At 68.2% G+C, this 56,721-nt stretch carries 53 protein-coding genes and 1 pseudogene (2 of these 54 running past the window's edge); 26 read left to right on the forward strand and 28 right to left on the reverse strand.

From position 1 onward, the window contains the following. A protein-coding gene (locus ASE10_RS05320; RefSeq protein ID WP_055902191.1) for an XVIPCD domain-containing protein crosses the window boundary here: on the forward strand, positions 1-1,017 show its 3' portion. 366 nt of this gene lie to the left of the window's left edge; only the last 1,017 of its 1,383 coding nucleotides appear in the window; the start codon falls outside the window, past its left edge; the stop codon is at positions 1,015-1,017. Positions 1,018-1,085: 68 nt separating this feature from the next. Here ASE10_RS05320 and ASE10_RS21270 read toward each other — a convergent pair whose 3' ends face one another. The 4 genes from ASE10_RS21270 to ASE10_RS05340 all read right to left on the reverse strand — a co-directional run bounded on the left by ASE10_RS21270 (position 1,086) and on the right by ASE10_RS05340 (position 3,206). Continuing rightward, complete coding sequence (locus ASE10_RS21270) at positions 1,086-1,409, reverse strand: winged helix-turn-helix transcriptional regulator (protein ID WP_157481203.1); 324 nt, start codon at positions 1,407-1,409, stop codon at positions 1,086-1,088. Beyond that, on the reverse strand, positions 1,298-1,939 hold the full coding sequence (locus tag ASE10_RS05330; RefSeq protein WP_055902194.1) for an SDR family oxidoreductase: 642 nt from the start codon (positions 1,937-1,939) through the stop codon (positions 1,298-1,300). The genes ASE10_RS21270 and ASE10_RS05330 overlap by 112 nt, the downstream gene beginning before the upstream one ends. Before the next feature lie 26 nt (positions 1,940-1,965). After that, positions 1,966-2,481: a hypothetical protein gene (locus ASE10_RS05335; RefSeq protein ID WP_055902197.1), complete on the reverse strand. Its 516-nt coding sequence runs from the start codon at positions 2,479-2,481 to the stop codon at positions 1,966-1,968. Positions 2,482-2,615: 134 nt separating this feature from the next. Further along, positions 2,616-3,206, reverse strand: coding sequence for a class I SAM-dependent methyltransferase (locus ASE10_RS05340; RefSeq protein ID WP_200945832.1), 591 nt, complete (start codon positions 3,204-3,206; stop codon positions 2,616-2,618). A 247-nt stretch (positions 3,207-3,453) separates the two neighbouring features. Here ASE10_RS05340 and ASE10_RS05345 point away from each other — a divergent pair, with 247 nt between their 5' ends. Next, positions 3,454-3,939, forward strand: coding sequence for a VOC family protein (locus ASE10_RS05345; protein ID WP_200945828.1), 486 nt, complete (start codon positions 3,454-3,456; stop codon positions 3,937-3,939). 84 nt (positions 3,940-4,023) lie between these two features. Here ASE10_RS05345 and ASE10_RS05350 read toward each other — a convergent pair whose 3' ends face one another. Then, positions 4,024-5,571 (reverse strand): FAD-dependent monooxygenase, encoded by a 1,548-nt coding sequence (locus ASE10_RS05350; RefSeq protein ID WP_200949812.1) that lies wholly within the window; start codon positions 5,569-5,571, stop codon positions 4,024-4,026. A 554-nt stretch (positions 5,572-6,125) separates the two neighbouring features. Here ASE10_RS05350 and ASE10_RS20015 point away from each other — a divergent pair. After that, positions 6,126-6,296: a hypothetical protein gene (locus tag ASE10_RS20015; protein WP_157481205.1), complete on the forward strand. Its 171-nt coding sequence runs from the start codon at positions 6,126-6,128 to the stop codon at positions 6,294-6,296. Between the two features lie 39 nt (positions 6,297-6,335). On the opposite strand, the gene ASE10_RS05355 is transcribed toward ASE10_RS20015, so the two are convergent. The 4 genes from ASE10_RS05355 to ASE10_RS05370 all read right to left on the reverse strand — a co-directional run bounded on the left by ASE10_RS05355 (position 6,336) and on the right by ASE10_RS05370 (position 9,087). Continuing rightward, complete coding sequence (locus ASE10_RS05355) at positions 6,336-7,115, reverse strand: hypothetical protein (RefSeq protein WP_056306387.1); 780 nt, start codon at positions 7,113-7,115, stop codon at positions 6,336-6,338. Positions 7,116-7,192: 77 nt separating this feature from the next. Beyond that, positions 7,193-8,161, reverse strand: a complete 969-nt coding sequence (locus ASE10_RS05360; protein WP_055902210.1) for an MBL fold metallo-hydrolase — start codon at positions 8,159-8,161, stop codon at positions 7,193-7,195. Between the two features lie 37 nt (positions 8,162-8,198). Then, positions 8,199-8,585, reverse strand: coding sequence for a hypothetical protein (locus ASE10_RS05365; protein WP_157488347.1), 387 nt, complete (start codon positions 8,583-8,585; stop codon positions 8,199-8,201). A 94-nt stretch (positions 8,586-8,679) separates the two neighbouring features. Beyond that, entirely contained in the window at positions 8,680-9,087 is a 408-nt protein-coding gene (locus ASE10_RS05370; protein WP_055902216.1) for a hypothetical protein, read from the reverse strand. Positions 9,088-9,624: 537 nt separating this feature from the next. On the opposite strand from ASE10_RS05370, the gene ASE10_RS05375 reads away from it, so the two are divergent. Both ASE10_RS05375 and ASE10_RS05380 read left to right on the forward strand, forming a co-directional pair. Further along, entirely contained in the window at positions 9,625-12,039 is a 2,415-nt protein-coding gene (locus ASE10_RS05375) for an excinuclease ABC subunit UvrA (protein ID WP_055902218.1), read from the forward strand. Between the two features lie 162 nt (positions 12,040-12,201). Beyond that, positions 12,202-13,008, forward strand: coding sequence for an alpha/beta hydrolase (locus tag ASE10_RS05380; protein WP_056306414.1), 807 nt, complete (start codon positions 12,202-12,204; stop codon positions 13,006-13,008). A gap of 100 nt (positions 13,009-13,108) precedes the next feature. On the opposite strand, the gene ASE10_RS05385 is transcribed toward ASE10_RS05380, so the two are convergent. From ASE10_RS05385 to ASE10_RS05410, 6 genes are all read right to left on the reverse strand, one after another. Next, entirely contained in the window at positions 13,109-13,528 is a 420-nt protein-coding gene (locus ASE10_RS05385; protein ID WP_200945830.1) for a gamma-glutamylcyclotransferase family protein, read from the reverse strand. A 258-nt stretch (positions 13,529-13,786) separates the two neighbouring features. Beyond that, the gene (locus ASE10_RS05390) at positions 13,787-15,871 is read right to left on the reverse strand and encodes a TonB-dependent receptor (protein WP_056306392.1); all 2,085 of its coding nucleotides are present in this window, start codon (positions 15,869-15,871) and stop codon (positions 13,787-13,789) included. A gap of 65 nt (positions 15,872-15,936) precedes the next feature. Continuing rightward, positions 15,937-16,347, reverse strand: a complete 411-nt coding sequence (locus ASE10_RS05395) for a DUF2946 family protein (protein ID WP_055902225.1) — start codon at positions 16,345-16,347, stop codon at positions 15,937-15,939. 182 nt (positions 16,348-16,529) lie between these two features. Beyond that, positions 16,530-17,561: a DUF5694 domain-containing protein gene (locus ASE10_RS05400; protein ID WP_056306393.1), complete on the reverse strand. Its 1,032-nt coding sequence runs from the start codon at positions 17,559-17,561 to the stop codon at positions 16,530-16,532. 147 nt (positions 17,562-17,708) lie between these two features. Beyond that, positions 17,709-18,824: a serine hydrolase domain-containing protein gene (locus tag ASE10_RS05405; protein ID WP_082559627.1), complete on the reverse strand. Its 1,116-nt coding sequence runs from the start codon at positions 18,822-18,824 to the stop codon at positions 17,709-17,711. A 198-nt stretch (positions 18,825-19,022) separates the two neighbouring features. Then, on the reverse strand, positions 19,023-20,036 hold the full coding sequence (locus tag ASE10_RS05410; protein WP_235567540.1) for a LysR family transcriptional regulator: 1,014 nt from the start codon (positions 20,034-20,036) through the stop codon (positions 19,023-19,025). Between ASE10_RS05410 and ASE10_RS05415 the strand changes: the two genes are divergently transcribed. Continuing rightward, a complete protein-coding gene (locus ASE10_RS05415; RefSeq protein WP_055902232.1) occupies positions 20,035-20,838 on the forward strand; it encodes an NAD(P)H-dependent oxidoreductase in 804 nt (267 codons plus the stop codon). The two genes, ASE10_RS05410 and ASE10_RS05415, sit on opposite strands and share 2 nt — an antisense overlap. Positions 20,839-20,921: 83 nt before the next feature. Here ASE10_RS05415 and ASE10_RS05420 read toward each other — a convergent pair whose 3' ends face one another. Continuing rightward, entirely contained in the window at positions 20,922-21,815 is an 894-nt protein-coding gene (locus tag ASE10_RS05420; RefSeq protein ID WP_055902236.1) for a LysR family transcriptional regulator, read from the reverse strand. A gap of 165 nt (positions 21,816-21,980) precedes the next feature. Here ASE10_RS05420 and ASE10_RS05425 point away from each other — a divergent pair, with 165 nt between their 5' ends. After that, positions 21,981-22,358 carry a VOC family protein gene (locus ASE10_RS05425; protein WP_055902239.1) on the forward strand — a complete coding sequence of 126 codons (378 nt, stop codon included), beginning with the start codon at positions 21,981-21,983 and terminating at the stop codon, positions 22,356-22,358. Next, positions 22,345-23,151 carry an SDR family NAD(P)-dependent oxidoreductase gene (locus ASE10_RS05430; protein WP_055902240.1) on the forward strand — a complete coding sequence of 269 codons (807 nt, stop codon included), beginning with the start codon at positions 22,345-22,347 and terminating at the stop codon, positions 23,149-23,151. The genes ASE10_RS05425 and ASE10_RS05430 overlap by 14 nt, the downstream gene beginning before the upstream one ends. 88 nt (positions 23,152-23,239) lie before the next feature. Here ASE10_RS05430 and ASE10_RS05435 read toward each other — a convergent pair whose 3' ends face one another. After that, positions 23,240-24,055, reverse strand: coding sequence for an aminotransferase class IV family protein (locus ASE10_RS05435; protein WP_055902243.1), 816 nt, complete (start codon positions 24,053-24,055; stop codon positions 23,240-23,242). Positions 24,056-24,207: 152 nt separating this feature from the next. Between ASE10_RS05435 and gcvA the strand changes: the two genes are divergently transcribed. Beyond that, positions 24,208-25,140, forward strand: coding sequence for a transcriptional regulator GcvA (gene gcvA / locus ASE10_RS05440; protein WP_235567541.1), 933 nt, complete (start codon positions 24,208-24,210; stop codon positions 25,138-25,140). Here the strand turns inward: gcvA and chrA are convergent. Continuing rightward, complete coding sequence (gene chrA / locus ASE10_RS05445) at positions 25,127-26,362, reverse strand: chromate efflux transporter (RefSeq protein ID WP_082559628.1); 1,236 nt, start codon at positions 26,360-26,362, stop codon at positions 25,127-25,129. The two genes, gcvA and chrA, sit on opposite strands and share 14 nt — an antisense overlap. 178 nt (positions 26,363-26,540) lie before the next feature. Beyond that, the gene (locus ASE10_RS05450) at positions 26,541-27,155 is read right to left on the reverse strand and encodes a LysE family translocator (protein WP_055902248.1); all 615 of its coding nucleotides are present in this window, start codon (positions 27,153-27,155) and stop codon (positions 26,541-26,543) included. Positions 27,156-27,260: 105 nt separating this feature from the next. Here ASE10_RS05450 and ASE10_RS05455 point away from each other — a divergent pair, with 105 nt between their 5' ends. The 12 genes and pseudogenes from ASE10_RS05455 (at position 27,261) to leuB (ending at position 39,888) form a co-directional block, all read left to right on the forward strand. After that, positions 27,261-27,725 (forward strand): Lrp/AsnC family transcriptional regulator, encoded by a 465-nt coding sequence (locus ASE10_RS05455; RefSeq protein WP_200944143.1) that lies wholly within the window; start codon positions 27,261-27,263, stop codon positions 27,723-27,725. Positions 27,726-27,863: 138 nt separating this feature from the next. Next, positions 27,864-28,070: a hypothetical protein gene (locus ASE10_RS05460; protein WP_055902251.1), complete on the forward strand. Its 207-nt coding sequence runs from the start codon at positions 27,864-27,866 to the stop codon at positions 28,068-28,070. 119 nt (positions 28,071-28,189) lie between these two features. Next, positions 28,190-29,959, forward strand: coding sequence for a dihydroxy-acid dehydratase (locus ASE10_RS05465; RefSeq protein ID WP_055902254.1), 1,770 nt, complete (start codon positions 28,190-28,192; stop codon positions 29,957-29,959). A gap of 46 nt (positions 29,960-30,005) precedes the next feature. Continuing rightward, the gene (ilvC, locus tag ASE10_RS05470; RefSeq protein ID WP_055902257.1) at positions 30,006-31,025 is read left to right on the forward strand and encodes a ketol-acid reductoisomerase; all 1,020 of its coding nucleotides are present in this window, start codon (positions 30,006-30,008) and stop codon (positions 31,023-31,025) included. Then, positions 31,025-32,773: an acetolactate synthase 2 catalytic subunit gene (gene ilvG / locus ASE10_RS05475; RefSeq protein WP_055902260.1), complete on the forward strand. Its 1,749-nt coding sequence runs from the start codon at positions 31,025-31,027 to the stop codon at positions 32,771-32,773. The genes ilvC and ilvG overlap by 1 nt, the downstream gene beginning before the upstream one ends. Next, positions 32,757-32,993, forward strand: coding sequence for an ACT domain-containing protein (locus ASE10_RS05480; RefSeq protein WP_036111253.1), 237 nt, complete (start codon positions 32,757-32,759; stop codon positions 32,991-32,993). Before ilvG ends, ASE10_RS05480 begins: the two co-directional genes overlap by 17 nt. Then, entirely contained in the window at positions 32,984-33,970 is a 987-nt protein-coding gene (locus tag ASE10_RS05485) for an aminotransferase class IV (protein WP_082559630.1), read from the forward strand. The genes ASE10_RS05480 and ASE10_RS05485 overlap by 10 nt, the downstream gene beginning before the upstream one ends. 2 nt (positions 33,971-33,972) lie before the next feature. Then, positions 33,973-34,968 (forward strand): annotated as a pseudogene (locus ASE10_RS05490) (threonine dehydratase); the annotation flags it as partial. A gap of 164 nt (positions 34,969-35,132) precedes the next feature. Next, positions 35,133-36,722, forward strand: coding sequence for a 2-isopropylmalate synthase (locus ASE10_RS05495; protein WP_055902263.1), 1,590 nt, complete (start codon positions 35,133-35,135; stop codon positions 36,720-36,722). Positions 36,723-36,798: 76 nt separating this feature from the next. Then, entirely contained in the window at positions 36,799-38,229 is a 1,431-nt protein-coding gene (gene leuC / locus ASE10_RS05500) for a 3-isopropylmalate dehydratase large subunit (RefSeq protein ID WP_055902266.1), read from the forward strand. Continuing rightward, entirely contained in the window at positions 38,229-38,810 is a 582-nt protein-coding gene (gene leuD, locus ASE10_RS05505) for a 3-isopropylmalate dehydratase small subunit (RefSeq protein WP_055902268.1), read from the forward strand. Before leuC ends, leuD begins: the two co-directional genes overlap by 1 nt. Beyond that, complete coding sequence (leuB, locus tag ASE10_RS05510; RefSeq protein ID WP_055902271.1) at positions 38,800-39,888, forward strand: 3-isopropylmalate dehydrogenase; 1,089 nt, start codon at positions 38,800-38,802, stop codon at positions 39,886-39,888. The genes leuD and leuB overlap by 11 nt, the downstream gene beginning before the upstream one ends. Before the next feature lie 998 nt (positions 39,889-40,886). Here the strand turns inward: leuB and ASE10_RS05515 are convergent. Together ASE10_RS05515 and ASE10_RS05520 are read right to left on the reverse strand one after the other, a co-directional pair. Further along, on the reverse strand, positions 40,887-44,054 hold the full coding sequence (locus ASE10_RS05515) for an efflux RND transporter permease subunit (RefSeq protein ID WP_056306395.1): 3,168 nt from the start codon (positions 44,052-44,054) through the stop codon (positions 40,887-40,889). A gap of 7 nt (positions 44,055-44,061) precedes the next feature. Then, positions 44,062-45,198 (reverse strand): efflux RND transporter periplasmic adaptor subunit, encoded by a 1,137-nt coding sequence (locus ASE10_RS05520; RefSeq protein WP_056306397.1) that lies wholly within the window; start codon positions 45,196-45,198, stop codon positions 44,062-44,064. Between the two features lie 78 nt (positions 45,199-45,276). On the opposite strand from ASE10_RS05520, the gene ASE10_RS05525 reads away from it, so the two are divergent. The 3 genes from ASE10_RS05525 (at position 45,277) to ASE10_RS05535 (ending at position 48,204) form a co-directional block, all read left to right on the forward strand. Further along, complete coding sequence (locus ASE10_RS05525) at positions 45,277-45,948, forward strand: TetR/AcrR family transcriptional regulator (protein WP_056306399.1); 672 nt, start codon at positions 45,277-45,279, stop codon at positions 45,946-45,948. Positions 45,949-46,122: 174 nt separating this feature from the next. Next, positions 46,123-46,779 (forward strand): protein-L-isoaspartate O-methyltransferase, encoded by a 657-nt coding sequence (locus tag ASE10_RS05530; protein ID WP_056306401.1) that lies wholly within the window; start codon positions 46,123-46,125, stop codon positions 46,777-46,779. Between the two features lie 21 nt (positions 46,780-46,800). After that, a complete protein-coding gene (locus tag ASE10_RS05535) occupies positions 46,801-48,204 on the forward strand; it encodes a TolC family outer membrane protein (RefSeq protein WP_055904121.1) in 1,404 nt (467 codons plus the stop codon). A 418-nt stretch (positions 48,205-48,622) separates the two neighbouring features. Here ASE10_RS05535 and waaA read toward each other — a convergent pair whose 3' ends face one another. Next, a complete protein-coding gene (gene waaA / locus ASE10_RS05540; RefSeq protein ID WP_055904124.1) occupies positions 48,623-49,918 on the reverse strand; it encodes a lipid IV(A) 3-deoxy-D-manno-octulosonic acid transferase in 1,296 nt (431 codons plus the stop codon). Positions 49,919-50,061: 143 nt separating this feature from the next. Here waaA and lpxL point away from each other — a divergent pair, with 143 nt between their 5' ends. Further along, on the forward strand, positions 50,062-51,003 hold the full coding sequence (gene lpxL / locus ASE10_RS05545) for an LpxL/LpxP family Kdo(2)-lipid IV(A) lauroyl/palmitoleoyl acyltransferase (protein WP_082559720.1): 942 nt from the start codon (positions 50,062-50,064) through the stop codon (positions 51,001-51,003). A 24-nt stretch (positions 51,004-51,027) separates the two neighbouring features. On the opposite strand, the gene ASE10_RS05550 is transcribed toward lpxL, so the two are convergent. The 6 genes from ASE10_RS05550 to ASE10_RS05575 all read right to left on the reverse strand — a co-directional run bounded on the left by ASE10_RS05550 (position 51,028) and on the right by ASE10_RS05575 (position 56,133). After that, positions 51,028-52,299, reverse strand: a complete 1,272-nt coding sequence (locus ASE10_RS05550) for an O-antigen ligase family protein (RefSeq protein WP_055904884.1) — start codon at positions 52,297-52,299, stop codon at positions 51,028-51,030. Between the two features lie 73 nt (positions 52,300-52,372). After that, positions 52,373-53,494, reverse strand: a complete 1,122-nt coding sequence (locus tag ASE10_RS05555; protein ID WP_055904134.1) for a glycosyltransferase — start codon at positions 53,492-53,494, stop codon at positions 52,373-52,375. 28 nt (positions 53,495-53,522) lie between these two features. Next, positions 53,523-53,723, reverse strand: a complete 201-nt coding sequence (locus tag ASE10_RS05560; RefSeq protein ID WP_031370314.1) for a zinc-finger domain-containing protein — start codon at positions 53,721-53,723, stop codon at positions 53,523-53,525. Positions 53,724-54,165: 442 nt separating this feature from the next. After that, positions 54,166-54,897 carry a pirin family protein gene (locus ASE10_RS05565; RefSeq protein ID WP_055904137.1) on the reverse strand — a complete coding sequence of 244 codons (732 nt, stop codon included), beginning with the start codon at positions 54,895-54,897 and terminating at the stop codon, positions 54,166-54,168. Between the two features lie 4 nt (positions 54,898-54,901). Next, complete coding sequence (locus tag ASE10_RS05570) at positions 54,902-55,495, reverse strand: YceI family protein (protein WP_055904140.1); 594 nt, start codon at positions 55,493-55,495, stop codon at positions 54,902-54,904. Positions 55,496-55,545: 50 nt separating this feature from the next. After that, positions 55,546-56,133: a malonic semialdehyde reductase gene (locus tag ASE10_RS05575; RefSeq protein ID WP_055904144.1), complete on the reverse strand. Its 588-nt coding sequence runs from the start codon at positions 56,131-56,133 to the stop codon at positions 55,546-55,548. A gap of 144 nt (positions 56,134-56,277) precedes the next feature. Here ASE10_RS05575 and ASE10_RS05580 point away from each other — a divergent pair, with 144 nt between their 5' ends. Continuing rightward, a protein-coding gene (locus ASE10_RS05580) for a mitochondrial fission ELM1 family protein (protein WP_055904147.1) crosses the window boundary here: on the forward strand, positions 56,278-56,721 show its 5' portion. The gene runs 510 nt beyond the window's last position; only the first 444 of its 954 coding nucleotides appear in the window; it begins with the start codon at positions 56,278-56,280; its stop codon lies off the right edge, out of view.

Here is a 56,721-nt window from a genome sequence, read left to right on the forward strand (position 1 = left end):
GAATCTTTACGACTGGTTGTCCGGTTCCGTGAGCAGGTCGCTGCGATCGCGAGCGAACCATCGCCACACGACTACACGGCTTCGGTGAAAGCCTTTAACGAAGGGTCCCGTGAGCGAGAGGCACGCGCCGAGATTGCCGGATTCAATACAGTGGCCGCGCACGTCAAGCGCCTTGATCCCGAGGCGACTCTGGCTGATCTGTATGAGGCTGACGGTGGCGCGTCTAACTACATAGAAAAAGGCCGCGAGGAGTCGCCAACCTACACCCTCCAACCCGGCCTGCACATCAAACCCGACCTGCAACTGGACGCGGACAAAAGCCTGGAGGCCATGGCAAGGGCGTTCTACGACAGCAACCCCGGCTATCCGGCGCGGAACATCGATTGGGCATTCGGGGAAATCTACCGCCAGGAGGCCGTCGCACAGGCCGCCCACCCTGGCCGGTCCTTTCCCGAGATTCGGATCAATGTCCAGGAGATCGGCGTCAAGGTGACCGTGCCGCCCGACTTCATCGACACCAGCCAGCTGCAGACGGACAAGACCGCGCCGGTCGCCGAGCCACGCTCTGGTCCCAGCGCCAACGACCCCGGCCACCCGGACCATGTGCTGTTTGAGAAAATTCGCGACGGCGTTCGCGACCTGGAGCAAAGCATCGGCAAGCCCTGGGACGACCGCAGCGAACGCTTGAGTGCGAGCGCGCTGTCTCTGGCGGTGGCAAGCCGGTTCGATCCTGGCGACGATGTGAAGCTCGCATTGAACCGGCCGACCGAGCAGAACGCGGCGGGTGAACTGCTGTTCGTGTATCGACAGGGGCGTAACGCATCGCCCGACCCGGCCGCCAACTACGCGCACATGCCGGTATCGCAAGCGCTTTCGCTGCCCGCGTCGGAGCGCCTTGGGCAGGCCGCGACCTTGCGGGAGACGCAGGTGCTCGACCGGCAGTCGACGCCGGAAACCGCACAGAAGAATCAAGCAATGGAAGGCCAGTCGCAGACCGGGCCACGGATGCAGCACTAGCTAAGGGATTTTTGCTGAGGCCCGCTGGCGGCAGACAGCAGCATGGCCTACTTCGGGCTTATTCCCGCTTACTTGGGCCGGGCCTTGCGACCGCGCGATGTCGGCCTTGCCGGAAGGCTGCTGCCGTACTCGCTCCACCACACCGTCAGCGCTTCCATCGTCGGCCCCAGGCCGCGCGCCTTCGGCGTGATCTCGTACTCCACGCGCGGCGGCACTTCGGCGAACACGATGCGCGAGAGGATTCGGGCCGAAGCTGCCAGACGGCTCCGGCTCGGCCGGATTATCGGGCGACTCGCCGGGATTCGTCGTGGGCCGTGAGTTCGGCGGCCAGCGGATGGGGATGGTGAACCTGCGGAAAGCGGATCGCGCCGGACACATAGCCGTCGAGCCAATCCCTGAAGCGGGTGGCGCCGAGCATGGCGGCGTCGCTTGGCGTCAGTGTGGCGTCGTCCAGCACGGCGCCGTAGTAGCGGGCGGCGACGTCGGCGATCACCGGCCGGTCGTCCTGGTAGCTGTACATCACCCACTCCACCAGTTCGCTCAAGCAGAAGGGTTCGGGGCCGGCCACTTCGACCGTACCGCCCGATGGTGGCCGGATCGCGATGTCGGCGAGCACGTCGGCGACATCGTCGGCGGCGACCGGCTGCACGCGCGCCGGCGACAGATGCACCAGATCCTTGCCGCTGCCCGGGGGAATGATATTGGCCATGAACTCGAAGAACTGGGTGGCCCGCACCAGGGTGTGCAGCGCCCGCGCCTGCGCGACCAAGCGTTCCTGCACCTGCTTGGCGCGGAAGTAGGCGCTGCCCTGCAGGCGCGGCGTGCCGACGACCGACAGCGCCAGATAGTGGGCGATGCCCGCACGCGCCGCGGCCGCCAGCAGGTGTTCGGATGCGCCGCTGCGGGCCGGACCGCACCGCAATGTCCAGCGAAGCTGCGCCAGCGCCTTCAGTCCGCTCGAAGCGTCGACAGCACCGCATTGGCGGCCGCGATCTCGGCCTCGCTGGCGTCCACCGGCGTGATGACCACCAGGTTGGCGAACCAGGCCATCTCCGAATGAACGCAACTGGTGTAACCGCGCGTTTCGGCGCCGGGGAGCCGGGCGACGACATGATGGTCGCAGGTCCACTCGGCGGGTAGCGCCAGGGCGTGCAAGGGCGAGTCCGGGCCCGCGGGCGCGACGCTGCCGAACTGGGTGCGCAGCCCCTCGCTCAACTGACGGGCCACCACCGACTGCATGCGCAACGGCTTGAAGCTTTCGAACTCGGTGACGCCGATGGCCAGGCCGTTATCGCGATGCAGGATCATCAACTGCTTCGAGTCCGCCAGGCCCGGGCCTTTGAATTCCGCGGACCACTGGCCTTCATCGAACTTCAGCGCGACGTGGCGCAACGGCGCCGTAGCTGCGAAGCCGCCCTGCGCCGACGAGCAACCGGCCGACAGCAGTGCGCATAACAGGGCCATGCCCAGCCGATTCCGTTTCATCCCTATCCCCAAGAAGCTGCAACGCTTGCCGATTCTATAGCTTCGCCGTGCCGGGCACGCCTGACGATTGCGAGTGCCCGCTGCGCAGAAGGCACGCCCTGTAGGCGCCGCCGCTAGGACGGGTTGTAGGCGACCCAGCCCCTGAACGTAAACCCGGCGTAGAACAGTTCGACGTTGTCGAATCCCGCTTGCTGCATCAGGGCCACGTCTTGTTCGGGCGAGAGCAGCGGCAGCCGGCTGCTGATGGCGGCGACCGCATTGCTCGCATCGAATCCGGGGACGCCCGACGCCACGGCGAATGCGGCGTAGCGATTCAACCAGCGCAACTTCTGATCTTCGGCCTGGGGGACGCTGTGGTGAGCCACGATCAGCGGCGCCCCCGGCTTCAAGCGTCGCCTGAGTTCGCTTAGCGTATGCAGGCGCTCTTGCTCAGGAAGAAAGTGCAAGGTCAGCAGGCAGGTGGCGCCGTCGAAGGGACCCTGCGGCGCAGTGTCGATGTAGCCTTCCAGCAGTTCGACACGCGCAGCGAGCGGCCCCAGGGTGTCGCCGGCCAGCTTCAGCATCTCGGCCGACGGGTCCACGCCCACGAAGCGCCACCCTGCCTGCGCTTCGGCGAAGACCTTCAATTCCAGACCGCCTCCGGCGCCGAGGACGAGCACGCGACCGTCCTGCGGAACGGTCTCGGCCAGCAGCAACGCGGCCATCTGTTGCATGGCATGAAAGCCCGGCACCTGCCTGACCGGACCTAGTGCGTAGCGAGAGACCGCTTGGGGATCGCAGAACGACAAGACAGGACTCCTACGCTGGCTTAGGGCCGTCGCATGCTACTGCAAAGTGTCCACGCTCGGCCGGCTGCGGGCGTCGGTCACGCGACAGGCATGGCCGAGATTCACGCCGACTCGACCGCACCGCAGTAACCTCATCCTTCGGACTGGATTCAAGAGGCCTACCATGATCGCCAAACTGCAGCCATGTCTTTGGTTCGACGGAAATGCCGAAGAGGCGTCGCGCTTCTATGCCGATACGTTTCCAGGAAGCCGCATCGGCACGGTCATGCGCGCGCCAGGCGACTATCCCGACGGCATGGAAGGCGATGTCCTGACCGTCGAGATGACCATATTCGAAATGCCGTTCCTGCTGCTGAACGGGGGCGCCCAGTTCAAGTTCAACGAAGCGGTGAGCTTCCAGGTGGCGACGAACGATCAGGTGGAGACCGATCGCTACTGGCAGGCCATTACGGACAACGGCGGCGAGGAGAGCATGTGCGGCTGGTGCAAGGACCGTTTCGGATTGTCCTGGCAGATCACCCCCAAGCGTCTGATCGAACTCATGGCCCGCGGCGGCGAAACGGCGCAGCGCGCATTCAAGGCCATGATGACGATGAAGAAGATCGACATCGCCGCGCTCGATCGCGCGGTCAAGGGCGCCGATTCCTGAATCCTGAGCCTGCGACCGATCCGGCCGCAGGCTTGGGGCGCGTTCCCCGCTGGACCACGCGCAACGGTCCTGCAGACCGGTGCGCTACGCCGCGGCAGGCGGCCCGAACCAGGTGGTCAGCGCATCCGTCAGTCCCAGGTCCGTGCCCTCTCCCACCCAGGCCACGTATCCGTCGGGCCGAATCAGCACGGCAGTGGGCGCGGCGACCGTGCCGAGTGCCGGAAGCTCCCACTCGCCTTCGTAGACAGCGTCGATCGATTGGACCCGTTCGGCCCAAGGCGCGATATCCAGGCTGCCGGGCAGGCCTAGATTGAGCAGTAGCGGCCGCGCACGGTGCAGCAGGGCGTATACCCGCAGCGGGCCGTCGGCAGTGACCAGGTCGAGGTCGGGCATCCGGCGTCCGAGCAAGGGATGTCCCTGGCCGAAGTCGTAATGGATGCCCAGCCCGGACATCATCGCCGCGTACCGTTCGCGCGGCTCGTCCATGCGCAACAGCTCGGACATGGCCTCGCTCATGGCCTTGCTGCGCTCGTCGGTACGGTGCAGCGCGACCTGGGCCATCGTGTTGCGCAGCACGCGCGCCGCGATCGGATGGCGCTCGGCGTGGTAGCTGTCCAGCAGACTGTCCGGCGACACGCGATGTATCACCTGCGCCAGCTTCCATCCCAGATTCACCGCATCCTGCACACCGGTGTTGAGGCCCTGCCCGCCCACCGGGCTGTGCACGTGTGCGGCGTCGCCGGCCAACAGTATCCGTCGCTCGCGGTAGGCCGCGGCCTGCCGCGTCGTGTCGGTGAATCGGGAGATCCAGGTCGGGCTGTGCACGCCATAATCGGTTCCATGTGCCGCGATCAAGGCCTGACTGAGATCGCTCAGGCTGGGTTCGCTCGCGGGTCCGACCTGCGCCTCGGTCACCATGACCCGGATCGGCCCCGTATCCTTGTAGATGATCTCGCCGTCGCGGATTTCGTACTCCAAGCGGCCGAAGGAGTGCACGCCGAGGGCATTGCGATGGATGCCCAAGCTCGGCATCTCGGTCATCTCGACCTCGGCGATCAGGCTGCTCGTGGTCGCGTCCCATCCGGGAAAATCGATGCCGGCGACCTTGCGGACCAGGCTGCGTCCTCCGTCGCAGCCGACCAGATACTCCGCGCGCAGCGACCGACCATCGGACAGCGCGACATCGACGCCGGTATCGTCCTGCGCGAATCCGATCACATCGCAGCCGCGATAGAACGTCACCGCTTGCTCGTCGACCCAGCCGGCGAGAATGCGTTCGATGTGGTTCTGCCACAGCCCCAGCCCGTAGGGATGCCGGGTGGGGAAGTCGCTGATGTCCAAGCGGGTGCCGGCGAATCCCGCGACCTGGGCCAGCTGCCCCTGCGAGAGGAACCGCTCGGCGATGCCGCGCTGATCGAGCACCTCGATCGTGCGCGCGTGCAGACCGCCTGCGCGCGCGCCGGCGAGTTCCGAGCTGGCGCGCCGCTCGACGATCGCGACATTCACGCCCGCCAGGGCCAACTCGCCCGCCAGCATCAGACCGGTCGGACCGGCTCCAGCGATCACCACCGCGTGGCCGCTCATGCCCACACCCCGGCCGGTGCGATTGCGGTCGCCGCCGATGCGGCGCATGCCTGCGCATCGAGCACCCGCACAGTGGGGCCTGGGACCGGCCCGGCAAGCACACACCATTCTTCTTTCGCTGACAGCACGCTCATTTCGTCGCTCCAAAGCCCACGGGGTCGGGCTTTCGGCTGGCGATTTAGCGACACGGCCCGGGGCTTGCCGCAAGCCCCCCATGCGCTAAGATATTGATAGGGACGGGGTGTGTTCTACCCCCTGCTCCCATTTATCCTCCTGCACAGACCAGCGCTTCCCGCGAGCGCGCAGCGCCATGTACGGCGACGCCATCGGCCTGGAGCAAGCGTCCGTGGGCTTATAAATCCAGGTCGCAGGGCGCAGAGTCTGCGCTCGCTATTGCGGCGACGCAGCAAACCCGCCTCTGCTTCAGCACCGGTGCTGCCTGCGTGGTGCAGTGCGGCAGAACAGCGCTGTGCCGCTGCGTACTTAGCAGGCGCTGACGTATATCGCGGTCGCCAACGCCAACACCGTCTTCGGACTCAGCACCGCCGGCGAGGTCTACCAGCTCGTCAATATGCCGTACCAACCCACGCCCGCGGGCGCCGATGTGGCATGCCGGCACCAGCCCGGACGGCAGCGTCTGGGGCGTCGACGGCAACGGCACCATCTCCATCCGGATCGGCGCCGGCATTGCCGTCGGCGCGGATCATCACCTGCACCACTATTTCAAGTCGCCGCTATGGCAGAAGCGCCAGAAGGAGCCGCCTTCGGCCTGATGCGCCGGAGCCCTAGATCGCGCCGCCAGGCTTGCGCGCTCACGCCTTCGGTATCGTCGCGAGTTTGGCGGTCTTGATCATGCGCTGCGCGCGCCGGCCGGTGCGGCCTTGCTTCAGCGCCCGGCGTTTTGCGGCCAAGGCATCGCCTTCATGCTCGAAGGTCAGGTTGTCGGCCTTCTTCGGATCGAAATAGCCGACGTAGCCGCCGTGCGCGACGCCGAACGAAGGCAGGCTGAAGGCCTTCTTCCCCACCGTCACGGCGCCCATGAAGTTGTTGCGCGAACCCGGCTCCGGCGTGGGCGTGAAGTACAAGGGCAGCACGAAATCCGCAACGCCGATGCCGTCGATCAAGTAGGACTGCGCCTGCACGGCGTCGCACATCTCGAACCAATGGAACACGTCGCGGCCGAGCCCCGCCGGATGCGGCCCCTGCACGACCAGATTGATCTGCGGGTCGGCGATCATTTCCAGCGCTTCATGCGAGAGGCTGACGCTCCAGTCTTCCTGCAGGCCCTTGCTCAAGTCCAGGTACACCACGCCCGCCGGGACGCCGCGGAAGTCGGTTTCGTGCGCGCCGGCCAGCTCTTCGTCGAACCTGTCCAGCACGTACAGCACGCCGTCGCCGCGCATGTCCATCGGATCGAACTTGAAACGCCGCTTGCCCCTGTGGGCCGTGTGCCCTTCCAGACGGAGCGTCGCACCGAAGCCCCAGTAGGGCTCGAAGTCTCGCGCGATCTGGACGTTGATCGCCCGGATCACTTCCTGCATGCGGATGTCGCTGATGGCGCCGTGGCTCAGATTGAACACCGAGACGATCATGACCTGCCCTCCGTTGGCTCGACATCCGGGGCCAACGTCGGATGCGCGGAGGACAGGCCAGGACCGCTACCGTCCGATCAGTTCTCGGGCACCCAGACGAAGCCTTCGCCCTGCGCCTTGACGTGGCCAAGGCCCGGGAACGGGAAATGCACCGCGTACAGGCGCAGATTGCCGTCGGCGGCGCGTTGCAGCAGCGCACGGCGGCTGGCCTGGGCCAGCGGCGCGTTCATGTCGTACTGCACGGTCCACTCCGGACGCTGCACCGAGATCACGAAATGGTGCGCGGTGTCGCCGATGTAGAGCAAGCGCTGGTCGCCCGATGCGATTTCATACGCGCTGTGCCCCGGCGTATGCCCGTCCACGGCCACCGCGGTGACCACGCCGGGAACGATCGCGGCGCCAGGCTGGAAGGTCGCGACCTTGGGCGTCATCGCGGCCACCAGCTTGGCTGAATCGCGGTCCTTCTTCAGCGATTCCCATTCCGGCGCCGAGAGGTGGATGGAAGCATTGGGAAAGGCCAGCTTGCCCTCTTTGGTAAGCAAGCCGCCGGTGTGGTCCGGGTGCTGGTGCGAGAGGAAGATGTCCGTGACCTGCGAGGGCTCGACCCCGGCGGCACGCAACGACGCCGGCAGGCGCCCGGCGCGCGCGAACGAGGCGTCGGCCGCGCCGGTGTCGAACAGCAGGACGCGATCGCCGCTGCGGACCAGCAGCGGCTGGATGCTCAGGTGCAGCATGTCGGTCGGCTGCCCGGCCGCGCTCAGCAGTGCGTTCACCGCCTCGGCCGGCTGGCCGATGGCGAAGGTCTTGCCGTCGTTGGGGGCATCGATGTCGCCGTCTTTCAGCGCGGCCGCGTCCAGCGTGCCGATCTTGAAGCGCAGCACGTCGGGGTTTGCGGCTTGGGGTGCCGCGGCCTGGGGCGCCGTGGCCGGGGCCGCGGCGACCGGAGCGGGCGTGTCGCTTGCGGCCGGTTGCGGCTTGGAGCAACCGGCGAGCATCGCGCCGGCCAGACTTGCGGCGATCAGGAGGGAGAGGTGAGTGCGGGTCATGGACAGCTCCGAGATTTCGGGGGGAGGTGGTGTGGCGTTATGGGTGCTCTGCGCGCTTTTCCAACAGCGCCAGATAGTCCGTACATATCTTCAGCTTCTCGGGCCCAGGCTTGTTGCCGAGTTTGGTCTCGAAGTCCTGGGTCATCGCCGCGTTGTAGTCCTCCAGCGACTGCCAACCTTTGGGCGGCTGGCTCGCCGCCACGGCATGGCCGCGATCGACGGAGGCCTGGTTTAGAAGGAACCATGCCTGCGAGGCGCCCTGCAGCCGCGCTTCGTCCTGCAGCACCGGGCCGCAGATCTTGACGGTGCTGGGGATACCGACGCTTCTGAGGTAAATCATCCAGTCCGAGAGTTCGGCATCCGTCGGCTGCTTCTGGTCGGCCCAGGCATTCGCGGAAGCGAGCAGCAACAGGGCCATCGTCACGCTAAGTTTCATGGCAGCTCTCGTATGTGTCGCCGTGCGAATCCGCCGCCCCCCGAAGCGGGACCGGACGGACGGTTGCGGCCGGAATCCATATTCAATCGCCGATCCAGCCGGAGCCATACGGCGGGCCACAGCGCTGCGCCAGTTCCGGATAGGCACGGGCGATGTAGTCCTCCGGCAGGTTGCCGCCGCCGAAGGTCGTGGTCGCACCGAAGCGGACGATCTGACCCGTGTGAGTCTCGCGCAGGAACAGGCCCGACGCATCGTGGCCCAGTTCCGTTCCCTGGTGCCAAAGCACCGTCTCGACATAACGGCCGCTCGCGATTTTCACGCAGCCCTTTTCTACGACGAGCTTGCCCGTTTTCGCAGCCGTAAGCCGCATCTCTTCGGTGCCGGGCGGCGGCGGCGCCAGCATCGGGAGAAACGGCAGCGCCTCATTGGGGCCGGCACTGGCGCAACCCAGCAACAGCGCACTCATCAGCAATCCGATTGCGATCTTCATCCGTGTCCTGCCTTGTGGAAGGTGCCGGTTCAATGGCGGGCCTGGGGTGGCGGCCGTCTGCACTGATCCCGCATGGCCAAGAATAGCGCCGCGCCGACCGGACTGAACGGATTTGGCCGGCCATGCGCCAGCTTGTTGGCCGTACCCGGCTCGCATAGGCTCCACGCGGACCGGCGGACTGGATCGCCCAGGCGGTACGTACACGGATCCATGAGCGAATCCTCGCGTCGGTCTGATCGGTCTGCCGCATGGGGAGCGGGCGACCGGACCGGTCAGGAATCGAGAAGCGCCGGCCACCACGCCGGACCTAGCATGACGGCCCGACCTGGACCCAGGACGACTGCCACGTTCCGCTGTTCCCGCTCGCCCTGTTGCTGTTGACTGGTCTGTATCTGTTCGCGCTTCCCTATATCACCAAATGGCGCGGCGGACGAAATACCGTCGGCCGGTAACTACACTGATGCAAGCTGGCCGGATCGAGCCAGGCGATGCCGCCGATCGCCACGACGGCGGCCCAGCCCACCCCATGGAGACACGATGAGCAAGGCCATCAGGAAAGACGCGCCGTCGTCCGCGTCGCATGCAGCCGATCGCCACGATCTGATCCGCGTGCATGGCGCGCGCGTGAACAATCTCAAGGACGTCAGTATCGATATCCCCAAGCGCCGGCTGACGGTATTCACCGGCGTTTCCGGCTCGGGCAAGAGCTCGCTGGTGTTCGGCACGATCGCCGCAGAATCGCAGCGCCTGATCAACGAGACCTACAGCGCCTTCGTGCAGGGCTTCATGCCGACGCTGGCGCGGCCCGATGTCGACGTACTCGACGGGCTGACCACCGCGATCATCGTCGACCAGGAACGGATGGGGGCCGATCCCCGCTCCACGGTCGGCACGACCACCGATGCCAACGCGATGCTGCGCATCCTCTTCAGCCGCCTGGGCAAGCCGCATATCGGCTCGCCCAGCGCATTCGCCTTCAACGTGCCCTCGGTCAAGGCGGCGGGCGCGATCACCGTCGAGCGCGGCACTCGCACCAAGACCGTCAAGGAAACCTTCAACCGCATCGGCGGCATGTGTCCGCGCTGCGAAGGTCGCGGCTCGGTCACCGACTTCGACCTGTCGCAGCTGTACGACGACAGCAAGTCGCTCAACGAAGGCGCGCTCACGATTCCCGGCTACAGCATGGAAGGCTGGTACGGCCGTATCTTCAGGGGCTGCGGCTACTTCGATCCGGACAAACCGATCCGCAAGTTCAGCAAGAAGGAACTGAACGACCTGCTCTACAAGGAACCGACCAAGATCAAGGTCGACGGCATCAACCTGACCTACGCGGGCCTGGTCCCGACGATCCAGAAATCGTTCCTGGCCAAGGACGTCGACGCGATGCAGCCGCACATCCGTGCGTTCGTGGAGAAGGTAATCACCTTCAGCATTTGTCCCGACTGCGACGGCACCCGGCTCAGCGAGGCGGCCCGCTCGTCCAGGATCAGGAAGATCAACATCGCCGACGCCTGCGCGATGCAGATCAGCGACCTGGCGCAATGGGTCCGCGGCCTGGACGAGCCGTCGGTGGCGCCGCTGCTGGCCAAGCTGGCGCACACCCTGGATTCGTTCGTGGAGATCGGCTTGGGTTACCTATCGCTGGACCGGCCGGCCGGCACGCTGTCGGGCGGCGAGGCGCAGCGCACCAAGATGATCCGCCACCTTGGCTCCTCGCTCACCGATGTCACCTACGTCTTCGACGAACCCACGATCGGCCTGCACCCCCACGACATCCAGCGCATGAACGAGTTGCTGCTGCAGTTGCGCGACAAGGGCAACACCGTGCTGGTGGTCGAGCACAAGCCCGAGGCGATCGCGATCGCCGATCACGTCGTCGACCTAGGACCCGGCGCGGGCACCGCCGGCGGCGAGGTGGTGTTCGAGGGCAGCATCGACGGGCTGCGCGCCGCCGGCACCTTGACCGGCCGGCGCCTGGACGACCGCGCCTCCTTGAAACCTTCGGTTCGGAAGCCATCGGGCGTGCTGAAGGTGCGCGGCGCCGCCCTCCACAACCTGCAGAAGGTCGACGTCGACATTCCGCTCGACGTGCTGACGGTGATCACCGGCGTGGCCGGGTCGGGCAAGAGCTCTCTGATCCATGGCTCGGTGTCGGGCCAGGACGGTGTGGTGACTGTCGACCAGGGCGCGATTCGCGGCTCGCGCCGCAGCAACCCGGCGACCTACACCGGCCTGCTGGATTCGATCCGCAACGCCTTCGCCAAGGCCAACGGCGTGAAACCGGCGCTGTTCAGCGCCAACTCCGAGGGCGCCTGCCCGACCTGCAACGGTGCCGGCGTCGTCTACACCGATCTGGGGATGATGGCCGGAGTCGCCGCCCCTTGCGAGGACTGCGAGGGCAAGCGCTACCAGGCCGAGGTCCTGAAGTACAAATTCGGCGGCAAGGACATCAGCGAGGTGCTCACGATGCCGGTTGCGGAGGCCGAGCAGTTCTTCGGCTCGGGCAAGGCGGAGATTCCCGCTGCGCACAAGATCCTGTCCCGCCTCGCCGACGTCGGGCTCGGCTACCTCAGCCTCGGTCAGCCGCTGACCACGCTGTCGGGCGGCGAGCGGCAGCGGCTCAAGCTGGCCACCCACATGGGCGAGAAGGGCGGCGTCTACGTCCTCGATGAGCCGACCAGCGGCCTCCACCTCGCCGACGTCGAACAGCTGCTCGGCCTGCTCGACCGGCTGGTCGACTCCGGCAAGTCGGTCATCGTCATCGAACACCACCAGGCGGTGATGGCGCACGCCGACTGGATCATCGACCTGGGCCCCGGTGCCGGCCACGACGGCGGCAGAGTGGTCTTCGAGGGCACGCCCGCCGAGCTGATCAAGGGCCGCGCCACTCTGACCGGCAAGCACCTTGCCGCCTATGTGGCCCCGCAGGGGAAGTCGGCGCGGAAAACTTGAGGCGGTTTTACGGCGAACAAAAGCAAGCCTATTTCACGAAGTTCCGTCCAGCGTTTCAGTACCGGCGAGTTGCATTCGAGTTCGCGGCCTTCCATGGCCGATGGCTGTTCCGAACGCGAGATCCGGTACGGCTTGATTGTTTCGGTATCTCATAGGCTGAGCATGTCTTTGATTCAGATCCAGGAACTGCAGGTAGCCACCGAACTGGGACGCCTCTACGTCAAGCGCTGGACGCCTGCGAGGCACGATCAACGCGCCCCCATCGTCTTGTTCCACGACTCGCTGGGTTGCGTGGAGTTGTGGCGCGATTTCCCGGAACGACTGGCGGGCACGACAGGCCGCAGCGTGATCGCGTACGACCGCCTCGGCTTCGGCCGATCCGACCCTCACCCTGGAATGCTGGACCTTGGTTTCGTTAGTGACGAGGCCGATCACGCCTTTCGTTGCTTGCGCGAGGAACTCGGCATTGCACGGTTCGTGGCGTTCGGCCACAGCGTCGGCGGCGGAATGGCCGTCGCCTGCGCTGCACGCTACGCCCACGACTGCCGAGGCCTGATCACGGAATCCGCCCAAGCCTTCGTTGAAGATCGGACGATCGCGGGAATCCTCGCCGCGCGTCAGGCATTCGCCGAGCCGGCGCAACGCGAGCGCCTGAGCAAATACCACGGCGAGAAGGCCGCCTGGGTGCTCAAGGCCTGGATCGACACCTGGTTGGCGCCGGCGTTCTCGGACTGGAACCTGGACGAGGCGCTGCACGGCGTCCGCTGTCCGCTGCTGGTGCTCCACGGCGAGCAGGACGAATACGGCTCGGCGCTGCATCCGCAGCGCATTGCGCGGCTATCGCAAGGGCCCGCTTCCATGCACCTGCTTCACGACTGCGGTCATGTACCGCATCGCGAAGCCGCGTATACGGTACTGCGGATCGTCGATCGCTGGCTGCAGACGGCCGTGGATCGGGCGCCTTCGTAGCTTGCCGGCTGCCGCGGGCTCATAGCCCCGACGGAGTCGCAAGCAGGGCCTCTACTCGCGAGGTCGCGCGCGCCGGGCAGCGGCCTCGGCCTGGATGCGCTCAACCGCCGCCTGCGGTGCCGGCCGACGATCCATCTCCGCTGAGTTTGTAGATGTAGGCGTCCACGGCAGTGCCGTCTGCGAGCTTCACCGTGGTCAGCACGCGCTGATAGCCCTCGCCTTCGAACTCGTCGATGCGGTCCCAATGCTCGGCCAGGCTCTCCGAGCTGAAGACCAGACCGCCGATTTCGTCGCCATGCTCGTCAAGCACGATACCGGGATAGCCGACCGCCGCGCCCCAGCCTTCTTGCAACAGCGAGCCGGTGACCGTCGCCGGCTGCCATCGGCCGGGGATACCCGCCAGGACGTGCTCGTTGGGCCGTCCCGGGGCGAGCGTTCCGTAAACGAAAAGTCGATGCACCATCGTTCCCTCAAAGACAGTCAGCGCGCTACGGATCGCGAGACTCGAAGTGTGCGTCAACGGGCGTTCCGCTTCTAGCAGGCGCGGGCAGCCCATGAGTACGGTATCCAAACAGCGGGGCATCTGACGCGTGGGCCGGCTTGACGCATTCGCCAGACCGCGGCATTCGCCAATCGCCTGAGTGGGCCATACCGCGCGAGGCGGCCTGGCCCACAGGCAGGGCACGCGACGGCTTAGACCGTCGGCGTCGCTTCAGGACTCCTCACGTCGACAAGATCCCGCACGACTTGCGCGAGCTTCGGCCTTCGGCGGGCTCGCTCACCGCATCCTCCATTCGAAACCGGCGTAGACCGCGCGCCCTTCTCCCGGCAGAAAATTCGCCTGATCCAGACCCTTCGCATCCGCCACGACATTGGTGCTGGAGATCCACTTGCGGTCGGCCAGATTGCGTGCGTCGACGAACCACGACCATTGCGAGGCGATCTTTCCGCCCAGGCGGACGCCGTAGACCGTATACCCGGGCGCCTTGAACGTGTTGGCATGATCGACGTAGTAGTCCTGCGGCGCCCACTCGACGTTGGGCGCGACATAGAAGCGCTCATCCGGCGACCAATGCAAGGAGGCGCGCAACTGCTGCGGCGGCACGCCGGCGAGTTCGTTGTCGCCGTAGACGGCGTCGTGATCGAAGCGGAAATCGTTCCAAAGGTAGTTGGCAGAAATCAGCCAGGCATCGTTCGGCTGCCAGGCCAGGCCCAGCTCCAGCCCCTGGTGCAGCGTGCGATCGGCGTTGACGGTACCCAGGGGATTGCCGTTGCCGTCGGTCAAGGCCAGCAACTCGCCGTCCACGCGGGCACGGTAGAGCGCGGCATCCAGCGAGAATCCATCGAGCTGCATGCGCATACCGATCTCGGCCGTGGTCGCACGCTGCTTGTCGACCTGGGTGACATTGGGACCACCGGACAGCTCGCCGAAGCTGGGCGGCTCCAGGCTGCGACTGATATTGGCGAACAACTGCGTGCCGCTGTCGACCAGATAGCGCATCCCTAGTTTGGGGCTGACGCCGGAGTAGGAGACATCGAAGCTCTCGTCGCGGCCGGCGGTGATGAATAAGTCGCGCGAGCGCCGGGTCGAGTGCAGACCTTGGGCCCCCAGTGCGAGGATCCACCGCTCGGTCAGCCAGGTCTGGTTTTCCAGGTAGGCCTTGGTATTGCTTGCGCGCTGGTCGAACTTGTTGCTGCGTGCGCCTGCGCGGCCGGCGATGTTGGCGAAACGATCGTCGTCCGTATCGCCCTGCGCAAAGGCCAGACCCGCCACGAACAGGTTCTTATGGTCGCCGAGCCTGCCTTCGCTGCGCCAGCGCAGATCGACGCCCGCGTCCCGGGTGGACTGCTCAAGCACCTGGAAGATCGGGTGGTGCAGCGATTTGTCGGCGTAGTAGGCCGACACGGTCAGCGACTGCGTTTGCGAAGGCGTCCACGCCAATTTGCCGGCGATGCGGTCCAGGCGGAAGTCGCGACGCTGGTCCAGGGCGAGACTGCCGGCCGCGGCAGCACGCGGATCGTCTTTGGCCCGGGCCAAGGTCAGGTTGCCGGGCAACTCCGAGCGCGTATCGACATGCGTGAGATAGACGCGCCCATCCAGCGTATCGCCGAAGCGGTAGCCGGCGTTGCCGAACAGACGGTAGTTCTCCTGGCTGGCATGGTCGCGGTAGCCGTCCTGGTTGAGGCCGGTGAGGCTCAGATAGCCGTCGGCCCGGTCCGTGCTTGCGGCCAACGCCAGCTGCCCGCGCATATAGCCGAAGCTGCCGCCTTCGAGGCGCACGTCGGCCGGCGCCGCGTCGTAGCCGGTCGGCGCGACGAAGTTGATCGCGCCGCCGAGCGTGGCCGCGCCGTATTCCAGCGCATTGGCGCCGCGGTAGACCTCGATGTATCGGGCTGCCAAGGGTTCGACCGCCTGGAAGTCGAAGCCGCCGTCGGCGAGATTCAAGGGGCTGCCGTCCTGCAGTAGCTCGATGCCGCGGCCGTGGAAAGTGCGCTGCAGGCCGGAGCCGCGAATCGACAGTCGCCCCTCCTCTGCGCCGAAGCGCGATTGGATGAATATGCCGGGGGCATAACCGAGCGCGTCGGTCAGGGTACTGACGCGGCCGCCGCGGTAGGACTCGCCGTCGACCAATGCGGTCGCGCCGGCGCGCTGATCCAGGCGCTGCTTCGCCTGCTGAAGACTGTCGACGGTGGCGACATCGGCACGCCGACCGTGCACCTCGACCTTGTCCAGCGTGGTCGCCGGGTCGTTGCGCGGATCGGATGGGGGCGCAGCCTGCGCCGGGCACAGGGGAACGATGACCGCGGCAACGGCCACGGCCAAACGCGACGCTCGCGGCGCCGCGAAGCGAAACTTCGACATTGAATAGCTCCAAAAAGCACAAGACGCGCAGCTAAGCCGCGCGGGGTCGAATCACGACTTGTGTTTCAGAGCGCGAGCGGCGGTCCTCGGGAACCCAGGCCGCAGGGGTGCACCTGCCTGCGCCGCGCAAGCATCGGCCGCAACGGAACAAAGGCGTTGCCGGCGAAGGGAAACGCGAATGCCAGCCACAACGCCAGGACCATGACGGCCGCCAGCAACGGGCAGTAGTCGCAGTCCATGCCCGGATGCGAATCCGGTTGGGACGGTTTCGGAACGGAGGACTGATCAGCGATGCCGCCCTGGGACAGGTCGACATACTTCAGCCCGGTCATGGTGCAGATGGCCGCCCAGTACGCGCCCACACCTTCGGTTCGCTGTTCCGCCAACCGCCCCAAGGTCGGCACCAAGGCCAGCAGCAGCACGGCGACTAGCGCCATGCGGGCCATGAGGCGATGGAAGGCAGGGAGGCGGAGCATCCCGATAGTCTAAGGCTAGGGACGGCGGAATCGAATACCGGCACGGAGTCGAAGGACTCCGTGCTGTGTGTCGGATACCGCCTGAGGAGAAATCCGACAGCACGCGCGCGCCGCAGCTGCGCCCACAAGTCGACCTCGCGACCGGAGGTCGATTGCGAACGATAGGGTTCAGGCGGCCAAGCTCACCTCAGCACCCGCTGCACGTCGACGATCTCCACACCCAGCATCTGCCCGAGCAGGGTGTCGAACCACGGCTTGTGCATGCTGCCTACGATCGACAGCACTCGCGCACCGGGACGCTCGCGAAAGGTTTCGCGGATATTGGCCACCATACGCTGGTTGCGGATCTCCCAGCCGGCGACGTAAAGCTGACCGTAACGTTGCGGCGAGGGGTCGCGCAGCGCCGCGGCGAAATCGCTTTCCATGGCGATGCGCATCACTTCGGGGCGGTTGATGTAGCGGTAGAGACCCAGCATATCGCCGGCCTTGATCAGCTCGGCCTCGTGATCGCGGATGGGCTGCGCCTTCGGCGCGGCCTTGCCCCAAGCCTCCTGTACCGCCTTGCCGAAGGCCTCGCTGTCGGGCAGGTCGACGTTGTCGCCGGTATGGTCGTCGACTGCGTACACGCGCTGGAGGCCCAGTCGTGCTGCCAGGCGTGCGGCGATCACGGTGTCCTCGTTGTTGCCGCGCATGGACTTCTCGAGCATGGCCACCAGCGTGGCGTCCAGGCCGTCACCGGCGCGACGCTCGTCCTGCGGCAGCTGCAGCCACTGCACCAGGGCCGATGCGCTGTCGTTGGCCGCCATGAACAACGCCGCCAGGCGCCTGCGCTGCGAGGGTGCGGGCGCCGCGGGCCAGGCCTTCAGCGTTTTGCGCACCTCGCCGATCGCCGCCGGAACATCCAGCCCGGTCGCGGCCTTAGCCGCGTCGGTCTTGCGACAGTACGGCCCCAGGCCTTCCGAGCCGTAGACCGTGGGATGCCGCGCGGCCAGATCGCATTGCTCGCCGGAGATCGCCTCGATGGTGATGATGTCGGGCTTGAACGCGGCCAGCCGGTCGACCACCGGATCCAGCGTGTCTTGCTTGAAGCCATCGGGCAGTTGACTCAGATGCACCGAGCCCAGCACCAGCACCTGCGAAGTCGGCCCCACCATGTCCTTGTCGAGCGTGGACGTGTCCGCTTGCGTCGCTCCCGCCGCAGCAGGACCGGCCATACCGAACAGCAATCCCCACGTCACCAGTGCCTTTCGCAAAGTCCTGCTCCTTTAGCATCCGTTGTAATCGCGAACGCAGAGGCTAGCGCTGCGCCGGCTGGCCTTCCAGTGCGCCTGTTCCTGGAATCTCCGTTTTGCGATGCGGATCTATTGCGCGCGGCCAGGCGGCAGCGGCTGGTAGAGCGCCGCGATCTTGGGGATCAGGTTTTCCGGATTCGACCCGACGAGGTTGGTCAGCACCACGATGGCCAGGCCCTCGTCCGGATAGATCACGAAAGCGGCGCGGGCACCGCCGATGCCGGCGACCTGGCGACGGGGAGACGTCGCCAATACCGGCCATCCCGCCGACCAGGCCCCGTCGGTGCCGTCGTTCAACTTCTCCGGCGTCCACATGCTGCGGACGCTGGCCGCGCCGATCAGCCGGTCGCTGGACAGCGCGACGATCCAACGCGCCAGTTCGTCCGCGGTGGTCTGCAGGCCGCCGCCCGCCCAGAGACTGTAGGGCATGTCGTAGATCCAGTGGGTCAGACGGTTGCCGTCGTCCGCCGCAAGGCTGCCGCGCGGGAAGTAGCTGTACATGGTCGCGGCATTGGGAACGAGGTCGTAACTGGCGCCGAAGGTCGTTTTGCGCATGCCCGCAACCGCGAACTGCTGCTGCGCGAGATAGCGCTCGTACGGCATCCTGGTTTGCTTGACGATGATCTGCGACAACAGTCCGTAGTTGGTCTGGTTGTAGGCGTATCGCGTACCGATGGGCGCTTCCATGGGCAGCGCCTTCACCGCCTTCCATGCATCGGCTTCGGTGCCGCCGCCGATCACGCCCTGCTGATCGGCGATGTCGGGCAGGCCGGAGGTATGCCCAAGCAGCTGACGGACGCGGATGCTGCGCCAGGCCTCGGGCAAGTCGTCCAGGTAGCGCGAGATCGGGGCATCTAGATCCACCTGCCCCGCTTCTGCCAGCTGCATCATGGCCACACCGGTAAACGGCTTGGTCGCGGAGTTGATCGGGAACAAGGTGTCGCGGGTGGCCGGCACGCGGTTCTCGACGTTGGCCAGGCCATAGCTTTCGGACAGCACCACCCGATCGCCTTTGACGACCGCGACCTGCAGGCCCGGGATGCGCTGATCCTTCATCGCCTGCTGTACCAATCGCCGGGTGCGTTCGTTGGCGTCGTCCAGAGTGTTGGCCGCGGCCCCCAGCCCGGTTAGCGACCACAGAGCGGCGACGATGATCGCGGTGACACGGTGCTTTCCGAACAGCATTGGGCTTCCTCAGGCGACCGCCGATGGCGGGGTGGTGAACGTTTGCGCCGCGCGCAGTGTCGTGCGCGGCGGACCTGACACTGGGACGCACGACGAGGTCATATGGTTTAAACCGGTAGGGAGAAATCGGCTCAGCGCTTCGTCCGGCTCCGTCGGGGGCCGGCACGCGGGAGCCGAGACGGCTTGCGCCGTGTTCGCCTACGCGCCGACCAGGGCGGAGACCGTCTCTCTGAGCCAGCGCTGCCCGCCGTGTCCGTGATTGCGCTCGTGCCACACCATCACGATGCCGAAGCCCTCCACCGGGAAGGGGCAGCTGGCCACGGTCAGTTTGTCGCTGCGGTCGCGCACCAGGCGCTCAGGGACCAAGGCGACGAAGTCCGACTGGGCCACGAGTTCCGGCACAAACAGGAACGAAGCCGCGGACAACACCACATTGCGGCGATGCCCGAGCGCGGCCAGCGCGTTGTCCACCGGCGTGGTGAATCCGCCGCCGCGCGGCGACACGATCACGTGCTCCAGCGCGGCGAACTGCTCGACCGTGAGCTTCTTGCGCAGGCGGGGATGATCGCGGCGCCCGATCAATACGTAGCGTTCTTCGAACAAAGGCCTGGCACGTAGCGCCGGCGGTGCGGTTTCGGGCGTCATGAACGCCAGATCGACTTCGCCGCGCGCCATCTGCGCTTCCAGTTGCGTCGCATCGAGCGTGCGCAGCGCCACGCGCATGCCGGGCGCGCCGATCCTGAGCTGCTTGATGAGCGGCCTGACCACCGCCGTCTGCAGGTAGTCCGTGCAGGCGATGGCGACGATCAATCGGGCCTTGGCCGGATCGAAGCTGCTGTGCGTGGCGACCGTGGCGCGCACCTGATCCAGCGCCAGGCGCAAGGGATCGAGCAGGTCGGCGGCCTTGGCGGTCGGGATCATCCCGCGCTGCACCGGAATCAGCAGCGGGTCGTCGAACATGTCGCGCAGCCGACTCAACTGGGCGCTGACAGCGGGCTGGCTCAGGTGCAAACGGGCGGCCGCCCTGGTCACGTTCTGCTCGACCAGCAAGGCCTCCAAGGTGACCAGCAGATTGAGGTCGAGGCGCTTGCTATCCATCGGATGGATGGTAGCGGAAAGATCTCGCAATTTCACAGATAGCTCGGCCGCACCGAGACTTGCTCCATCGCCCCGGCCCGGAGCCTGGGTGCATCGATATGGAGCGAAAGCCATGAAGAAGATCCTGATCGTCCATGCCCACCCCGAGCCGGCGTCCTTGAACCGGCAACTCGTCGACGCGGCCGTCCAGACGCTGCAGGAGCAGGGACACGAGGTCCTGACGTCCGACCTGTACGGCATGCGCTGGAAGGCGGTGTTCGACGAGGACGACTTCCCCAGCCGCGCCGATCCGGATCGCCTGCATTTCGTGCGCGAGTCCGGGCATGCCTATGCCAACGGACGCCAGACCTCCGACGTCGCCGCCGAGCAGGAGAAAGTGCTGGCCGCCGACGCCGTCATCCTGCAGTTTCCGCTGTGGTGGTTCGGCATGCCCGCCATCCTCAAGGGCTGGGTGGATCGGGTCTGGGCCTATGGTCTGGCATACGGCTACCAGGGCGCCGGCAACCGATACCGTTACGGCGACGGCGCTTTCAAAGGCAAGCGCGCGATGCTGTCGGTGACGGTCGGCGGGCCGGCTGCCGACTATTCGCCGCGCGGCATCAACGGGCCGCTGGAGCAACTGCTGTTTCCGATCACGCACGGGACCTTGTTCTTTCCCGGCATGGACGTGCTGCCTACGCATGCCGTCTATGGCACCGGGCAGATCGACGAGGAGGCCGTGGCGGCGGCGAAGGCGGCATGGCGCTCGCGCCTGGAGCGCTTGTTCGAGGAGGCGCCGATCCCGTTCCGGCGCCAGAACGGCGGGGACTATCCGGACCGCCACGTACTGGCGAGCGATGTCGCTGCCGGCCAGACCGGGCTGCTGGCGCATGTGGCGGACAGGCGGACCGCGCCGCATGCTCTGGAGGAAGCCTGAAGTCGCGATGCTGGCGGGCCGAAGGCCGCAGGTTCTGAGTTCGCGCGCTCGGATTGCGCACTCAGATCGCGCGCCTGGGCGCATCAAGCCAGCGGATTGAGCTGCGCCTGCAACTGCGCGAATTCCTGCACCACGAAATCCACCAAGGCGCGGATGCGCGGAGTGTCGCGCATATCCGAATGAAAGCCGACGCGCACCGCGCGCACGGGCATGGGCTGCGGCAGCGCCACACGATGCAAGTCCGCATCCCGCTCGCCCATGAAGCAAGGCAGCACGGCCATGGCGGCGCCGCCGCGCACGGCAGCGAGATGCGCGCGCAGGCCATTGGCGTGCAGCACGGTACGCGCACGGTGCGCCAGGACCGGCAACCAGGCCTCGTGCGGCACCTCGCCTGCGGCACGATCCAGCAGCACCAGCCGGTGGCCGCTGAAACCGTCGGCGGCCTCGGGGCGGCCGTGGCGTTCGATATAGCTCGCCGACGCGTACAGCGCGTAGGCGACGTCGCCGATGCGGCGCTCGACCAGGTTCTCCTGCGCGAACGAGCCGAAGCGGAAGGCCAAGTCGGCTTCGCGCCGCGCCAGGTTGAACACCTTGGTGTCGTTGACCAGTTCGATCAGCAGGCCGGGATGCGAGGCGCCGAAGCGCGCGAGCATCGGCGCGATCACCTCGTCGCCTAGCCAATCCAGGCTGGTCACCAGGATCTCTCCGCTCAGGCCGGTATCGCGCGCGGCGACCTGCCGCTGCACCGACAGCGCGCCGGCGTCCATCTGCTCCAGGCCGTCGATCAGCGACTGGCCCAGCGCGGTGAGCCGCAGCCCGCCGGCGTCGCGGTCGAACAGCTTCGCGTCCAGCCGCCGTTCCAAGCCGTCCAGGCGCCGGCTCACGGTGGGCTGGGTCGTGCCCAGCGCGCGCGCCGCAGCGCTGAGGGTTCCATTGCGGGCGATAGCCAGCACCACTTTCAGATCATCCCAATCCATCGTCGTCGGCCCGAGCCTGTCCCATGCGTTTTTGAATGACCGGCATGCCAAATCGATGACTGCATTCGCTGGCAGCGCTTCCTAGACTGTCACGCAGTTCCGCAGGCGGACAAGTCTCCGCTCACGGCCACGTCGGGGCAGCATTCTGGTTTCGGGAATCGAGGCATGCTCAAGATCGACCACCTGATCCTCCGCGTCAGCGATGCGAAAGCGTCGGTGCGGTTCTATCGGCGAGTGCTCGACCTCGCGTACGAAGGCGAGGCCGGCCCGTTCCAGGTGCTGCGCATCAACGACGACTGCGTGCTCGACCTGCTGTCCGAGCCGCCGAAAGACCCGGTCCACCTCGCCTTCCATCTGGATCGCGACGCCTTTGAGGCCGTACGCGACCGGCTGCGGGCGATGGAGGTCGCGTTCGGCGGCGATCCTTTCGTTCGCGACGGTCGCTCTGCCCAGCAGTACGGCGCCCGTGGTTGGGCGGAGGCGCTGTACTTCTTCGATCCCGATCGACATAACATCGAGGTACGCACTCATGATCGACGCTGACGCTCCGACCGCTGCCACGCTTGCCGGTCCGTCCACGCATCCCGACCTGCGCGGCAAGGTGGCCGTGGTCACCGGCGGTTCGCGCGGCATCGGCGCGGCCACCTGCCTGGCGCTGGCACGCAGCGGCGTGCGGCTGGCGATCAACGGCCGCGACCCTGCCGCCGTGCAGGCGAGCGTCGCGGCCGTGCAGGCCGCCGGCGGCGAGGCGATCGGCGTGGAAGCCGACTGCTCGGATCTCGCCCAGGTTCAGCGCATGCAGGCTCGCGTCGAAAGCCATTTCGGCGCACCGGACTTCGTACTCGCCTTCGCCGGAGGCGGCACGGGCCGGCCGGTCCCGGTACAGGACATCAGCGAACAGGACTGGCGTTCCAGCCTGGACAACAACCTCACCTCGACCTTCTTCACCATCAAATGCTTTCTGCCCGGCATGTTGGCGCGCGGCAGCGGCGGGATTCTGACCATGGCCTCCGCCGGCGCCCGCGTCGCATCGGGTGCGCCCGCGGGCTACGGCGCGGCCAAGGCCGGCGTCATCATGCTGAGCCGCCACCTGGCGCAGGAAGTCGGCCCGCAGGGCTTGCGCGTCAACTGCATTTCGCCGTCGGCGGTACTGACCGAACGCACGCGCGCCGCGCTTACGCCGGAGCGGCAGGCGCGGATGCTGGAAGGTTTCCCGCTCGGGCGGCTGGGCACGCCGGACGACGTGGCCGCGGCATCGCTGTTCCTGCTCAGCGATGCTTCGGCCTGGATCACGGGGGTGGTGCTGGACGTAGCGGGCGGCCGGGTCATGGTCTGAGCCGGTATCTAGTCGCCGGCACGCCGTAGTCACTGGACGAGCGAGACCGCCTCACCGCCGGCAACAGGCTCCGACAGTCGGCGCAGCTTTACGGCGTGGAGAACGGCTCGGCCTCGTACGCGCGATGCAGCAATTCCAGAAAGCGCGGAGCCTCGGGCCAGGACAGATCGTCGATCCGATGCACGGCCACGCCCGGCGTCCAGGAGTTCATCACCGCAGCGCCCGCGAGGCCCGGCAGGTCTGCGCGCGTCAGCTCCTGCATGCGCTGCGCGACGCCGAGACGCTCCAGCTGACGGCGGACGATGCCCATGGTGGTCCCGCCCAGCATCTCGGCCATGGGCCATACCACCGCCTCGCCGTCCCAGAAGGCCAGGTTCCAGATCGAAGCCTCGCTGAGCCGGCCGCGCCTATCGACGAAGGCCGCGTCGTCGTAGCCCTGCGCCACCGCCTGACGCAGAAAATAGGTCTTGGCGACCTCGCCGACGTGCTTCAACGCCGGCAGCATGCGCTCGTGTTCGACCGTCATCAGCGCCAACGGGCCTTTCGGACCCGATGCGGCCGCGCCGGCGCGGACCAGCATCGCGGGCTCCACCTCCGTGCCGGCCACGGTGAACTCGCCCGCAGGCGAGTACACGGTAGCGATCAAGGAGAGATCGGACGGGCCGCCGGCGAGCGCCGAACGCAAATACGAGCGCACGCGATCGTCGGGCAAGGCGCGCCCGAACAGTGCCATCGAGGCATGCCGCAACCGATCCAGATGCAGATCCAGGCCGCGCACCCGGCCGCCGCGTACCTGCATCGCGGTGAAGTGCGCGTAGCCGGCGAAGGCGAGTGGCGCCAAATCTTCGGCGCCGGCCGCGCGGCCGTTACGTTGAACCACGGCAGATGCCGAATGTCTGGACATGTATTCGCTCCAAGAAGTTCGAGCCGAGCAGCAGCGTCGCCGCGCTCCTGCCTGGAGTTTGTCTGCGCCGCACTATCCGCCGTTGACCGAGGCTTGGGAAACGAGTAATTCTCGTCGGATCATCAAATGCGATTTGAAGATCGATGAGCCGCATGCTGCCCGGAACGCGGGCGCTTCGAACCTTCGAGGCGGCCGCGCGCCACTTGAATTTCAGCCGCGCGGCCGAGGAGTTGGGACTGACGCCGGCCGCGGTCAGCCACCAGATCAAGGACATCGAGGACCAGCTCGGCCTGACGCTGTTCGTCCGCAGCAGCCGCCGCATCCAGCTCACTCCGGCCGGCACGGTGCTGCTCGAAGGCACTGCCGCCGCGCTCGACAGTCTGCAGGCTGCGGTCGCCCGCGCCCGTCGCACGGCTCGGGGCGAGACGCGCCTGCACGTCTCGCTGAGCGCACGCCTGGCGACCAACTGGCTGCTGCCGCGCTTGCCGCGGTTCCAGGCCGCGCATCCGGACCTGGAGCTGAGCTTCGACGTCAGCGATGAGCTGCGCGATTTCGCTACCGACGATGTCGATGCCGCGATCCGTTTCGGCACCGGCCGGTACCCGCGCACGCGATCGGATCGTCTGTTCGATACCACGATCGTCGCGGTGTGCAGCCCGAAGCTGCTCGAATCCGGCGCGCCGCTGCGGGAACCACGCGATCTGCTGCAGCACCGGCTGTACTACGTGGACTGGAAGGCCGGCAACATGGTCTGGCCGAACTGGCGCATGTGGATGAGCGCGGCCGGCATCGATGGGTTCGACGACAGCCGTTGCGTGGGCTTCTCCGATTCCAGCCATGTGGTGCAGGCCGTGATCGACGGCGGCGGTGTCGGCCTGGCCGATCTGGACATGATCGGCAACGACCTCGCCCAGGGAAGGCTGGCGCGCTTGTTCGATATCGGCGTGAACGTGGCGCCGGACTACGCCTATCACCTGGTCTACCCGGAGAGCAGCCGCGACGACCCGCGCGTGCTCGCGTTTCGCGAATGGTTGCTGGGCGAAGCCGCGCTGGCGGCGGGCGGACCTGCCGTTACAGACCGATGAAACCCTGCAGCAAACGCCAGCCTACCGCTGCGCCGACGCACCACAGCACCGCCCAGATCGCCGAGCGCTTCAGTACCGTCACCAACACCAGTCCCAGCGCGACGATGGCCGCATCCGCGAGGCTCTTCACCCCTTCGCGCCAGACCGGGTCGTACAGCGCCGCCGCCAGCACGCCGACGACCGCTGCATTGATCCCCGCCACCGCCCGCGCCGCCCACGGTCGCCGCACCAGCAGCGTCCACAGCGGCAGGGCCGCGATCAGCAGCAGGAAACCCGGCAGGAAAATGCAGAGCAGCGCCACCGTCGCCGCCAGTACCGGCGTAACGCCGAGATCGACGCTCGCTCCCAGGTAGGCGGCCAGAGAGAACATCGGCCCGGGCACGGCCTGCGCGGCGCCGTAGCCTGCGAGGAAGGCGTCGGCGCCGAGCCAGCCCGGGGCGACGAGTTGGTCCTGCAACAGCGGCAGCACCACGTGCCCGCCGCCGAATACCAGGCTGCCGGACTGATAGAACGCCGCGGCCAGTCCGGCCAGGGACGGCGCAGCGCGCGGCAGTGCAAGCGCGGCCGCCAGGCCCAGCAGGAACAGCGCCATGCAGACGACGGCGAGGCGACGGCCGTACGGAATCGAGAATGCGGCCGCGCCGTGGATCGCGGCGGGACGGCACAGCCATAGGCCGATCGCGCCGCCGGCCAGGATCGCGAGCAACTGCCACCACGCGCTGCCGGCGGTCAGCACCAACGCACAGGCACCGGCGGCGATGCACAAACGGCGCAGGTCCGGCGTCAGCGTGCGCGCCATGCCCCACAGACCGTGCGTCACGATCACCACGGCGACCAACTTGAGGCCGTGCAACCAGGCCAGGCCGGCAGGATGACCGAACGCGCGCGGCGCATAGACGGCAAAGCCGAACATGAGCAGCGCCGACGGCAGGGTGAAGCCCATAAACGCAGCCAGCGCGCCGCGCCAGCCGGCGCGGAACAGGCCGATGGCGAAACCCATCTGGCTGCTCGCCGGCCCCGGCAGGAATTGGCACACAGACAGCAACTGCGCGAAGGACGCGTCGTCGAGCCAACCGCGGCGACGCACGAACTCGTCGCGGAAGTAGCCCAGATGGGCGATCGGCCCGCCGAACGAACTCAGGCCCAGGCGCAGAAACAGCGCGAAGACCTCCCAGGCGCTGCCGCGGGCGACCCTCACAGCCTGCGTATCGGTGTCGGACAAGAACCGCTCCTGCTGGATCGCACCACGCTATCCCCGGATTGTTTCAGGTCGGACCGGGCGCCCGCCATGCCGGAATTCGAGGCCGCGGCGGCGCTCAGCCCTCCGTGTCGGCAGAAGCCGGAGCGAACCGCCCGGCGATGGAGCGGTTTTGCACGCGATTCGCCGTTCCGCAACGCAACTAACCGGTCGCCAGCACGCCCGCGGCCACCGCCACCAGAGCGCCGGACACGCCTTCCACCCAGCGACGCCGCCCATCGCTTGCGCGACCGGCGCGGCGACCGCCGTAGGCCAGCACCAGACTCAAACCGGTGTAGACCAGGCCGCACAGCACGATGAAGATCGCCGACAGCACGATCGCCTGTAGCGCAGCCGGCGCATCGGGGCGCATGAACTGCGGCAGAATCGCGAAGTAGATCATCATGCCCTTGGGGTTGAGCGCGGCGGTCAGGAAGCCGCGCCGGAACGGCGCGCCCTGCGTGCCGGTTCGCAGATCGACCGAACCGGCCTTCATCGCCGAACGCAGCAATCGCAGGGCCAGGTAGGCGAGGTAGCCGACGCCGATCCAGCGCAGCGCTTCGAACAACAAAGGCGACGCGGCGATGATCGCCGCCAGCCCCAGGGCCACCAACAGGGAATGCACGACATAGCCGGCGCAGACACCGGCGGTGGCGCGCAGGCCTGCCGCCGCGCCGGCGTTGATGGCCTGGGAAGCGATGAACAGCATGTCCGGCCCCGGGGTACAGATCAGCGGCAGCACGGTGGCGGCGAACAGCAGCGCAGTGGTCGATTCCATGACGGACAGCGTACGTCACGAGCGGCGCTATCGGGTTGCTAATATTGCCGTAAATTCTGATAAATTGGCATGTAAAGCTAATTTTCTACCAAACAAGGCGCATCAATGCCAATCAAGCTGGACGAGATCGATCGCCGCATCCTGCGCGCCCTGCAGCGCGACGGCCGCCTGCAGAACACCGAGCTGGCGCAGGAAGTCGGGCTGTCGCCTTCGCCCTGCCTGAGGCGGGTGCGGCTCCTGGAGGAAGCCGGGGTGATCGAGCGCTACGTCGCCGTGCTCGATGCCGCCCAGATCGGCATCGGCATGACCCTGTTCACGCGCGTATGGCTGACCGCGCAGGACGCGGACACGATCGAGCACTTCATCGAGGCGATGAAGCGGCTGCCGCAAATAGTGGAGTGCTACATCATGCTCGGCGAGAGCGACGCGCTGCTGCGCGTGGTGGTGCAGGACCTGGACGACTACCGGCGCTTCCAGACCCAGCACCTGACCCGCGCCAACGGCATCCAGAACGTCAAGACCGACCTGCCCAGCCAGATCGTGAAGCAGAGCTACGCCCTGCCGGTGTAGCTGCGCCACAGAGCGATGTCGCATTGCGCCCCGGGCCGCGGTACGCCGTGAAGCCGCCCTCACGGCGCATATGGACTGCCTATATCTAATGTCCACAAGCAGTGCACACAGCCGTCCGCGGACCGGCGATAGTTTTTCATGAAACAGTTGACAGCCCCGATCGAGCATGTTTTTCTCGACCTCATGACGCAGCGCAACAACCACCCGCAGACCACGCTCAAGGCCGCCACCGCCTCGAACGACGTCGCGCGCGTTGCGCTCCGACTCGCTCCAGCGATCGCCACGTCCATTCTCGTCCTCGTACTTATTACCGGGCTTACCAGCGCGGGAGTCGGGTTCGTGTAGCAAAACACACAGCCCCAAGGTCGAAAGAACCTGAACCCCGCGCCCAAAAGGCGCGGGGTTTTTCGTTTTCAGGCCCTGGGGTTCGAAAGAACGCTGCCGTTGCGCCATGGACGGCAGCCATGAATTCAAACCGCAAGCTCAAGGAACGCGTTTCAGTGAGAAGCAACGCCATCAAGCAAGGCCCGGCCCGAGCCCCCGCACGCGCGATGCTGCGCGCGACCGGTCTCGACGACGCGGCCATCGCCAGACCGCTGGTCGCCGTGGTCCACACCTGGTCCGACGTTTCGCCATGCAACATCACCCTGCGCGATCTGGCCCAGCACGTGCGCCGCGGCGTGACCGAGAACGGCGGCACGCCGATCGAGTTCAACACCATCGCCGTCACCGACGGCATCGCCATGGGCACCGACGGCATGCGCGCTTCGCTGGCCTCGCGCGAAACCATCGCCGATTCGATCGAGCTGGCGGTGTCCGGGCATTGCCTGGACGCGATGGTGCTGCTGGTCGGCTGCGACAAGACCATTCCGGCCGCGGCGATGGCGGCGGCGCGCCTGGATATCCCGACCGTGATCCTCTACGGCGGCACGATCATGCCGGGCCATTGCCCGTCCAAGAAAGGCGCGGCCGACGACAAGCCGCTGACCGTGCAGGACGTGTTCGAAGCGGTCGGCGCGCACTCGGCCGGGCGCATCGACGACGCCGAACTGCACCGCATCGAATCCCACGCCTGCCCCGGCGCCGGCGCCTGCGGCGGCCAGTTCACCGCCAACACCATGGCGATGGTGCTGACCTTCCTGGGCCTGTCGCCGCTGGGCTTGAACGACATCCCCGCGATCCACGCCGACAAGCCCGAGGCCGCGCGCACCTGCGGCGAGTTGGTCATGCAGCAGTTGCGAAAGGGCGGACCGAGGCCGCGCGCGCTCCTCTCCCCGGCCGCGCTGCGCAATGCCGCGCGCGCGGTCTCGGCCACCGCCGGCTCGACCAATGCCGCCCTGCATCTGCTGGCGATCGCGCACGAAGCCGGCGTGGCGTTCGACCTGGAGGAATTCGAAGCCGCCGCGCACACGCCGGTGATCGCCGACCTGAAACCGGGCGGCCGCTACACCGCCGCGGAGATGTACCAATTCGGCGGAGCGGCACTGGTGGCGCGCGAACTCAAGGCGGCCGGTTTGATCGAGGACATTCCCACGGTCACCGGCCGTTCCTTTTTCCACGAACTGGCCGACGCGGTCATGGCCGACGAACAGGACGTGGTGCGTCCGGTCGCCGATCCGATCAAGCCGCGCGGCGGCTACTCGGTGCTGTACGGCGACCTCGCGCCGGAGGGCTGCATCCTCAAGCTCGCCGGCCACGGCCGCGAGCATTTCGAAGGCCCGGCGCGCGTGTTCGACTCCGAAGAAGACGCGTTCGCCGCCGTGCAGTCGCGCCAGGTGCGCGCCGGCGACGTGGTGGTGATCCGCTTCGAAGGTCCCGCCGGCGGCCCCGGCATGCGCGAAATGCTGGCGGTGACCGCAGCCCTGGTCGGCCAGGGCCTGAGCAACGACGTCGCCCTGATCACCGACGGCCGCTTCAGCGGTGCCACCCACGGTTTCATGGTCGGCCACATCTCGCCGGAAGCCGCGCACGGCGGCCCGATCGCGCGTCTGCGCGAGGGCGATCTGGTCAGCATCGACGTGCGCACGCGGCGTTTGAACGTCGCCGCCGACCTGGCCGCGCGCGAACCCGCACGCATCGCCGCGCGCGTGACCACGGGCGTGCTCGCCAAGTACGCGCGGCTGGTCGGCTCGGCCTCGCAGGGCGCGGTTACCGCGCCGGGGCCGCTGCAGTCGCCGCCAGCTCGAACGATTACCGCCGCACTCATCGCCACACCCGCTACCGAACCCGCCTGATCCACCTCTTCCCATCGCTCGCTCCTCCATTCCCGAGACCACAGACATGACCGCTACGACCTTCCGCCCCAAGATCGCCATCGTCGGCTACGGCAGCCAGGGCCGCGCACACGCGCTGAACCTGCGCGACTCCGGTTTCGATGTCACCGTCGGCCTGCGCCCGGGCGGCCCGACCGAGATCAAGGCCAAGGCCGACGGCTTCACCGTCAAGTCGCCCGCCGAGGCCGTCGCCGGCGCCGAACTGGTCGCGGTGCTGACCCCGGACATGGTCCAGGCCCAGCTCTACCGCGACGTGATCGAACCCAACATCGCCCAGGGCGCCTGCCTGCTGTTCGCGCACGGCTTCAACGTCCACTACGCCCAGATCGCGCCGCGCGCGGACCTCGATGTCGTACTGGTCGCGCCCAAGGGCCCGGGCGCGCTGGTGCGACGCGAGTACGAGATCGGCCGCGGCGTGCCCAGCGTCTACGCCGTGCATCAGGACCGCAGCGGCCGCGCCGAAGAATTCGCCCTGACCTACTGCGCCGGCATCGGCGGCGCGCGTCAGAACGCGATCAAGACCACCTTCAAGGAAGAGACCGAGACGGATCTGTTCGGCGAGCAGGCGGTGCTGTGCGGCGGCGCGACCAAACTGGTCCAGGCCGGCTGGGAAACCCTGGTCGAAGCCGGCTACCAGCCCGAGGTCGCCTACTACGAGTGCCTGCACGAACTGAAGCTGATCGTGGATCTGTTCTACGAAGGCGGCGTGACCCGCATGCACGAGTTCATCAGCGAGACAGCGCAGTACGGCGCGCTGACCCGCGGCCCCTACGTGGTCGACGAGGACACCCGCGCGCAGATGCGGCGCGTGCTCAAGGAAATCCAGGACGGCACCTTCGCCCGCCAGTGGATCGCCGAGTACGCCTCGGGCAACGCGAACTACAAGGCGCTCAAGCAGGCCGACCTGGATCACCCGATCGAAGCCGTCGGCAAGAAGCTGCGCGCCAACATGAAATGGCTGGACACCGCGCCCACCGCGCAGCCGGCCCCCGCCACCCGCGGCGAACGACAGGAAGAGGCTGCCTGATGAACAGTGCCCGCTGGCTGGCGCAAGCGCTGGCCGCAGAAGGCGTGGACACGCTGTTCGGTTATCCGGGCGGCACCATCATGCCTTTCTACGACGCTTTGCACGGGTCGGACCTCAAGCATGTGCTGGTCCGTCACGAGCAAGGCGCCGCTTTCGCTGCCAACGGCTACGCCCGTGCCAGCGGGCGAGTCGGCGTATGCGTGGCGACCTCCGGTCCCGGCGCGTCCAATCTGGTCACCGGCATCGCCGACGCGATGCTGGATTCGGTGCCCATGGTCGCGATCACCGGCCAGGTCCCGACCTCGCTGATGGGCACCGATGCGTTCCAGGAGCTGGACGTGTTCGGCATGACCCTGCCCATCGTCAAGCACAGCTTCCTGGTGCGCCGCGTCGACGATCTGCCGCGCGCGGTCGGCGAAGCGTTCCGTCTGGCGCGCTCCGGGCGCCCGGGTCCGGTGCTGATCGACCTGCCCAAGGACGTGCAGAACGCCGACGCCTCGCACCTGGCCGCGCACCGGCCGCTGCCGACCGACCCGCTGCCGGCCGCGCCGGAGGCGGCGTACCACGAGGCCGCGGCGCTGATCGCGCATGCGCGCAAGCCGCTGGTCTACGGCGGCGGTGGCATCTCCCTGGGCGATGCGGTGGACGCGTTCCGCAGCTTCGTCGAAGGCAGCCAGATCCCGGCGGTGCTGACGCTCAAGGGCCTGGGCGCGCTGCCGGCCGACCATCCGTTGAACCTGGGCATGCTGGGCATGCACGGCAACCGCGCCGCCAACCTGTCGGTGCAGGAATGCGATCTGCTGATCGTGGTCGGCGCGCGTTTCGACGACCGCGCCACCGGCAAGCTGGCGGAGTTCGCGCCGAACGCGCGCGTGGTTCATCTGGACCTGGACCCGGCCGAGATCGGCAAGCTGCGTCACGCCGACGCCGTAGTCAACGGCGACCTGCGCCGCTCGCTGGAGGCACTGACGCCGGCCTGCGCCGCGCAGACGAAAGGCCGCAACGGCGGCGCGCGCAGCAGCTGGCGCGACACCTGCCTGCAGCGCAAGCGCGAGTGCGCGCCGCGCTACGACGCGCCGGGCGAGACCGTGTACGCGCCGGCGCTGCTGCGGCGCCTGTCGCAACTGGCGCCGGACGCCGTGGTCACCTGCGATGTCGGCCAGCACCAGATGTGGGTCGCGCAGCACTGGCGCTTCGACGATCCGCGCAAGCACCTGACCAGCGGCGCGCTGGGCGCGATGGGTTTCGGCCTGCCGGCCGCGATCGGCGCGCAGATGCAGGACCCGTCGGCGCGCGTGATCTGCGTCAGCGGCGACGGCTCGTTCCTGATGAACGTGCAGGAGCTGGCGACCGTCGCCCGCTACCGCCTGCCGGTCAAGATCGTGCTGCTCGACAACCAGGCCTTGGGCATGGTGCGGCAGTGGCAGGAGCTGTTCTTCGATCGCCGCTATTCCGAGGTCGACCTGTCCGACAACCCGGACTTCTGCGCGATCGCCGCCGCTTTCGGCGTGGCCGCGTTCCATGTCGAACGCGCCGACGCGGTCGACGAGGCCCTGGCCGCGATGCTGGCCTGCGACGGGCCGGCGCTGCTGCACGTGGCGATCGATCAGGAAGCCAACGTCTGGCCGCTGGTTCCGCCCAACCGCAACAACGCCGAAATGATGGACCCGGAAGCCGACGCGATCGCGGCCGCCGCCTCTCCCACCCCCGCCACCGACAAGGAGGATGCCCATGCGATACCAGCTTGAACTGACCCTGCGCCAGGCCGAAGGCGCGCTGGCTCGCGTATTGGGCGCCGCCGAACGGCGCGGCTTCCGTCCCCTGTCCGTGGACGGCGAAGCGCAACCCGATGGCGACCGCTGGCACCTGCGCATGACCGTGGAAGGCGACCGCGCCGACACCGCCCTGCAGAGCCAGCTCGCCAAGCTCTACGACTGTCTTGCCGTCGAGGTGTCCCCATGCAGTTGAACGTCGAAACCCTGGCCGCGCCCGCCGCGGCCGAGGCCCAGCACGCCTATGCCGGCGCCGCTGCGCGCGAACGCAGCTATGCGCCCGCGCGCAGCGGCGTGCCGCAACCCGCGGGCCAGGCGCTGATCTGGTTCGACGGCGAGTTCGTCGCCGCCGATGCGCCGGAAGCGCCGCTGACCACCCATGCCATGCACTACGGCACCGCGGTGTTCGAGGGCATCCGCAGCTACGCCACCGCCGACGGCGGCGCGGCCGTGTTCCGCCTGCCCGAGCACATGGAACGCATGCGCAAGGGCGCCGAAATGTTCGGCATCGACTTCGATGTCGAACGCGCCAGCGCCGCGACCGTGCAGACCCTGCGCGCCAACGGCCACCGCGACGCCTACATCCGCCCGCTCACCTGGATGGGCACCGGCACGATCGGCCTGGACGTGGATCCGCTGAGCCAGCACCTGATGATCGCGACGATGGCCAAGGTCGTGCATCTGGGCGGCGCGCGCACGCGCCTGACGGTGTCGCCGTGGAAGCGCAACCCGGCGACCTCGCTGCCGGCGCTGAAGCTCAGCGGCGCCTACGTCAATTCGATCCTGGCCAAGCGCGAAGCCAAGCAGCGCGGCTTCGACGAGGCCCTGTTCACCGACGACAAGGGCTATGTGGTCGAGTGCACCGGCGCCAATGTGTTCATGGTCAAGAACGGCGTGATCACGTCCATCGAGCACCGCGATGCGCTGCCGGGCATCACCCGCGACACCATGATCGCGCTGTCCGGCGCGCAGTCGCGCGAGGTGACCCTGCACGAGCTGCTGGATGCGGACGAAGTCTTCGTCTGCGGCACCGCTGCCGAAGCCACGCCGATCGCGGTGCTGGACCGCCGCGAGTTCGGCGACAACCCGCTCACCCGCGAGCTGTCGGCGCAGTACGCGCGCGTGGTGCGCGGCGAAGATCCGCGCCATCGCGCGTGGCTGACGCCGGTCTGAGCATGGACAGCGACGTAGCCAGCCCGGTATGCGTTAGCGCCGCCGACCTGTTGGCGGCGCAGGCGCGCCTGCGGCGTTACCTGGACCCGACGCCGCTGCACCACGCCGAACGTTTCGGCTGCTGGTTGAAGCTGGAAAACCTGCAGCGCACCGGTTCCTACAAGGTGCGCGGCGCACTCAACGCCCTGCTGGCCGGGCGCGAACGCGGCGATCACCGCACCGTGATCGCCGCCTCCGCCGGCAATCATGCGCAGGGCCTGGCCTGGGCCGCGTATCGGCTGGGCGTCAACGCGATCACGGTGATGCCGCGCTGCGCGCCGCAGACCAAGATCGCCGGCGTCGCCCACTGGGGCGCCACGGTGCGCCTGCATGGCGACAGTTACGACGAGGCCAAGGCCTTCGCGATCGAACTGGCCGAGCAACACGACTACCGCCTGCTGTCGGCCTTCGACGATCCCGACGTGATCGCCGGCCAGGGCACGGTCGCGCTGGAGATGGCCGCGTTCGCGCCCGATGTGGTGCTGGTGCCGATCGGCGGCGGCGGTCTGGCCGCCGGCGTGGCGATGGCGCTGAAGTCGGAACTGCTGTCCGGCAGCGCCGCAGCGCGCCGCGTGCGCGTGATCGGCGCCCAAGTGGAAGGCGTGGACTCGATGGCGCGCGCCCTGCGCGGCGACCGTAGGCTGATCGAGCCGGCCGCGACCCTGGCCGACGGCGTGCGCGTAAAAGACCCCGGCCGCCTGACCGAGCGCGTGCTCAGCGAACTGCTGGACGACGTGGTGATCGTGCGCGAAGCCGAGCTGCGCGAGACCCTGGTCCGGCTGGCATTGGAAGAACACATCATCGCCGAGGGTGCGGGCGCGCTCGCGCTCGCGGCCGGCCGCCGCATCGCCGGCAAGCGCAAATGCGCGGTGGTCTCCGGCGGCAACCTCGACGCCGGCGTACTGGCGCGGCTGCTGTCGGAAGTGCGGCCGCGCGCGCCGCGCCGTCCGCGCCGGCGCACCCGCGAGACGCCCGCGTACGAGGCCGCCTCGGCCGAAAGCGCCGCCGTCAAAGACGACGTCTATCGGCTGGCACGACTTAGAACCGGGCTGTCGCCGCAAGCGCGCACGGCCCACACGCCCTCCCTTGCCCCGCACCCCACTTTGATCGAGGACGTCCCCGCATGAACCCGTCGCCCGGACCGGTAGTACCGATAGACCACGCCCCGCAGCACATCGCCATTTTCGACACCAGCCTGCGCGACGGCGAGCAGTCGCCCGGCTGCAGCATGAGTTCCAGCCAGAAGCTGCGCTTCGCCCATGCCCTGGCCGAACTGGGCGTGGACGTGATCGAGGCCGGCTTTCCAGCCAGCTCCGGCACCGAGATCGAAGCCGTGCGCGCGATCGCGCGCGAAGTGCGCGGCTCGACCCTGGCGACCCTGGCGCGCTGCCACGTCGGCGACATCGAGGCCTGCGCGCAGGCCCTGGACGGCGCCGGCAAGCCGCGCATCCACGTCTTCATCTCCACCAGCCCGCTGCATCGCGAGCACAAGCTGGGCCTGAGCCGCGAGCAGGTGCTGGAACGCGCGGTGATGGGCGTGGAACTGGCGCGCCGCTACGTCGACGACGTCGAGTTCTCGGCCGAGGACGCGCTGCGCACCGAGCCCGAGTTCCTGGCCGAGATCTGCAGCGCGGCGATCGCCGCCGGCGCGCGCACCCTGAACATCCCCGACACCGTCGGCTACACCACGCCCAGCGAAATCCGCGCCCTGTTCGAGTACCTGCGCGCGAACGTGCGCGACGCCGAACACGCCGTCTTCAGCGCCCACTGCCACAACGACCTGGGCCTGGCGGTGGCCAACAGCCTGGCCGCGATCGAAGGCGGTGCGCGCCAGGTCGAATGCACGATCAACGGCATCGGCGAGCGCGCAGGCAACTGCGCGATGGAAGAACTGGTGATGGCGCTGCGCGTGCGCGGCGGCTACTACAACGCCCAGACCCGCATCGACACGCGCCGGCTGGTGCCGACCTCGCGCCTGCTGTCGCGCATCACCGGCATGGCCGTGCAGCGCAACAAGGCCATCGTCGGCCAGAACGCGTTCGCGCACGAGTCCGGCATCCATCAGCACGGCATGCTCAAGCACCGCGGCACCTACGAGATCATGAATCCCGAGGACGTGGGCTGGGCCCAGTCGCAAATGGTGCTGGGCCGCCACAGCGGCCGGGCCGCGCTCAGCGACCGCCTGCAGACCTTAGGCTTCGTGGTCGACGAAGCGCGCCTGAACGCGGTATTCGCCAGCTTCAAGGCGCTGGCCGACAAGAAGCGCGAAGTCTTCGACGCCGACCTGGAAGCGCTGGTGCTGGGCGCCGACGCACGGGCCGCGCGCGGCCATCGCCTGGCCCGCGCGCACGTCAGCACCGGCATCGCCGGCGACAGCCTACCGACCGCGAGCGTGCAGCTGGTCGATCCCGACGGCGTCGCGATCAGCGAAGCCGCGGTCGGCGACGGTCCGGTGCATGCGCTGTTCGCGGCGCTGGCGCGCGCGACCGGCGTGCAGTTGCAGATCGACAGCTACCACGTCTCCAGCGTGACCACCGGCGACGACGCCCAGGGCCAGGCCAGCGTGACCGCACGCGTGGACGGGGCCGAGCTGACCGGCTCGGGCACCAGCACCGACATCCTCGAAGCCAGCGCGCTGGCTTGGCTGGACGTCGCCAACCGGGTGCTGCGCACGCGCCAGCAGGCGCCGCAGCGCCTGGCCGCAACCGCCTGAGCGCGACCGCCCGATCACGACCGCCTGAGCCGCTCCAACCCAACAACGCCACAGCCATAACGCCAAAGCAGACCCCATGACCACGCCCAGAACCCTGTTCGACAAACTGTGGGACGCCCACCTGGTCACGCCCGAGACCGAGGCCGTGCCGGCGGTGCTCTACGTCGACCTGCACCTGATCCACGAAGTCACCACGCCGCAGGCTTTCGCCGAACTCGACGCGCGCGGCCTGTCGCCGCGCCGCCCCGATCTGACCAAGGGCACGCTCGACCACTCCACTCCGACCCTGCCGCGCGGCGCCGACGGCCGCCTGCCCTACTACACCGAGGAAGCCGAGCGCCAGGTCGACACCCTGCGCCGCAATTGCGCGCGCCACGGCATCGAACTGTTCGACTACGACAGCCCGCATCGCGGCATCGTCCACGTGATCGGACCCGAACTGGGCCTGACCCAGCCCGGCATGACCATCGTCTGCGGCGACAGCCACACCGCCACCCACGGCGCATTCGGCGCGCTGGCCTTCGGCATCGGCACCAGCGAAGTCGGGCATGTGCTGGCGACCCAGTGCCTGCTGCAGCGCAAGCCGCGCACGCTGGCGATCAACATCGAAGGCGGACTCGCGCCCGGCGTGGGCGCCAAGGACCTGATCCTGCACGTGATCGGCGAGATCGGCGTCAACGGCGGCACCGGCCAGGTCATCGAGTACCGCGGTTCGACCGTGCGCGCGCTGTCGATGGACGAACGCATGACCGTCTGCAACATGTCGATCGAAGCCGGCGCGCGCGCCGGCCTGATCGCGCCCGACCAAGTGACCTACGACTATCTGGCCGCGACCCGGCGTGCGCCGCAGGGCGCGGACTTCGAGCGTGCGGTCGCGCGCTGGAGTGCGTTCGTAGGCGACGAGGGCGCGCGCTTCGACCGCGAAGTGCATATCGACGCCAGCCAGATCAAGCCGACCCTGACCTGGGGCACGCACCCGGGCCAGGTCGCCGCGGTCGATGCGCAGCTGCCGGTCGCGCAGGACGCCGACGCCGCCAAGGCGCTGGCCTACATGGGCCTGAGCGGCGGCGCGGCCCTGGCCGGCGCGCCGGTGGACGTGGTCTTCGTCGGCAGCTGCACCAACTCGCGCCTCACCGATCTGCGCCAGGCCGCGCAGGTGCTGCAGGGCCGGCGCGTGCATCCGCGCGTGCGCATGCTGGTGGTGCCCGGCTCCGAGCAGGTCAAGCGCGAGGCCGAGGCCGAGGGCATCGACCGCATCGTGCGCGCGGCCGGCGCCGAATGGCGCGAGCCGGGTTGCTCGATGTGCATCGCGATGAATGGCGATCTGGTCGGCCCCGGCCAGCTCGCGGTATCGACCAGCAACCGCAACTTCGAGGGCCGCCAGGGCAAGGGCGCGCGTACGCTGCTGGCCTCGCCGCTGACCGCGGCCGCCTGCGCCATCGCCGGCGAGGTCACCGATCCGCGCGCCTACCTCGGCGATGCCGTAGCCGCGCGGGAGGTGGCCTGATGTCCGCCTTCACCGAACTGACCTCGCGCACCGTGGTGCTGCGCGAACGCAACATCGACACCGACCAGATCATCCCGGCGCGCTTTCTGACCACCACCGAGCGCCAGGGACTGGGCCGTTTCGCGTTCAACGACTGGCGTTACCTCGCCGACGGCACACCCAACCCGGAGTTCGTCTTCAACCGGCCCGAGAACGCCGGCGCGCAGATCCTGATCGCCGGCCGCAACTTCGGTTGCGGGTCCTCGCGCGAACATGCGCCCTGGGCCTTGACCGACCTGGGCCTGCGCGCGGTGATCAGCACCGAGATCGCCGACATCTTCCGCAGCAACGCACTGAAGAACGGCCTGCTGCCGATCGTGCTCGACAACGACGTGGTCGATGAATTGCTGGAACGCCCCGGCATCGAGCTGCGCATCGACGTCGCCAGCCGCAGCGTGATCCTGCCCGGCGGCGCGCGCGTGCAATTCCCGCTGGACGCCTTCGCCCAGACCTGCCTGCTCGAAGGCGTGGACCAGCTCGGCTACCTGCTCAAACAACAACCCGCCATCCAACGCTTTGAGGAACTGCGTCATGCACGCTGAAATCGTCGTACTGCCGGGCGACGGCATCGGCCCCGAGGTCACCGCCGCCGCCGTGGAAGTGCTGCGCGCCGTCGGGCGCCGCTACGGCCACAGCTTCGTCTTGCGCGAGCACCTGATCGGCGGCGCCGCGATCGACGCCACCGGCGAGCCCCTGCCCGAAGCCACCCTGGCCGCCTGCCGCAACGCCGACGCAGTGCTGCTGGGCGCGGTCGGCGGACCGAAGTGGTCGGACCCGAAGGCGAAGGTGCGTCCCGAACAGGGCCTGCTGGCGCTGCGCAAGGGCTTGGGCCTGTACGCCAACCTGCGCCCGGTGAAGCCGCATGCAGCGACCCTGGGCGCCTCGCCGATCAAGCCGCACCTGCTCGCCGGCGTCGATCTGCTGGTGGTGCGCGAGCTCACCGGCGGCATCTACTTCGGCCAGAAGCAGCGCAGCGCCGACAGCGCCAGCGACCTGTGCGAGTACAGCGTGGCCGAGATCGAACGCGTGGTGCGCCACGCCTGCACCCTGGCGCGCAGCCGTCGCGGCCATGTCGTGTCGGTGGACAAGGCCAACGTGCTGGAGACCTCGCGGCTGTGGCGCGAAGTCGCGACCCGCATCGCCCGCGACGAATTTCCGGACGTGAGCCTGGAGCATCAACTGGTCGATTCGATGGCGATGCATCTGATCGCCAAGCCGCGCGCGTTCGACGTGATCGTGACCGAGAACATGTTCGGCGACATCCTCACCGACGAGGCCTCGATGCTGGCCGGTTCGCTGGGCCTGCTGCCGTCGGCGTCGCTGGGCGAAGGCAAGGTCGGCCTGTACGAACCGATCCACGGCTCGGCCCCCGACATCGCCGGCCGCGGCATCGCCAACCCCTGCGGCACCATCCTCAGCGCGGCGATGCTGCTGCGTCATTCGCTGGGTCTGCCCGGCGAAGCCGACTGCATCGAGCAGGCGGTCTCCGCGGTGCTGGAACGCGGCGTACTCACCGCCGACCTGGCCCCGGGCGGGCGCGGAGCGAGCACGGCCGAGGTGACGGCGGCGGTGCTGGCGCAGTTGGAACTGCCGTGCCAGGTGGCGGAATTGCGGGATTGAGGCTGGCGGCCGCGCGGAAAGACGCGGCCGTTCAGCGTTTAAGCGGTGCGGTTGTCGTTGCCGTTGCCGTTGCCGCGGCATTGGAATCCAATGCGCCGCACTCGCCCAATCCCACCCAGACCCGAAGGGCGGCGCGCAGGACGCGCGCCGTTTTTCGAGGAACAGGATGTTCCTTCGAAAAATCCCCGCGCCANCCGCACTCGCCCAATCCCACCCAGACCCGAAGGGCGGCGCGCAGGACGCGCGCCGTTTTTCGAGGAACAGGATGTTCCTTCGAAAAATCCCCGCGCCACCTCCGAACTCGCACGGGAGGGTTGTCAAGGTAAGCCCTTCTCTTTGGTCACTTTCTCTTGGGCTAGCAAGAGAAAGTGACCCGCACGCGCAGCGGGCGGAAGCCTTTGCTTAAGAACGAAACCAGCAAAGCAGCCGAAATTCGCAATCGCGGCTTACGCCGCTCCCACAGAAAGCAGAAAGCGAAGCCAATCCGAATCGAAGCCAGCGCGGTAGCCGGAGTTCGCGGTCGCGGCTCACGCCGCTCCTACCCCAAGGCGAGTGGCAAGAGAAGTGACCCGCATGCGCAGCGGGCGGAAGCCTTTGCTTAAGAACGAAACCAGCAAAGCAGCCGAAATTCGCAATCGCGGCTCACGCCGCTCCCACAGAAAGCAGAAAGCGAAGCCAATCCGAATCGAAGCCAGCGCGGTAGCCGGAGTTCGCGATCGCGGCTCACGCCGCTCCCACAGAAAGCGGAAAGCGGAGCCGATCCGAATCGGAGCCAACACGGTAGCCGAAGGTCGCGGTCGCGGCTCACGCCGCTCCTACCCCAAGGCTAGTGGCAAGAGAAAGTGAGCCGCACGCGCAGCGGGAGGAAGTCGTTGCCCCTCACCTTAGCCCTCTCCCGCAAGCGGGAGAGGGGACATCAGCCAAGCGGGAGCGGGGGTCTCAAGTCGGGAACACTGGTCCTAGCAGGGACACTAGTAAGGAGAGGAGCGAACGCGGACTTACGCCCTCGCCCCCACCTCCGGCGCTTTCACCCTGAACCAAGCCGCATACAACGCCGGCAGGAACAACAGCGTCAGCAAGGTCGCCACCATCAAGCCGCCCATGATCGCCACCGCCATCGGCCCGAAGAAGGCGCTGCGCGACAACGGGATCATCGCCAGGATCGCCGCCAGCGCGGTCAGCACGATCGGGCGGAAACGCCGCACCGTGGCTTCGACGATCGCCCGCCAGGGCTCGTGCCCATCGGCACGATCCTGCTCGATCTGATCGACCAGGATCACCGAGTTGCGCATGATCATGCCCGACAGCGCGATCGTGCCCAGCATCGCGACGAAGCCGAACGGGACCCGGAACACCAGCAGGAACAAGGTCACGCCGATCAGGCCCAGCGGCGCGGTCAGCATGACCATGAAGCTGCGCGTGAAGCTGCGCAGTTGCAGCATCAACAAGGTGAACACCGCGAACACGAACAGCGGCACGCCGGCGATGATCGAGTTCTGGCCGCGCGCCGAATCCTCGACGCTGCCGCCGACGTCGATCGAGTAGCCGTAGGGCAGCTGCGAGCGCAGACCGTCCAGGGTCGGCGAAATCTGGCCCATCACCGTCGCCGGCTGAGTGCCGTCGTAGATGTCGGCGCGCACGGTGATGGTCGGCTGGCGATCGCGGTGCCAGATGATGCCTTCCTCGAAACCGTATTCGAGGGTGGCGATCTGGGTCAGCGGCACCGCGCGGCCGTTGCTGGTCGGCACCATCAGGCTGCCGAGCATGTTGAGCTGCAGGCGTTCCTCGGAGGGGCCGCGCAGCAGCATCTCGATCAGCTCGTTGCCCTCGCGGTAGGTGCTGATGTGCGAACCCGATAGCGAACTGGACAGGAACTGCGACAGCTGCGCCGAGGTGATGCCCAGCGCGCGGGCGCGCTCCTGGTCGACCTGCAGGCGCACGACCTTGTTCGGCTCGTCCCAGTCCAGGTTCACGTTGATCACGTGCGGATTGGCGCGGATCTTCTCGCGCACCTGGTAGGCGATCGCGCGCACCCGGTCGATGTGCTCGCCGGAGACGCGGAACTGCACCGGGTAGCCGACCGGCGGACCGTTCTCCAGGCGCGTCACGCGCAGCTGCAGTTCGGGGAAGCGCAGCACCACGTCCTTGATCACCCACTCGCGGATCGCTTCGCGCGCCTGCACGTCCTTGGGCATCAGCACGAACTGGGCGAAATTGGCGGCCGGCAGCTGCTGGTCCAACGGCAGGTAGAAGCGCGGCGAACCGGTGCCGACGTAGGACACGTAGTTGACCAGGTCCTTGCGTTGCTTGAGCAGCGCTTCCAGGCGCTGCGCCTGCTCGGCGGTCTGGCGCAGCGAGCTGCCTTCGGCCAGCTCCATATCGACCATCAGTTCGGGGCGCACCGAGTCCGGGAAGAACTGCTGCGGCACGAAGCGGAACATGAACACCGACAGGAAGAACGCGGCCACGGTGATGCCGATCACCAGCCAGCGCCGGCGCACGCACCAGGTCACCCAATTGCGGAAGCGGGTGTAGAACTTGCTGGCGTAGGGATCGTGGTCCTTGCCGTCGTGCGGCGCGGGAGCGATGAAGTCGGCGATCGCAGGGTAGCGCTCGGCCCAGCGCGCGCGTTGCGCATGCCAGCGCGCGGCCAGCGAACCGGGCTTGAGCGCGGCGGCGTGGCCGTGGTCGGGCAGCAGCTTGTCGCCCAGGAACGGGATGAACGCGACCGCGGCGATCCACGACACCAGCAACGCGATGGTGACCACCTCGAACAGCGAGCGCGTGTATTCGCCGGTGCTGGAGGCAGCGGTGGCGATCGGCAGGAAGCCCGCGGCGGTGATCAGGGTGCCGGTCAGCATCGGGAAGGCGGTGCTGTCCCAGGCGAACGCGGCCGCACGGATGCGGTCGAAGCCCTGCTCCATCTTGATCGCCATCATCTCGACCGCGATGATCGCGTCGTCGACCAGCAGGCCCAGCGCCAGCACCAGCGCGCCCAGCGAAATCTTGTGCAGGCCGACGCCGAAGAACTGCATCGCGGCGAAGGTCATCGCCAGCACCAGCGGGATCGACAGCGCGACCACCAGGCCGGTGCGCCAACCCAGCGAGAAGAAGCTGACCAGCAGCACGATCGCGACCGCCTCGGCCAGCACGCGCACGAACTCGCCCACCGACTCTTCGACCGCGGCCGGCTGGTCGGCGACCTTGCGCAGTTCCATGCCCGCGGGCAGGGTCTTCTGCAGGCGCGCGAACTCGCTCTCCAGGGTCTTGCCGAGTTTGAGAATGTCGCCGCCTTCCTTCATCGACACGCCGATGCCGATCGCGTCCTCGCCCATGAAGCGCATGCGCGGCGCCGGCGGATCGGAGAAGCCGCGGCGCACGTCGGCGACGTCGCCGAGGCGGAAGGTGCGGTCGCCGACCCGGATCGGGAATTCGCGGATCTGTTCGACGGTCTTGAACTGGCCGCCCACGCGCAGCGGCACGCGGGTGCTGCCGGTCTCGAAGAAGCCGGCCGGGGCCAGCGCGTTCTGCTGGTTCAGGGCCTCGCCGACCGCGCTGGCCGGTATGCCCAGGGTCGCCAGCTTCACGTTCGACAGCTCGACCCAGATCTTCTCGTCCTGGACGCCGAACAGCTCGATCTTGCCGACATCGGCCTGGTCCTGCAGGGCCAGCTGCACGCGCTCGGCGTAGTCCTTGAGCACGGCGTAGTCGAAGCCCTTGCCGGTCAGCGCATAGATATTGCCGAAGGTGTCGCCGAACTCGTCGTTGAAGAACGGCCCGACCACGTCGCTGGGCAGGGTCGGGCGGATGTCGCCGACCTTCTTGCGCACCTGGTACCACAGCGGCTGGATGTCCTTGGAGCGCATCGAATCGCGCGCGCCGAAGATCACCTGCGATTCGCCGGCGCGCGAGTACGAACGGATGAACTCGTACTGGCCGGTCTCCATCAGCTTCTTTTCGATGCGCTCGGTGACCTGGCGCGAGACTTCATCGGCGGTCGCGCCCGGCCACAGGGTGCGGATCACCATGACCTTGAAGGTGAAGGCCGGGTCTTCGCTGCGGCCCAGGCGCACGTAGGCGAGGCTGCCGGCGATGGCCATCACCAGCATCGCGTAGACGATCAGGCTGCGGTGGCGCAGCGCCCATTCGGAGAGATTGAAGCGCATGGCGGCCTCAGCGACCGGCCACGGCGGGGCTTGCGGCGACCGAGCGATTGTCCCGGTCCACCGGCACCACCTTCTGTCCCGCGCGCAGCAGATGGCCGCCGGCGGCGACCACCCAGTCGTTCGCGTTGAGGCCGCTTCGCACCGGCACGCGGTCTTCGCCGTAGGCGCCGATCCGCACCGGCTGCAGCTTCAGGGTCGAGGTCTTGGTGTCGACCACGAACACCGCCGGGGCCTGGCCGCTGCGTTGCAGCGCCGACAGCGGAACGCTCAGGCCGGCATCGACGCCGTTGCCGTTACCGTCGTCGACGATATAGACGCGTGCGCTCTGACCGAGTTCGAGCGTGCCCGCGGGCGCCTCGACCGCGACCCGCGCGGCGTAGGTGCGCGAGGCCGGATCGGCCGCCGGCGCGATTTCGCGCACCGTGCCGGGCCAGCGCTGGCCGGGTTGCGACCACAGTTCGACCATCACCGACCGGCCGGCCTTGAACTGCGCGATCGCGCCTTCCGGTATGGCGAAGGCGATCTCGCGCACGCCGTCGGCGGCGAGCGCGAACACCTGCTGGCCGGCGCCGACCACCTGCCCGGCTTCGGCGCTGCGGCTGGCGATCACGCCGGCGCGCGGCGCGCGCAGCTGGGTGTATTCGGCTTGGTTGCGGGCCACGTCGAGGTTGGCGCGGGCGGCGTTGACCTGGCCCAGCGCGGCCTTGGCCGCGGCGTTCTGCGCGTCCAGGGTCGAGCGGCTGACCAGTTGATCGCTGGCCAGGCGGGCGAAACGCTGCTGGTCGGCCTGGGCGCGGCCGAGCTCTGCTTCGGCGGCGGCCAACTGGGCCTGGGCGGCGCGCGACTGCGCCTGCAGGTCGCCCGGGTCCAGCACCGCGAGCAGGTCGCCGGCCTTCACGTGGGCGCCGACGTCGACCCGGCGCTCGACCAGATTGCCGCCGACCCGGAACGACAGCGGACTTTCCTGGCGTGCGCGGACCTCGCCGGCGAACGCGGTCACCGCCGTCGCACTGGCGCCGGGGTGGGTCACCAGCACCGGGCGCGGCGCTTCGGGCGCAGCGGCGTCGCGACCGCAAGCGGCCAAGGCCAGCGTCAGGACGGCGCTGGAAAGCGCCCATCCGGGGGAAACGGAGCGGCTGCGCATTGCGGGTGACCTCAGGGATAATTAATGTACCTGGCGGTACTGTATAAATATCGAACCCGTTAGTCTAGTATTCCAAGCATGACCGCATCACGCAAAGCCGCTGCCCCGTCCGAGACCGCCAAGACGGCCGGCCCGGGCCGCCCCAAGGACCTGAGCAAGCGCGCCGCCATCCTCGAGGCGGCCTCGAAAATGTTCACCCAGTCCGGCTTCGACGGCACCAGCATGGACCAGATCGCGGCCGAGGCCGGGGTCTCCAAGCTGACCGTCTATAGCCATTTCGGCGACAAGGAGGCCCTGTTCGCCGAGGCCATCAAGACCTATTGCGAGCGCCACCTGCCGCCGATGCTGTTCGAGCCCTCGCCGGCCACGCCGCTGCGCGAGCGCCTGATGACGATCGCCCAGGCCTTCTGGACCATGATCAGCGCGGCCGAGGCGGTCCAGGGCCACCGCATCCTGTGCTCGCCGCAACTGTCGAATACGCCGCTGCCGCGGATGTTCTGGGAAGCCGGCCCGCAGCGCGTGCACGACGAGTTCGCCGCCCTGCTGCGCCGGCGCATCGGTGCCGGCGAGCTGGAGATCGCCGACATCGAGCGCGCCGCGGGGCAGTTCTTCGCCCTGCTCAAGGGCGAGCCGCACGCGCAGATAGTGTTCGGCTACGACGACCCCGAGCCGGCCCTGGTCGACGCCCACCTGCAGGCGTCGGTGGACCTGTTCCTGCGCGCCTACGCCCGCTCCCCGTCCCACCGATAGAACCCAAAGCCCTGGCAAACCGCGAATGACAACAGTCTTGGTGACTTCCGGCACTCAGTCTTCCGCTCCCGCAACCGCCATCCTGTGCCCACCGACTGCCGCGCCAGCCCGGTAGAATTGCAGGTTCAAGCCTGCATTTCGTCCGACGATTACCCTGCGCGAGACTCCGAACTGATGACTACGATCGATTACGCCAAAGCACGTGAACTGATGGTCGAACAACAGGTTCGGCCCTGGGACGTGCTCGACCCGCGCGTACTCGACGTGCTGGCGGCGCTGCCGCGCGAGGCCTTCGTGCCCGCCGAGCACCGCAACCTGGCCTACGCCGACCTGGCCCTGCCGCTGGGCCATGGCGAGTTCACCATGAAGCCGGTGCTGGAAGGCCGCAGCCTGCATTCGCTGGAGCTGGCCCCCAGCGACGACGTGCTCGAGATCGGCACCGGCAGCGGCTATCTGACCGCCTGCCTGGGCCGCCTGGCGCGCGAAGTGACCAGCCTGGAGATCCACGCCGACTTCGCCGACGCCGCGCGCGCGCGCCTGGCCGAGCAGTCGGTGGACAACGCCCAGGTCGTGCTCGCCGATGCCTACGCCTGGCGTACCGACCGCCGCTACAGCGCGATCTGCGTCACCGGTGCGGTCTCCGAGATTCCGCAGCATTTCTTCGACTGGCTGCAGCCGGACGGACGCCTGTTCGTGGTCCGCGGCCGTTCGCCGGCGATGGAAGCGGTGCTGGTGCGCAACGAAGTCAACGCTCGCCGCATCCAATCGTTATTCGAAACCGACCTCCCCTATCTCGTCGGCGCGGCGCCCGCGCCCGTCTTCGAGTTCTGAACCGAACGTCAAGGAAGCCGCATGATCCGCCGCCCACTGGTTCTCGCCCTCGTTCTTGCCTTGCTGCCGGCCGCCGCTTCGGCGGAAGACCTGTTGCAGACCTACGAGCTGGCCCGCAACGGCGACCCGCAGTTGTCGGCCGCCGAATCCAGCCGTCTGGCCACCAAGGAAGGCGCGGTGCAGGCCCGTGCGGCGCTGCTGCCGTCGCTGACCGGTTCGGCGACGCTGAACAAGTCGCGCAACACCGCGCCCAGCTTCACCGACAACAGCGACCCGACCAATCCGGTCGAAGTCTCGGGCAACCTGACGACCGAGACGACCACCCGCAGCTACGGCGTCGATCTGCGGCAGATGATCTACGACCGCAGCCGCTTCACCACGCTCAAGAGCCGCAACGCGCTCAGCCAGGCTAGCGACTTCCAGCTCGAGTCGGCCGGCGACACGCTGATCACGCGCACCTCCGCGGCTTACTTCAATGTGCTGGTCCAGCTGGAAACCCTGGCTGCCGCAGAAGCGGCGGAAACCGCGCTGAAGAAGCAGTTCGACTACGCGTCCAAGCGTCTGGAAGTGGGCCTGGCGCCGATCACCGACGTGCACGAAGCGCGCGCCCAGTACGACAACGCCCGCGCCAACACCATCCTGGTGCGCAACGCGGTCGAGGACGCCTACCAGGCGCTGAGCGAAATCACCGGCCAGCCGATCCGCAACCTCAAGGGCCTGCCGGACGACTTCAAGCCGGCGCTGCCGGAGACGCAGGGCGCCGAAGGCTGGGTCCAGACCGCGATCGAGAACAACCCGGCGCTGCGCGCCAAGGAGTTCCAGGTGCAGTCGGCCGAAGCCGATGTCGAGACCGCGCGTTCGGGCCACTGGCCGACCCTGTATCTGACCGGCGGCTACGACAAGAGCAAGAGCTGGACCGACCGCACCTTCGGCGGCAACACCTTCGAAAGCGACAGCGAAGGCCGCGGCCCCAACCTGGGCATCACCCTGTCGGTGCCGATCTTCGCCGGCGGCGCGACCCAGTCCGGCGTGCGCCAGGCCCTGGCCACCCGCGACGTCGCCAACGACGAGCTCGAGCAGCAGAAGCGCGCCCTGGTGCGCAACGCCCGCAACGCCTACCAGACCCTGGTCGCCGGCGTCAGCGAAGTCGAGGCCCGCCGTCTGGCGCTGGTGTCGGCACGCGCCGCCTACGAGGCTTCGCAGGTCGGCCTGGAAGTCGGCACCCGCACGGTGCTGGACGTGTTGATCAATCAGCAGAATCTGTTCACCGCGCAGCAGGCCTACGCCCAGGCCAAGTACAACTATCTGCAGAACCGTCTGCTGCTGGAACAGGCCGCCGGCACCCTGGACGTCTCCGACGTGCAGGACATCAACCGCCTGCTGACCGCCGAGCCGGCCGCCAAGTTCGACCCCAGCGGCGGCTGATCCAGGCGCTACCGCGATGCGACACGAAAACCGCCGGCTTGCCCGGCGGTTTTCTTTTGTGGGCGATGAACGGGCGAGCGTAACCAACCATCGTAGGGTGCGGTGAGCACAGCGAACCGCACCGCTGCACATGCGTTGCATACGGTCGAACTACGCGAACGCAGCGCATGCTACGAGGCATGGACGCTGGTGGACGCGACGCGACGATGCGGTTCGCAGCGCTCACCGCATCCTACGGGGATGATCCTTTCCTTGTGGGAGCGACGTAAGTCGCGATCCGTCGTTGGTCGCAGCTGCGCGATCGCGACTTACGTCGCTCCCACAGGAACCCTGCTCGCCCATCGCGAGCGCTCAGGCCCCGTAGGATGCGGTGAGCAAGGCGAACCGCATCGCGCATCCCACGAGTCGCGTTGAATCGTCAGCCCTGCGGCGGCAGCGCCGGCTGCAACAGGGCGATGGTCTTGGCCAGTGCGCCGCGGCCGAGCTCGACCAGGGAGCGCCCGGCCGCGACCATCTGCGCGCGTTGCGCCGGATCGGCGAGCAGGCGCTCGATCTCGGCCTGCACCGCCTCGGCGTCGGCGCCGATACGCAGTGCGCCGGCGGCTTCCAGGCGCTCCGCGATCTCGACGAAGTTGTGCAGGTGCGGGCCGGTGACGATGGGGGTGCCGGTCGCCGCCGGCTCCAGCAGGTTGTGGCCGCCGATCGCCTGCAGGCTGCCGCCGACGAAAGCGACGTCGGCGCCGGCGTAGAAGCACATCAGCTCGCCCAGGGTGTCGATCACGAACACGTCGTCGCCGCGCTGCGGCCAGCGCACGCGCGAACGCGTCGATACGGTCCAGCCGGCGGCGCGCGCCGATTCGGCCACGACCCGGAAACGCTCGGGATGGCGCGGCGCCCATAGCAGCAGCAGCTCCGGGAAACGCAGGCGCAGGCGGCGGTGGATCGAGATCACCGCGGCCTCTTCATCCTCGTGGGTACTGGCGGCGATCCAGACCGGGCGAGTACCGCTGTGGCGGCGGCACTCGGCGGCGAACTCGTCCAGGGCTTCGGGCACGGAGACGTCGAATTTGAGGTTGCCGGTCTCGACGATCTGCTCCGGGCGTGCGCCCAAGCGCAAGAAGCGCTCGCCATCGGCACGCGACTGCACCGCGACGGCACGCACCGTGCGCAATGCGCGCGCGACCAGCGAGGCCAGCACCCGGTAGCCGCGCAGCGAGCGTTCCGACAGGCGCGCGTTGACGATGTAGGTCGGAATGCCGCGGTCGCGGCAGCCGAACAGCAGGCTGGGCCAGAGCTCGGTTTCCATGATCAGCGCCGCGCAGGGGCGGTGATGCTGAAGGAAGCGCGACACCGCACCGGGCAGGTCGTAGGGCAGGTAGACATGCTCGACGCTGTCGCCCCAGGCCGCACGCGCGCGGTCCGAGCCGGTCGGGGTGATCGTGGTCACCAGCAGGCGCAGGTCGGGGCGGCCGCGGCGCAGCGCATTGACCAGCGGGATCGCGGCGTTGACCTCGCCCACCGAGACCGCGTGCAGCCACAGGGTGCGGGTATGGGCCGGGCCGCGGTAGATCGCGTAGCGCTCCAGCCAGCGCTGGAAATAGGCGGGCTGGCGGAAGCCGCGCCAGATCAGGTGATAGACCGTGACCGGCGCCAACAGGTACAGCGCGACCGAATACAGGCCGCGCAACAGGCGTTCGATGAAGTCAATCCGCATGCGCCAAGGATAAGCGCTCCGCGCCCGCACGACGGTCGCCGCGGTTGCGAAAAGCGCGTTTGCGGCCCGGATCGGCCAACCTCGGCGCAACGCCGGTGCCGTTCCGCGACCGCGTTAACTCGCGGGCCTCTAAACTATCGGCCATGAGCGCAACCCAGCTGCCCCCTCCCCCGCGCGGTCCCAAGCATTGGCCGATGTGGCTCGCTCTCGCCGGCATGTGCCTGGGCGCACGCCTACCCTGGGCGTTGCAACGCGCGCTGGGCGGGCTGTTCGGCGCATTCGCGCTGCGCGTGGCCGGCGAGCGCCGGCGCGCGGCGCAGATCAACCTGGCACTGTGCTACCCGGAAAAGAGCGAGGCCGAGCGCGAGGCCCTGCTGCGCGAGAGCTTCCGCGACCTGGGCATCGGCCTGTTCGAGTTCGCCCGCGCCTGGTGGGGCTCGGTCGCGCCGATGCGGCGCACGGTGCGGATCGAGGGCCTGGAGCTGATCGACGAAGTGCGCGCGCAGGGCCGTGGCGTGCTGCTGATCTCCGGCCATTTCATGACCCTGGAGATGTGCGGGCGGCTGATGTGCGACCACCTGCCGCTGGCCGGCATGTACCGCCGCCATCGCAGCCCGGTGTTCGAATGGGCGGTCAAGCGCGGCCGTCTGCGCTACGCCGCGGCCATGTACACCAACGAAGAGATCCGCCCGGCGATGCGCCACCTCAAGCAGGGCGGCTTCTTGTGGTACGCGCCCGACCAGGACATGCGCGGCAAGGACACGGTATTCGCGCCGTTCTTCGGCGTGCCTGCGGCGACCATCACCGCGACCCACCAGTTCGCACGGCTCAGCGGCTGCGCGGTGGTGCCGTTCTTCCATCGCCGCGAAGGGGGCGACTACGTGCTGCGCCTGGGTGCGCCGCTGGCGGACTTCCCGTCCGCCGACGCCACCGCCGACAGCGCGCGCGTCAACGCCCAGATCGAGGCGATGGTGCGCGAGGCGCCGAGCCAGTACCTGTGGATCCACCGCCGCTTCAAGCGCCGGCCGCCAGGCATGGTCTCGCCGTACAAGCCCAGGCCCGACGACAGCGACGATCGCGACTGAGTTCGCGTCCGCAACGCGCGGGGCTCAGGCCCCGGTGCCGCTCTCGTCGCGTTCGCGCAAGGGCTGCGCCAGCAGACTGCCGGCGTACAAGGCCACCAGCAGCAAGGCCACGCCGCCCCAGAAGGTCGAATAAAAGGCCAGATGGGTGTTGAGCGGGAACAGCGTGACCGCCACTGCGAGCAAGGCCGGACGTGCGCGTTCGCGCGCGGCGGCGTCGGCGTAACGCCAGGCGCGCCAGGCCAGGGCCACGCCCGCCATCCACATCAGCAGACCGAAGGCCCCGGTTTCGCTGAGCACTTCCAGCACCACCTGATGCGCATGCAGCGCCGGGCCGTAGCCCCAGGCGGCCTGCTTGCCGGGATCGGGGTCGCAGGCCGGGAAGGCTTCGCGGAAGCCGCGCGCGCCGACACCGTTGATCGGATTCTCGCGCACCATGCACAGCGCCGCGCCCCAGATCCGCGTGCGTCCGGACAGCGCGCTGTCCACGCCTTCGGCATCGGCGCTGCGGACCAGGGTGGTGCGGGCGATGCGCTCGCGCACCTGCGGCGAGACCATGGCAATGGTCGCCACCGCGATCGCGCCGAACGCGAACACGCCCAGCAGCCGCTTCCAGCCCAGCAGGCCCCAGCCCGACAGCACCAGCACCAGCGCATAGGTGATCCACGAGGCGCGCGAACCGGCCAGCACCACCACCAGGCCGACCGCGGCGGCCGCGATCAACCAGCCGGCCATGCCGTAACGACGGCCGCCGGCGTACAGCGCGAACGGCGACAGGCTCGCCAGCACCTGGCCGAGCTTGAGATTGCAGGGGCCGAGCACGCCGCTGAGACGGTCGACGCCGGCGGTTTCCTCCGGCGTGCACATGCCGTGGCCGCTGATGCCGTGCTTGATCGCGTCCATCGCCGAGAACAAGGGGCTGGCGCCGGTCAGCGCCTGCAGCAGCGCGTCCACCGTCCAGATCGCGACGATCACCGCCAGGCCGCCGAAGATGGTGCGGCGCCCGCGCGGGTTGGCCACCGCCGACGCGGCCAGCCACAGGAACGGCAGGTAGCGGATGTCTTCCAGCGCCTTGCGCAACGCGTGCGGCGCATCGACCGCGTCGAACGCGGACACCAGTTCGGGCAGCCAGTAGGCGAAGAACAGCACGCTGGTCAGGGCCCAGGCCGGATTGCTCAGCAGTTGTCCGCCGCTGCGGAAACGCGAGGCGATCAGGTACACGATCGCGGCCAGCGCGCCCAGCACCAGCACCGCTTCGGCATAGCCCGGCGCCGGCCACAAGGCGACGTAGGCGAGGATCCAGGCCGGTGCCCAACGCCAGCCATGGGCGGCGCCCGCCGGCTTCGGCGGGTTGGGATCGACCCAACGCGAGTCAGCGCGGTCGGCGGGGGAATTCGGCGTAGACGCCAAGCGTGGCCTCCTGCATCGCACGCAAGGAATACTCCATCGTATCCGTTGCCGACGGCGGATGCGTTAGCAATTCGCGAGCCGCGGCCTGCAGTGCGTCGGCGTCGAAGGGTGCGACCGCACCGCGCGGCTGCAGCCGCGCCAGCAATTCGCCGACGCCGCCGTGGGCCCAGCCGAGCACCACGCGGCCGACCGACAGGGCCTCGACCACGGTGCGGCCGAAGGCTTCGGGTTTGCGCGACAGCTGCAACACCAGATCGGAGGCGGCGTAGGCGCGCGCGATCGCGTCGGTGGGCGCGGTGAAGGCGATCGCGTCGGCGATGTTCAAAGCCGCGGCCTCACGTTCGAGTTCGGCGATGTAGGCCTCGCGCCCGGCTTCGCGCGCGCCGGGCAGCCACAGGCGCGCGTCGCTGCCGTCGCCGCGCAGCACGGCCAGCAGGTTCAGGGCATCGGCGTGGCCCTTGAGCCGGGTGCCGCGGCCGGGCAGCAGCAGCAGCGGTCCCGCGCCGGCGAGCGCGGGATGCGCAGCCGCGGCCCAGGCGCGCGCGTCGCGGTCCGGCATCGGCGCGCGCGGGAACGCGGCCGGGTCGATGCCGCGCGGGATCGTGCGCAGCTTGCCGGGGTCGGTGCCGGGATACTGCCGCAGCACGTAGTCGCGCACGGTGTCGGACACGCAGATCACGCGCTCGCCGCTGGCCATCACCGCGCTGTAGCGCGAGGGCGAGTTGAGACCGTGCACGGTGGTGACGAAATGCGGCCGCGCCGCGGCGGGCATGCCGCGCAGGGCCAGGCGCGCGAGCCAGGCCGGCAGGCGCGAACGGGCGTGGACGATATCGGCATCGGTGTCGGCGAACACACGCCGCAGCGTGCGTGCGTGGCGCAGGCTCGCCAGCGACTTGCGGCCGATGTCGAGCGTGATGTGCTCGGCGCCGCTGGCCAGCAGCCGCGGCAGCAGTCGGCCGCCGGCGGACACCACGATCGCGCGATGCCCGGCGCGCACCAGCGCGTCGGCGATCTCGAGGGTGGAACGTTCGACGCCGCCCGACTCCAGGGCCGGCAGCAACTGCACTACGGTCAGCCGGCGCACGCGGAACCTGCTGCGTCGCCGCGGTGGCTCAGTCGTCGACCAGGGTGAAGTGCGCGCCGCAGTACGGGCACTGGCATTCGCGTTCGGCCTCGATCGGCAGGTACACGCGCGGATGCGAGTTCCACAGCGCCATCGACGGCAGCGGGCAGCTCAGCGGCAGGTCCGCACGCGTGACGGTGTAACGCTGCTCGGCGTTGGCCTGGGTGGGATGGGCGTTGGCTGCGGTCATGACGGACGACGGGTGGCGACGCGGAGGCGGCAGTTTAACAGGTGCGCCGCGTGGGGCCGCGGTTTTAGCCCCCTCTCCTGCTTGCGGGAGAGGGGTTGGGGTGAGGGTCGGAGCGAGCGCGCGACTCCAACCTCATCCCGGACCCTCATCCGCCCTTCGGGCCCCTTCTCCCGCAAGCGGGAGAAGGGAACATCAAAAGCACTGCGTGACGTAGCCCCTCTCCCGCTTGCGGGAGAGGGGTTGGGGTGAGGGCTGCCGCGAGCGCGCGGCTCCAACCTCATCCCGGCCCCTCATCCGCCCTTCGGGCACCTTCTCCCGCAAGCGGGAGAAGGGAACATCAAAAGCGCTGCGTGACTTAGCCCCTCTCCCGCTTGCGGGAGAGGGGTTGGGGTGAGGGCCGGCGTGAGCGCGCGGCTCCCATCTCAACCCAAACCCTCAGCCGCTACTGCGCGGGCAGATCGAAAAACAACAGATTCGCCGGCTCATCACCGAGCCCGACGATCCGCAGCGAACCGCTTTCCTCGCGATACCCCAAGGCATCGCCCGCCAGCAGCCTTCGGCCATTGGCCTCGACCTCGCCCTCGGCCACGTGCAGCCAATACAACCGCGCCGGATCGAGTTCGCGCTGCAGGGTATCGCCCCGAGCCGGACGGGCGCCGTGCAGCCAGGCCCGTTGCCGGATCGCGATGCTGCCCTGCGCCCCGTCGGGCGAAGCCAGCAAGGTCCAGCCGTCGCCGCCGGCCGCGCCGGCATCGGCTTCGCGCTGGGCGTAAGCGGGCTTGGCGTTGAGCCGATCGGGCTGGATCCAGATCTGCAGGAAGTGCACCGGCTGCGCGTCGGAAGCGTTGTACTCGCTGTGTTCGACGCCGTGGCCGGCGCTCATCCATTGCAGCTCGCCGGGGCGGATGGTGCCGCCCCCGCCGCTGCTGTCCTTATGGGCGAGACCGCCGCTGAGCACGTAGCTCAGGATTTCCATGTTGGCATGGCGGTGCGGCGGGAAACCCGCGCCGGCGGCGACGCGGTCCTCGTTGATCACCCGCAATGGGCCGAAGCCCATCCAGGCCGGGTCGTAGTAACCACCGAAGGAAAACGTGTGGCGACTGTCCAGCCAGCCGGCCTGAGCACCACCGTTCGGAGCGCGGCCGCGGTCGGCGGAAGGGCGTTCGACGATCATGCGATTACTGCTTCGCGGCGTCCGGCTTCGGCACGATCGCTTCGGTGGTGATGTGGATCGTCACCTCGTCGCTGACGTTGGGCACGTACTTGGCGATACCGAAATCGCTGCGCTTGATCGTGGTGCTGGCGTCGAAGCCGGCGGCGGCGCGCTTGGCCAAGGGCTGCTCGCCGACCTTGTTGATGGTCACGTCCAGCACCACCGGCTTGGTCACGCCGTGCACGGTCAGGTCGCCGCTGACCTTGAGCTTCTTGTCGCCCGCGGCCTCGACCTGGGTGCTCTTGAAGGTGATGGCCGGGTACTTGGCGGCGTCGAAGAAATCTTCGCTGCGCAGGTGCTCGTCGAACGCGGCGACGTGCGAGTTCAGGCCGGCCAGCGGAATGGTGACCTCGACCGACGACGACGACGGCTTGGCCGGATCGTAGGTGATGCTGCCGTCGACCTGGCCGAAATGGGCGATCGGGTTGGAGAAGCCGAAGTGGCTCCAGCTGGCGACGACGTCGGTGTGGTTGGCGTCGATCTTGTAGGTCAGCGGAGCGGCCGCGGCGGCGCCCGCGAAGGCGAACGCGAGGACGGTGGCGAGCAGGGTGCGCTTCATGGCGGTTGTCTCCGGATACGTGAATGGGGTGGCGGGCGTATTGCGGTGGATCACAGGATCTGCGCGACTTCGTCGAAGGACAAGCGCGGCGAGCGCGGGAACAGCTTGGACACGTCGCCGTGGCCGAGGTTGATCAGGAAGTTGGACTTGATCGGGGTGCCGGCGAAGAACGCCGCGTCGACCTTGGCGTTGTCGAAGCCCGACATCGGGCCGGCGTCCAGGCCCAGCGCGCGCGCGGCCAGGATCACGTAGGCGCCCTGCAGGCTGCCGTTGCGGAACGCGGCGGCGCTGCGGCCTTCGCGCGGGCCGTCGAACCAGGCCTTGGCGTCGGTGTGCGGGAACAGATAAGGCAGCTTCTCGTGGAAGTCCTCGTCGTGGGCCACGATCACCGTCACCGGAGCCTTCATGGTCTTCTCCAGGTTGCCCTCCGACAGCGCCGGGCGCAGCTTCTCCTTGGCCTCCTGGGACTTCACGAACACGTAGCGGCCCGGCGACATGTTGGCGCTGGTGGGCGCCCACTTCATCAGGTCGTAGAGCGCGCGCAGGGTGTCGTCGCTGACTTCGCCGCCGAGTTCGTTATGGGTGCGCGCGGTGCGGAACAGCTGGTCCAGGGCAGCATCGGACAAGGTCGAGGACATTGGGGTCTCCAGGTGGTGCCGGAGCAGGAGCGCCGCGGCCAGGTGCGGAAGTGTAGAGTCCAGGCGGTTAAGCAACGCCGCCATCGCCGGAACGGATTGATAGCACCCGTGCAACAAACGAAGCCATCCAGCCCGGTTATATCCATGGATGAAACTTGGATCTTGACCGACGGACATGCCGGCAATGTCCGCCAAGCCCAGGCCCTGGCCGCCGCGCTGGGCCGGCCGGGACGGGAATTCACCCTGCAACCGCAGCTTCCCTGGGCCTGGACCGCGCCGCGCCGGCTACCGGGTGCGGCCCACGCCTTCGGCCCGGCCTTCGCTCAGGCACTGGCTTCGCCACCCGCGCTGGCGATCGGTTGCGGTCGCCAGGCCGCGCTCGCCACCCGCCTGCTGCGCGCACGCGGGGCGCGCGCGGTGCAGATCCTCGACCCGCGCATCCCCAGCCGGCATTGGGACCTGGTGATCGCGCCCGAGCACGACGGTCTCGTCGGCGACAACGTCCTGAGCCTGCTCGGCAGCCTCAATCCGGTCGACGACCTCTGGCTCGCCGCCGCACGCAGCGCCTTCCCGGCGTTCGGCGCCCTG

Origin of the sequence: Lysobacter sp. Root76, assembly GCF_001428685.1 — a bacterium.
Lineage (GTDB): Bacteria > Pseudomonadota > Gammaproteobacteria > Xanthomonadales > Xanthomonadaceae > Lysobacter.

Bases quoted from the DNA above. Each gene is read 5' to 3' on its own strand.
- ASE10_RS05335 (WP_055902197.1), bottom strand. From the start codon at position 2,481: ATGGCCCTGTTATGCGCACTGCTGTCGGCCGGTTGCTCGTCGGCGCAG.
- ASE10_RS05340 (WP_200945832.1), bottom strand. From the start codon at position 3,206: ATGGCCGCGTTGCTGCTGGCCGAGACCGTTCCGCAGGACGGTCGCGTG.
- ASE10_RS05345 (WP_200945828.1), top strand. From the start codon at position 3,454: ATGATCGCCAAACTGCAGCCATGTCTTTGGTTCGACGGAAATGCCGAA.
- ASE10_RS05350 (WP_200949812.1), bottom strand. From the start codon at position 5,571: ATGCGCCGCATCGGCGGCGACCGCAATCGCACCGGCCGGGGTGTGGGC.
- ASE10_RS20015 (WP_157481205.1), top strand. From the start codon at position 6,126: ATGTGGCATGCCGGCACCAGCCCGGACGGCAGCGTCTGGGGCGTCGAC.
- ASE10_RS05355 (WP_056306387.1), bottom strand. From the start codon at position 7,115: ATGATCGTCTCGGTGTTCAATCTGAGCCACGGCGCCATCAGCGACATC.
- ASE10_RS05360 (WP_055902210.1), bottom strand. From the start codon at position 8,161: ATGACCCGCACTCACCTCTCCCTCCTGATCGCCGCAAGTCTGGCCGGC.
- ASE10_RS05370 (WP_055902216.1), bottom strand. From the start codon at position 9,087: ATGAAGATCGCAATCGGATTGCTGATGAGTGCGCTGTTGCTGGGTTGC.
- ASE10_RS05375 (WP_055902218.1), top strand. From the start codon at position 9,625: ATGAGCAAGGCCATCAGGAAAGACGCGCCGTCGTCCGCGTCGCATGCA.
- ASE10_RS05380 (WP_056306414.1), top strand. From the start codon at position 12,202: ATGTCTTTGATTCAGATCCAGGAACTGCAGGTAGCCACCGAACTGGGA.
- ASE10_RS05390 (WP_056306392.1), bottom strand. From the start codon at position 15,871: ATGTCGAAGTTTCGCTTCGCGGCGCCGCGAGCGTCGCGTTTGGCCGTG.
- ASE10_RS05395 (WP_055902225.1), bottom strand. From the start codon at position 16,347: ATGCTCCGCCTCCCTGCCTTCCATCGCCTCATGGCCCGCATGGCGCTA.
- ASE10_RS05400 (WP_056306393.1), bottom strand. From the start codon at position 17,561: ATGGCCGGTCCTGCTGCGGCGGGAGCGACGCAAGCGGACACGTCCACG.
- ASE10_RS05405 (WP_082559627.1), bottom strand. From the start codon at position 18,824: ATGCTGTTCGGAAAGCACCGTGTCACCGCGATCATCGTCGCCGCTCTG.
- ASE10_RS05415 (WP_055902232.1), top strand. From the start codon at position 20,035: ATGAAGAAGATCCTGATCGTCCATGCCCACCCCGAGCCGGCGTCCTTG.
- ASE10_RS05410 (WP_235567540.1), bottom strand. From the start codon at position 20,036: ATGGCTTTCGCTCCATATCGATGCACCCAGGCTCCGGGCCGGGGCGAT.
- ASE10_RS05420 (WP_055902236.1), bottom strand. From the start codon at position 21,815: ATGGATTGGGATGATCTGAAAGTGGTGCTGGCTATCGCCCGCAATGGA.
- ASE10_RS05425 (WP_055902239.1), top strand. From the start codon at position 21,981: ATGCTCAAGATCGACCACCTGATCCTCCGCGTCAGCGATGCGAAAGCG.
- ASE10_RS05430 (WP_055902240.1), top strand. From the start codon at position 22,345: ATGATCGACGCTGACGCTCCGACCGCTGCCACGCTTGCCGGTCCGTCC.
- ASE10_RS05435 (WP_055902243.1), bottom strand. From the start codon at position 24,055: ATGTCCAGACATTCGGCATCTGCCGTGGTTCAACGTAACGGCCGCGCG.
- gcvA (WP_235567541.1), top strand. From the start codon at position 24,208: ATGCTGCCCGGAACGCGGGCGCTTCGAACCTTCGAGGCGGCCGCGCGC.
- ASE10_RS05450 (WP_055902248.1), bottom strand. From the start codon at position 27,155: ATGGAATCGACCACTGCGCTGCTGTTCGCCGCCACCGTGCTGCCGCTG.
- ASE10_RS05455 (WP_200944143.1), top strand. From the start codon at position 27,261: ATGCCAATCAAGCTGGACGAGATCGATCGCCGCATCCTGCGCGCCCTG.
- ASE10_RS05460 (WP_055902251.1), top strand. From the start codon at position 27,864: ATGAAACAGTTGACAGCCCCGATCGAGCATGTTTTTCTCGACCTCATG.
- ASE10_RS05465 (WP_055902254.1), top strand. From the start codon at position 28,190: ATGAATTCAAACCGCAAGCTCAAGGAACGCGTTTCAGTGAGAAGCAAC.
- ilvC (WP_055902257.1), top strand. From the start codon at position 30,006: ATGACCGCTACGACCTTCCGCCCCAAGATCGCCATCGTCGGCTACGGC.
- ilvG (WP_055902260.1), top strand. From the start codon at position 31,025: ATGAACAGTGCCCGCTGGCTGGCGCAAGCGCTGGCCGCAGAAGGCGTG.
- ASE10_RS05480 (WP_036111253.1), top strand. From the start codon at position 32,757: ATGCGATACCAGCTTGAACTGACCCTGCGCCAGGCCGAAGGCGCGCTG.
- ASE10_RS05485 (WP_082559630.1), top strand. From the start codon at position 32,984: ATGCAGTTGAACGTCGAAACCCTGGCCGCGCCCGCCGCGGCCGAGGCC.
- ASE10_RS05495 (WP_055902263.1), top strand. From the start codon at position 35,133: ATGAACCCGTCGCCCGGACCGGTAGTACCGATAGACCACGCCCCGCAG.
- leuC (WP_055902266.1), top strand. From the start codon at position 36,799: ATGACCACGCCCAGAACCCTGTTCGACAAACTGTGGGACGCCCACCTG.
- leuD (WP_055902268.1), top strand. From the start codon at position 38,229: ATGTCCGCCTTCACCGAACTGACCTCGCGCACCGTGGTGCTGCGCGAA.
- leuB (WP_055902271.1), top strand. From the start codon at position 38,800: ATGCACGCTGAAATCGTCGTACTGCCGGGCGACGGCATCGGCCCCGAG.
- ASE10_RS05515 (WP_056306395.1), bottom strand. From the start codon at position 44,054: ATGCGCTTCAATCTCTCCGAATGGGCGCTGCGCCACCGCAGCCTGATC.
- ASE10_RS05520 (WP_056306397.1), bottom strand. From the start codon at position 45,198: ATGCGCAGCCGCTCCGTTTCCCCCGGATGGGCGCTTTCCAGCGCCGTC.
- ASE10_RS05525 (WP_056306399.1), top strand. From the start codon at position 45,277: ATGACCGCATCACGCAAAGCCGCTGCCCCGTCCGAGACCGCCAAGACG.
- ASE10_RS05530 (WP_056306401.1), top strand. From the start codon at position 46,123: ATGACTACGATCGATTACGCCAAAGCACGTGAACTGATGGTCGAACAA.
- ASE10_RS05535 (WP_055904121.1), top strand. From the start codon at position 46,801: ATGATCCGCCGCCCACTGGTTCTCGCCCTCGTTCTTGCCTTGCTGCCG.
- waaA (WP_055904124.1), bottom strand. From the start codon at position 49,918: ATGCGGATTGACTTCATCGAACGCCTGTTGCGCGGCCTGTATTCGGTC.
- lpxL (WP_082559720.1), top strand. From the start codon at position 50,062: ATGAGCGCAACCCAGCTGCCCCCTCCCCCGCGCGGTCCCAAGCATTGG.
- ASE10_RS05560 (WP_031370314.1), bottom strand. From the start codon at position 53,723: ATGACCGCAGCCAACGCCCATCCCACCCAGGCCAACGCCGAGCAGCGT.
- ASE10_RS05565 (WP_055904137.1), bottom strand. From the start codon at position 54,897: ATGATCGTCGAACGCCCTTCCGCCGACCGCGGCCGCGCTCCGAACGGT.
- ASE10_RS05570 (WP_055904140.1), bottom strand. From the start codon at position 55,495: ATGAAGCGCACCCTGCTCGCCACCGTCCTCGCGTTCGCCTTCGCGGGC.
- ASE10_RS05575 (WP_055904144.1), bottom strand. From the start codon at position 56,133: ATGTCCTCGACCTTGTCCGATGCTGCCCTGGACCAGCTGTTCCGCACC.